Consider the following 57088-nt stretch of genomic DNA (forward strand, 5'->3'; position numbering starts at 1 on the left):
AGGACGGACTGCAGGTACTGGGTGGTGAAGTAGGCCGAGCCCATCATGGCGAAGGCGGCGACGGTGCTCAGCCCGATGCCCGCTCCGGAGCCGCGCCCCCGACTCGTTCAGCGCACGAACAGCGGCTCACCGGGCGGTACGGGGCCCTGCGGCGGCAGCAGCGCCAGGTCCAGGCCGCGCACCAGCCGGGCGCGCAGGGTCTCGTCGGACGCCAGGGCCTCGGCGACGCGGCGGGCGGCGGCCGGGGCCTGCGCACCGGCCGCCAGCACGATCGCGAGGGTGCCGTCGGCGTCCGGGCCGCCGGGCCCGAGGTGGGCGCGCAGGACGGCCGGCTCGGCGGCCACGGCGGCCCGGACGGCTTCCCGTACGGCGGGATCGGCCAGCGGGCCCGCGTCCGTACGGCCCTCCGCCAGCGCGAGCAGCGCGGAGCCGGTCAGCTGGTAGGTGACCGGACCGGCCAGGTCCAGGACCAGGGTGTCGGCCTTCTCGTGCGCGGCCGCGGCCAGCGCCTGGTGCAGCGGGACGGCCACCGGCCGGGCCGCCGGGTCCCACAGCGCGAGCGCGGCGGTCGAGGTGAAGGCGGGCAGCGCCCGCCGGTCACCCGCCCGCAGGGTCGGGACGGCCATGTCGCTGGTCTTCTCGCGCGACAGACCCGTCTCCGGGTCCGTCTCGACCTCACCGAGGACGGCGACGACCGGGACCAGCAGGCGGGCGCCCTTGAGGGCGGCCAGCACCTCCGGCTCCTTGGCCCGGTCCTCGGCCCAGGCGGCGAGGGCCGCGCTCAGCCGGGGGTCGGCGGAGCCGTCGTCGTCGGAGAAGCCGGGGTCGGGAATGTTCTTGTTCGCCATGTTCGCCACAGTTACCCGACCCTACTGTGCCGCTCGCGGGCCCCGGTGCCGGGTACCGCCCCGCGTGTGCCGGGTCCCCCGCCGCGTGTGCCGGGTGCTCCGCCGTGGGCGGCGGGCCAGTACGCCGGCCAGCGCGAGCAGCGCCGCCCCCGCGACCGCGGCCGCCGGGGCCCCGAGGCGTGCGCTCCGCTCGGGCGGGCGGAACGGCTCGGGGCCGGGGCCGAAGTACACGCTCCCTGCCGCGGCTGGCGCGGGCACCGGAGCCTGCGGCGGCAGTGCCTGCGCGGCCTGGAGCGCGGCGACCGGGTCCACCATCCCGTGGCCGCGGGCGTCGTCGCGGCCGCCGCGGGGCGCGTCGGAGGCGGTGTCCTCCAGCAGTTTCTTGACCTGCGCCGGGGACAGGTCCGGGTGGGCGGCCTTGACCAGGGCCACGGCGCCGGAGACGAAGGCCGCGGCGGCGCTGGTGCCCCAGCCCTCGTAATAGGAGCGGTCGGGATCGGCGATGACCACGTCGACGCCGGGGGCGCTGACGGTGGCGTACCAGTTCCGGGTCGAGAAGGGCGCCTTCCTGCCGCGCCGGTCGACGGCGGTGACGGCGATGACCCCGGGGTAGGCGGCCGGATAGGAGGCGCGGTCGCCGGCCTCGCCGCCGTTGCCTGCGGAGGCGACGACGACCACGCCCTTGGCCAGGGCGTACTGGACGGCCTCGTCCTCACCGGCCTCGTGGTGGGCGGAGTCGCTGTCGTCGCCCAGGGACAGGTTGATCACGTCGGCGCCGTGATCGGCGGCCCAGCGGATGCCCTCGGCGAGGGCGCTGCCCTTGCTGTCGCGGGCCCGCGCGCGGCCCGGGTCGCCTTCCTCCAGAATGACCCGGACGGGGAGGATGCGGGCCTGGGGGGCGATGCCGAGGACGCCCTGGCCGCGGTGGGAGCCGTGGCCGTGACCCGCGATGATCCCGGCCATGGCGGTGCCGTGCCGGGCCCAGGCGCGGTCACCGCGGCCGGCGCCCATGCCGATGAGGTCGGCGCCGTCCAGCACCTGTCCGGCGAGGTCGGGGTGGGTGGGGTCGACCCCGGTGTCGAGGACGGCGACGGTGACGCCGTCGCCCCGGGTGATGCCCCAGGCCTCCTCCGCGCGCAGGGCGGTGAGGGCCCACTGCCGGTCGCGGATGGCGTCGGCGGCGGCCGGGGGCGCGGTGGCGCCGACGACGACGGCCGCGAGGGTGAGGGCGACGGCCGTCCGGCGCGCCGCCCTCATCGGGCGGGCTCCGAGGCGGGCGCGGTGGGTGAGGGCGGGACGGACGCGCCGGAAGCCGCGGACGCGGGCGGCGGGACCGCGAGGGCCCGCAACGAGCGTTCCAGGCGGTCGGCGACGGCCTTCGCCTCGTGGCCGAGCCCCGCCTGGGCCACGGCTCCGGTGGCGTCCTTCTTCAGCAGGTCCCCGGCCGGGCGGGGCGCGTCCAGGGCGCGGCCGTCGGCGAAGGCGGAGACCGCGTACACGACGACGGGCGCCTCGGGCAGTACGGACGCGGCCCAGGCGGCGCGCTGGGCGTCGGCGAACCCGTAGGCGGGCGGGGCGGTCAGGCGGCCGGTGAGCGCGGTCATGGCGGGGGCGTCGGCGGGGGTGAACACCATCCCGGTGGTGATCAGGGAGCTGCGGGTGGCGTCGGTGTAGGTGGCGCGGAGTACCCGTGTGCAGCCGGTGGGGGCGAGCAGGGTCCGCCAGTGGGGGGCGAGCGCGGCCGCGCAGTCGGCGTCGGGTGCCAGGGCGATGCGGGTCCAGGTGCGGTCGGCGCCGCCGGGGCCGGCCGCCGGTCCCGTGAGGACGGGCGGGAAGAGCTGGTCCACGGGGGCGGCCCGCCACAGGGACCCGGCCTTGCGGTAGGCGGCGTCCGGGGCCGGCGGGCGGTGCGCGGCGCGGTGTTCGGCCCAGGTGCTGAGCCCGGCCCCGCCGAGGAGACCCGCACCGAGCAGGGCCGACAGTACGGCGCTGAGGACCCGTACGGGCCGCCTGCGCGGGGGCGGCGGCGGACCGGGCTCCTCCAGGACCGCGCTGTGCGGTGTCGACGTGGTCATCCGGCGGCTCCGCCCCCCGTTCCGTACGGCTGCCTGTGCGTACTCTACGGTCCCCCGCCCGGCCGGTGTCCCTGCGCGACCAGCCCACAGGGACGGCGCCGGAACCCCGGGGTTCCGGCCGACCGCCGCCCCACTGCCCGCCCGGGCCGAGCGCCGACACGGGCCCTCCTGGTCGGGTGGCCCGTCCACGGCCGGGCCCGGGCGCGGACGTCCGGGGCCTACCCGCCGGTAGAACTGTCTGGCAAGCTGCCGCCCATGAGTCACCCCGCCGCCGACCGCGCCCGGTACGACCGGGCGACCGCGCACCTCGACACGCCGCTGGCCATCGTGGATCTCGACGCCTTCGACGCCAACGCCGACGACCTCGTGCGCCGGGCCGGCGGCAAGCCCGTCCGCGTCGCGAGCAAGTCCGTGCGCTGCCGCGCCCTCCTCGAACGCGTACTGGCCCGGCCCGGCTTCGCGGGGGTCATGTCGTACACCCTCGCCGAATCGCTCTGGCTGGCCCGTTCCGGGTTCGAGGACGTGCTGCTCGCCTATCCGTCGGCCGACCGCGCCGGCTTCGCCGAGCTCGCCGCCGACCCGAAACTCGCCGCCGCCGTCACCGTCATGGTCGACGACCCGGCGCAGCTGGAGCTCATCGACCGCGCGCGGGACGGCGGCGCGCAGGAGATACGGGTCTGCCTGGAACTGGACACCGCGCTGCACCTCTTCGGCGGCAGGGTACGGGTCGGCGCCCGGCGTTCGCCGCTGCGCGAGCCCGCCCAACTGGCCGCGCTGGCCCGTACGGTCACCGCCCGGCCCGGCTTCCGGGTGGTGGGGCTGATGGGGTACGAGGGCCATGTCGCCGGTGTCGGGGACGCGCTGGCCGGGCAACCGCTGCGCTCTCGCGCGATCCGGCTCATGCAGAGCGCGGCCCGCAAGGAGCTCGCCGCGCGCCGCGCCGATGCGGTACGCGGCGTCCGCGCGGTCGTGCCGGATCTGGAGTTCGTCAACGGCGGCGGCACCGGCAGCGTGCAGCAGACCGCCGCGGAGGACGCCGTCACGGAGATCGCCGCCGGCTCGGGGCTTTACGTACCGCGGTTGTTCGACAACTACACCTCGTTCCGCGGGCGTCCGGCCGCCCTCTTCGCTCAGCCCGTGGTGCGGCGGCCCGGCGTCGGCGTGGTCACGGTCCTCGGCGGCGGCTATCCCGCCTCCGGCCCCGCCGGGGCCGACCGGCTGCCCGTCCCGTACCTGCCCGAAGGCCTGCGCTACGACCCCCGGGAAGGCGCGGGCGAGGTGCAGACCCCGCTGCTGGGCGCTCCGGCCGACGATCTGCTGATCGGCGACCGGGTGTGGTTCCGCCACGCCAAGGCGGGCGAACTGTGCGAGCGCTTCGACGCGTTGCAGTTGGTCGAGGGCGACCGGGTGACGTCCACGGCCCCCACCTACCGGGGCGAGGGCCGCACCTTCCTCTAGGTCCTGTCCGGGCGGTCTTCGTGGGTCAGGCCGCGTCGTCTGGTGCGGTGCATCGCAAGGCGCAGGGGCGCAGCTCGTACGTGGCCGTACTCGCGCGCTCCGACAACGCAGGGAGGCGCCCTGCCAGGCAGCGCGGACCCGCGGAGACCGCCCGGACAGGGCCTGGCGGCGCCCGGCGGCTACAGCGGGGTTACGTACGCCCCGGAGATGCCGCCGTCCACGACGAAGTCGGCGGCGTTGACGAAGGAGGAGTCGTCGCTGGCGAGGAACGCGACGGCGGCGGCGATCTCCTCGGCCTCGGCGAAGCGGCCCACCGGGATGTGTACGAGGCGTCGGGCGGCCCGCTCCGGGTCGCTGGCGAAGAGCTCTTGGAGCAGCGGGGTGTTGACCGGCCCCGGGCACAGCGCGTTGACCCGGATGCCCTCGCGGGCGAACTGGACGCCGAGTTCGCGGGACATGGCCAGTACGCCGCCCTTGGATGCGGTGTAGGAGATCTGGGAGGTGGCGGCGCCCATCAGGGCCACGAAGGAGGCCGTGTTGATGATGGAGCCGCGGCCCTGGCGCTGCATGTAGGGCAGGGCCGCCTTGCAGCAGAGGTAGACGGAGGTGAGGTTGACGTCCTGGACCCGCTTCCAGGCGTCGAGCTCGGTGAGGAGGATCGAGTCGTCGTCCGCGGGTGAGATGCCCGCGTTGTTGAAGGCGATGTCGACGGATCCGTAGGTGTCGAAGGCCGTCTTGAAGAGGGCGTCGACCTGCTCCTTGTCGGTGACGTCGACCTTGACGTAGGTGCCGCCGACTTCCTCGGCGGCGGCCTTGCCGGCGATCTCGTCGATATCGCCGCAGACGATGTTCGCCCCCTCCGAGGCCAGGCGGCGGGCGGCGGCCAGGCCGATGCCGCTGCCGGCTCCGGTGATGACGGCGGTGCGGCCGACCAGGCGGCGGCAGACGATTCCTTCGGTGCGGTCGGTCATGGTGGTTCAGGCCTCCGTGCTGATGAAGACGTTCTTGGTCTCGGTGAAAGCGGTGAGGGCGTCGGGTCCGAGCTCGCGGCCGAGGCCGGATTGCTTGTAGCCGCCGAAGGGGGTCCAGTAGCGGACGCTGCTGTGGGAGTTGACGGACAGGTTGCCGGCGGCGACGGCGCGCGAGACGCGCAGGGCGCGGCCGATGTCGCGGGTCCAGAGGGAGCCGGAGAGGCCGTACTCGGTCGCGTTGGCCAGGCGGACGGCTTCCTCTTCGTCCTCGAAGGGCAGGACGACGGCCACGGGGCCGAAGACCTCCTCGGTGGCGACGGGCGCCGTGGGGGCTACGTCCGTGACGAGGGTCGGCGGGTACCAGAAGCCGGGGCCCTCGGGGGCGGTGCCCCGGATGGCGGCGAGGTCGGCGGTGACGTAGGACCGTACGCGTTCCAGCTGGGTCCGTGAGATCAGCGGTCCCATCTGGGTCTTCTCGTCGGCCGGGTCGCCCACGACCACGCTTTCGATGCCCGTCGCGAGCAGGTCGAGGAAGCGGTCGTACGCGGAGCGCTGGACGAGGATGCGGGTCCGGGCGCAGCAGTCCTGGCCGGTGTTGTCGAGGAAGGCCATGGGCGCGGCGGCGGCGGCCGCCTCGATGTCGGCGTCGGCGAAGACGATGTTGGGGCTCTTGCCGCCGAGTTCGAGGGTGACCCGCTTCACCCGGTCCGCGCACTTGGCCATGATCTGCTTGCCGACCCGGGTGGAGCCGGTGAAGACGATTTTGGCTACGCCGGGATGCTCGACCAGGGCGTCGCCCGCGACGGCCCCCTGGCCGGGGAGCACCTGGAAGAGGTGCTCGGGGATCCCGGCTTCGAGGGCGAGTTCGGCGAGGCGCAGTGCGGTGAGCGGGGTGGTTTCGGCGGGCTTGAGGATGACGGCGTTGCCGGCGGCGAGGGCGGGTGCCAGGCCCCAGGCGGCGATCGGCATGGGGAAGTTCCAGGGGGCGATCACGCCGATGACGCCGAGGGGTTCGAGGAAGGTGACGTCGATGCCGCCGGCGACGGGGATCTGGCGGCCGCTGAGCCGTTCCACTCCCCCGGCGGCGAAGTCGAGGAGGTCCCGTACGTTGCCGGCCTCCCAGCGGGCGTTGCCGATGGTGTGGCCGGCTTCGCGGACCTCCAGCAGGGCCAGTTCCTCGATGTGCCCGTCGACGACCGCGGCGAAGCGGCGCAGCAGCCGGGCCCGGTCGGCGGGGGCCACCGCGGCCCAGCCGCGCTGGGCGGCGGTGGCCCGTACGACGGCGGCGTCGACATCGTCCCGTGTGGCGGCCGGGACGATGGCGACGGTTTCCTCGGTGGCCGGGTTCAGCACTCTCAGATCGGATGGGGCCAGCACATCGGACACGTGGTGCCTCACAGACTTTCAGTGCGGTGCGGTGCGGGGTGGGGCGTGTGGGGGGGTGCGGGGGCGGCGCTTGCGGCTTACAGGCGTTCGAAGGAGCGGCGCCGTTCCCAGTCGGTCACCGCGGAGTCGTAGGCGTCGATCTCCACGCGGGCCATGTTCCGGTAGTGGGCGACCACTTCGGGCCCGAAGGCCGCCTTGGCGATCTCGCTGTTCTCCCAGAGCTCGGCGGCCTCCCGCAGGCTGGTGGGGACGTGCGCGTAGGCGGCGGTGTAGGCGTTGCCGGTACAGGCCTCGGGCAGCTCCAGGCGGTGCTCGATGCCGTGGAGCCCGGCCGCGACCAGGCCGGCGACGGCGAGGTAGGGGTTGACGTCGCCGCCGGGGAGGCGGTTCTCGAAGCGCATGGAGCGGCCGTGGCCGACGACGCGCAGGGCGCAGGTCCGGTTGTCGACGCCCCAGGCGACGGCGGTGGGCGCGAAGGACCCCGGGCGGAAACGCTTGTACGAATTGATGTTGGGGGCGTAGAGAAGGGAGAAGTCGCGCAGCGCGGCCAGCTGGCCGGCCAGGAAGTGGCGCATCACCGGTGACATTCCGCCGGGGGCGTCAGGGCCGTCCCCGGCCATGGCGTTGCGTCCGTCGGCACCGTTCAGCGAGAGGTGGATGTGGCAGGAGTTGCCTTCGCGCGCGTCGAACTTGGCCATGAAGGTGAGCGAGACACCCTCCTGGGCGGCGATCTCCTTCGCCCCCGTCTTGTAGACGGCGTGCTGGTCGCAAGTGGTCAGCGCCTCGTCGTAGCGGAAGACGATCTCGTGCTGGCCGAGGTTGCACTCCCCCTTGGCGGACTCGACCACCAGGCCCGCGGCTTGCATCTCGTTGCGGATGCGGCGCAGCAGGGGTTCGACGCGGCCCGTGCCGAGGACGGAGTAGTCGGTGTTGTACTGGTTGGCGGGGGTCAGGCCGCGGTAGTCGGCGTCCCAGGCCTTCTCGTAGGTGTCCTGGAAGACCATGAATTCCAGCTCGGTACCGACCATCGCCGTGTAGCCGTGCTCCGCGAGGCGCTCCAGCTGGCGGCGCAGGATCTGCCGGGGCGCGGCGACGACGGGCGAGCCGTCGTTCCAGGCGAGGTCGGCCATGACGAAGGCGCTGCCCGGGCTCCACGGGATCCGGCGCAGGGTGGCGAGGTCGGGGTGCATGGCGAAGTCGCCGTAACCCCGCTCCCAGGAGGACATCTCGTATCCGTCGACGGTGTTCATCTCGGTGTCGACGGCCAGCAGGTAGTTGCAGCCCTCGGTGCCGTGGGCGAGGACCTCGTCGAGGAAGAACTGTGCGGCGAACCGCTTGCCCTGGAGCCGTCCTTGCATGTCGGGAAAGGCCAGGACGACGGTGTCGATCTCACCGCCGGCGACGAGAGCATGGAGCTCCTGGGTCGCGAGCGGTGGCTTGCGGTCTACCACGGGAATCTCTCCTTCGGTGAGCCGAGGACGCCTAAGGTATTGAATAGAACCATTGCTTGGGAAGGGGAGGAGGCGAGATGACCCACACGGCGAGCGAAGACGATGCCGTCGCGCGGCTGAATCCCGTACTGCGGCAGGTGCGGGCGGGCAACGGTTTCGAGGAGGCGCTGGAACAGATCCTCCAGGTGGTCCGGCTGGGCCTGGTTCCGGGCGGGGAGAAGCTGCCGCCCGAGCGGGAGCTGGCCGAGCGCATGGGGATCAGCCGGGTCACGCTGCGCGAGGTGCTGAAGGTGTTGCAGGACCAAGGGCTGGTGGAGGCCCGGCGCGGGCGGTACGGCGGAACGTTTGTGCTCTCCCGTCCCGACACCCCGGCCGGCGGCGTCGAGGAGGAGCTGCGCCGGCGGGTCGCGGGCGTGGACATCGAGGACGTCCTGCGGTTCCGCGAGGTCCTGGAGGTGGGCGCGGCCGGACTGTGCGCCTCCCGGGGGCTGACCGAGGACGGCGCCGAGCGGCTCCTCGGCGCACTGACGGCCACCCACGACGCCCCGCTCGCCGACTACCGCCGCCAGGACACCCTCTTCCACCTCGCCCTGTGCGAACTCGCCGGATCCGCCACCCTGACGGCCCAGTACGCGGCCGTCCGCGCCACGGTGAACGACCTGCTCGACTGCATCCCGTTGCTGGTACGCAATCTGGAGCATTCGCAGCAGCAGCACAGCGCACTGGTGGAGGCGGTGCTGGAGCGGGACGCGGCCGGGGCGCGCGAGACGATGCGCGAGCACTGCTGCGGCACGGCGGCGCTGCTGCGCGGGTTCCTGACGTGAGCGGCGCCTCGGGCGCCTCGGGCGCCTCGGGGGGCGGTCCCGGGCGGCCGGCCTGAGCGCGCAGCCGGGCGGCGCCCGCGCACGGCCGCGCATGCCTACGTACGCATGCCTACGTACGCATGCCCACGTCCACGTACGGCCGCGTACGGCGGATTCGACGCCCCCGCCCGAAGAGGTTTTCGTAACCCCCGTTTTACGCAGAGGTCTTGCGCGGCCCACTCCCCTACCGCAAAGGTACGCCCCACAACCATTGCCCTAGGCAGGAGCGCACATGGCCGACGACACCGATGCCCGGCTGAAAGCCGTGCCCGAACCGATCCCCTCGCCCGAAGGCGACGGCTACCTGCGGCGCCGTACGCTGCGCCGCGGCAGCGCCGGATGGCTGCTGCTCACCGGACTCGGCGTCGCGTACGTCGTCTCCGGGGACTTCTCCGGATGGAACGTCGGCCTCAAGGAGGGCGGTTTCGGCGGCCTCGCCATCGCCACCGTCCTGATGGGCGCGATGTACGCCTGCCTGGTCTTCTCCCTCGCGGAACTGTCCGCGATCCTGCCGACCGCGGGCGGCGGCTACGGCTTCGCCCGCCGGGCCCTCGGCACCTGGGGCGGCTTCCTCACCGGCACCGCCATCCTCATCGAGTACATCCTCGCCCCGGCCGCGATCGCCATCTTCATCGGCGACTACGTCGAATCCCTGCGACTCTTCGGCCTCAGCTCCGGGTGGCCGGTCTACCTGGCCTGCTTTGCGGTCTTCATCGGCATCCACCTCTGGGGCGTCGGCGAGGCCCTGCGCTTCTCCCTCGTCGTCACCGGCGTCGCCGTCGCGGCGCTGCTGGTCTTCGCGGTCGGCGCCTTCACCCAGTTCGACGCGGCCAACCTCGACGACATCGCCGTCGACCCCACCGCCTTCGGTTCCAACTCCTGGCTGCCCCTGGGCCTGCTCGGCATCTGGGCCGCCTTCCCCTTCGGCATGTGGTTCTTCCTCGGCGTGGAGGGCGTACCCCTCGCCGCCGAGGAGGCCAAGGACCCGGTGCGGTCCATGCCGCGCGCGCTGTCGATCTCCATGGGCATCCTCGTCCTCCTCGCGCTGATCACCTTCCTCGCCGCCACCGGTGCCCGCGGCGCCGACGTCCTCAAGGAGGCCGGCAATCCGCTGGTCGTCGCCCTGGAGGGCGACTCCGGCCTGTCGTGGCTGAAGACCTTCGTGAACTACGCCGGCCTCGCCGGCCTCGTGGCCTCCTTCTTCTCCCTCATCTACGCCGGCTCGCGCCAGCTGTTCGCCCTCTCGCGGGCGGGTTACCTCCCTCGCTTCCTGTCCCTCACCTCGAAGCGCAAGGCCCCGTACCTCGGCCTGCTGATCCCCGGCGCCATCGGTTTCGCGCTGGCCGCGGCCACCGGCAACGGGCCGCGCATGCTGAACATCGCCGTCTTCGGCGCCACGATCTCCTACGCCCTGATGGCCCTGTCCCACATCGTGCTGCGCCGCCGCGAGCCGGACCTGGAGCGGCCCTACCGCACTCCGGGCGGCGTCGTGACCTCCTCGGTTGCCTTCGCACTGGCCCTGTCGGCCCTGGTCGCCACCTTCCTGGTGGACCGGGACGCCGCCTTCATCGCCCTGGCCGTCTACGCCGTCGCCCTCGCCTACTTCGCTCTGTACAGCCGCCACCACCTGGTGGCCTCGGCGCCCGAGGAGGAGTTCGCGGCGCTGGCCGAAGCGGAGGCGGAGCTGACCCGCGGCTGAAAACCTGACCCTGTTCCGTCGTCCTGCCCGTGCCCTGCCCCAGCCGTCCTGCCCTTGGAGGTAAACCCGTGCCCAGGCCGCTCATCGGCATCACCACCTACGTGGAGGGATCCACCCGCTACGGCGTGTGGGACCTGCCGACGTCCCTCGTACCCGCCGGGTACTACGAACTCGTCCAAGCGGCGGGCGGCGCGGCCGTACTGCTCCCGCCGGACGAATGCGGGACGGCGGCGGAGGTGCTGAGCCGGCTGGACGGCCTCGTCGTCGCGGGCGGCCCCGATGTGGACCCGGTCCACTACGGCGCCGCCCGCGACCCCCGTACGGGACCCCCCGCTACGGTCCGCGACCACTGGGAGCTGTCCCTGATCGCCGCCGCCCTGGAGGCGGACCTTCCGGTGCTCGGCGTCTGCCGGGGCATGCAGGCGCTGAACGTGGTCCTGGGCGGCACCCTGATCCAGCACCTCGACGGCCACGCGGAGGGCCCCGGCATCATGTCCTGGCACCCGGTGCTCCCGGTCCCCGGCACCCGGTACGCGGCGCTGGTCCCGGAGGAGGAGCAGGTGCCGACCTACCACCACCAGGCGGTCGACCGCCTGGGCCGCGGCCTGATCGCCTCGGCCCACGCCGCGGACGGCACGGTGGAGGCGATCGAACTGCCGGACCCCGCCCGCTGGGTGATGGGCGTCCAATGGCACCCCGAACGCGACAAGGACACCCGCGTGATGGCCTCGCTGATCGAGGCCGCCCATGTGCGCAGGGCGGTCCCGGTTCCCTAGGTTCTGTCCGGAACGATCCGTTCAGGCCGGGCGGCGGGTGAGGGACAGCAGGTCGCGGGCCGGTCCCGCCGGGCGCGCGCCCACCGGCCAGACGGCGCGCAGCGCGCGGTCCAGCGCCGCACCGGCCACCGGGACCGCCACCAGCCGCCGGGCCGCCAGCTCGTCCCCCACCGCCAGCTCCGACAGGACGCACGGCCCCGCGCCGCTCAGCGCCGCCGACTTCACCGCCGTGGTCGACGCCAGTTCCAGCAGCGGCGCCGCCAGCCCCCCGCACCCGGCCAGCGCGGCGTCCAGTACCTGCCGGGTCCCCGACCCGCGCTCCCGCAGGATCAGCGGGGTCGACGCCAGCTCCGCCGCCCGCACCTCCCGCGAGCGCCGCGCCCACGCGTGCCCCGGCGCCACCGCCACCACGAGGCGGTCCTGCGCGATCACCGCCGAGTCCAGTCCTTCCGGGACGGTCAGCCCCTCCACGAAGCCGAGGTCCGCCTCGTGTGCGAGGACCCGTTCGGCGACGTCCGCCGAGTTCCCGGCGTGCAGGGACACCGCCGTGTCGGGCCGCTGCCCGCGCAGGGCGATCAGCCACCCGGGGAGCAGGTACTCCGCGATGGTCATGCTGGCCGCCACCCTCAGGCGAGAGTCGCGCCGCCCCCTCAGCGCCTGCGCCCCCGCGTCGAAGGCTTCCGCAGCCTCCACGACCCGCCGCGCCCAGTCCGTGACCAGCGCGCCCTCCGCCGTCAGCGTCGAACCCCGCGGGGACCGGTCCACGAGGGCCACGCCGAGGCGGGCCTCCATCGCCCGGATCCGGCTGCTTGCCGCGGGCTGGGTGATGCCCAGCCGCCGGGCCGCGCCGCTCAGGCTGCCGACCCGCGCGACGGCGAGCAGCAGTTCGAGCGCGCCCAGGTCCGGGACCCGGTGCGCCAGCGGAACCCACTCCTCACTCCCCATAACATCAGTTTATGGCCTCATAGGAGGATGGCCTCTGCCGCCCGGTCCGCCCCGGCCGGACGCTGGACCCATGGCCACCACCATCGTGCGACCCCGCACCCGTTCCGCCCGCTCCACCGGCACCGGCACCCCCGGAACCGGCACCGGCACCGGCACCACCGAGACCGCGCCCCGCGCCCACGAGGCCCTGCGCCACCTCGGCCCCAACTGGTACGCCTCCGTCATGGGCACGGCGATCATCGCCGGCGCCGGCGCGAGCCTCCCCCATCAGCTCCCCGGCCAGCGCGTGGCCTGCCAGCTCGTGTGGGCCCTGTCCGCCGCCGCCCTTGCCGTCCTGCTGACGGCCCGCGCGGGGCACTGGATCCACCACCGCGATCAGGCCCGCGCCCACCTGCTGGACCCCGCCGTGGCCCCGTTCTACGGCTGCCTCTCCATGGCGCTGCTGGCCGTCGGCGGGGGCACCCTCCTCGTCGGCCGGGACCTCATCGGGACCGGCGCCGCCGTCGCCGTGGACGCCGTGCTCTTCGCCCTCGGCACCCTGACCGGCCTGCTGGTGGCCGTGGCGGTGCCCTACCTGATGGTGGTCCGCCACCGGGTCCAGCCCGCACAGGCCACCCCGGTCTGGCTCCTGCCCGTGGTCGCCCCGATGGTCTCGGCCGCACTCGGCCCGCTGCTGATACCCCACCTGCCCCCGGGCCAGCCCCGCCTGGCGATGCTGCTGGCCTGCTACGCCCTGTTCGGCCTCAGCCTGCTCGCCACCCTCCTCATGCTGCCGCTGATCCTGGGCCGGCTGATCGTGAGCGGCCCGCTCCCCCTGGCCCTCACCCCGACCCTCTTCCTGGTCCTCGGCCCCCTCGGCCAGTCCACCACCGCCGTCGGCCAGCTCGCCGACATGGCCCCCCGGTCCATCGGCTCCCCGTACGCCGGCGCGTTCGGCGCCTTCGCCGTCGTCTACGGGGTCCCGGTGATGGGATTCGCCCTGCTGTGGCTGGCTCTCGCCGCGGCCATGCTCGTCCGGGCCGCGCGCGGCGGCATGGGCTTCGCGATGACCTGGTGGGCGCTGACCTTTCCCGTCGGCACCTGCGTCACCGGGGCCGCCGGCCTGGCCCGCCACACCGGCCTGCCCGCCTTCGCCTGGCTCGCCACGGTCCTCTTCGTCGGCCTGCTGATCGCCTGGCTGCTGGCGGCCACCCACACCGTGCGCGGCCTGTTCAGCGGCCGTCTCCTGGCCGCTCCCCGCCCGGCCGCTCCCCTCCCGCCCGCTCTCCCGCCCGCTCCCCGCCCGGCCGCGCCGCCCGCAGTGCCCGCGCCAGCAGCGCCGGAGCCTCGACGAGCGACGGCCCGTACCAGGTGAGGTGGCGCCCGCTGACCAGCGCGGCGGGAAGTCCGGGGAAGGCCTCAGGCCCGTCCTCGGCCGTGAAGCGGTAGGGCTCGTCCGGGAGCACCACCAGATCGCAGCCGGTGGCGGCCAACTCGGCCACGGCCGCCCGCGGATACCGCTCCCCGTGTCCGGCGTACGCGTTGCGCACCCCCAGCCGGGCGAGCAGATCCCCGGCGAAGGTGTCGCGGCCCAGCACCATCCACGGCCGCCGCCACACCGGTACGAAGGCGGTGAGCGGACCGAGGGGTTCGACCCGGGCCCAGGCGGCCTCGGCGTCCGCCAGCCACCCCGGCCTCGGCAGCCCAAGCGCCCCCACCAGTACCCGGTCCAGTTCGGCAACGGCCTGGGGCAGGTTCCGGATCTCGGTGACCAGCACCGCCACGCCCGCCGCCCGCAGTGCCGCCAGGTCCGGGGCCCGGTTCTCCTCCTCGTTGGCGATCACGAGATCCGGGCGGAGCTCGATGATCCGGCGCAGGTCCGGGTTCTTCGTCCCGCCGATGCGTACCGCGTCCCCGAGATCCGCGGGGTGCGTGCACCAGTCGGTCACCCCGGCCAGCAGCCCCGGCGCGCTCTCGGCCACCGCCTCGGTCAGCGACGGCACCAGCGAGACCACCCGCCGCATGGAGCTCAGTGCCCGGGCGACGGCGGCTCGGACGTCGCGTCGATGTGGTCGCCGACCGCGACGACGAGGAGCTTCGTGTCCTCCGTGACGGCCCGCCAGCGGTGCCGTACACCGCCGGACAGGAACAGCGCGTCCCCGCTCTCCAGCCGGTACGCCCGCCCCTCCGCCTCCACCTGGCACGCGCCCGACACCACGTACATCAGCTCGTCGTTGCGGTGCTGGTACTCGCGCCCGGCGTCCTGGTCCCCGGTGAATTCCAGCGCGTGCAGTTGGTGGTGCCCGCGTACGAGGGGGCGTACGCCCGGCACCGGCGTGAGCCCGGACTCGTCGCCGGCCCGTACGAGATCCACCGTGCGCGCCGTGTCGGAGGCGGCCAGCAGCTCCACGGCGGTGGTCTCCAGCGCGTCCGCGACCCGCTCCAGGGACCGCATGCTGGGCCGGGCCCGCTCGTTCTCTATCTGACTCAGGAAGGGGACCGACAGGCCGCTGCGCGCCGATACCGCGGCAAGGGTCAGGTGCAGGGCGCGGCGCCGCTTGCGCACGGCGACGCCGACGCGAAGGGGCTCCTTGGCGTCGTGCTTCTTCTCGTCCGTGTCGTCCATGACGGCCGCGTGGTCCTCGTGGTCCTTGTGATCCCTGTCGTCCAGGCCGTTCGTGCCGTCCCTGTCGTTCATGTCGGGGCTGCCCTCCCCTGGTCCGTCGCACATCGGTGTGCTGTAAGCACCTTACGCAGCAACCGCCTCAGGATTCGCGTGCACGAGTCCACCGCTCCCGGCGGGCTGGCGCATTCCCGTACGCCCGCGCTCACTGTCCGTACGGGCGGCCCCGCCGGCTCACGGGCCGCTTGCGGCATCATCGTCTGCGTGACGACACGACGCCTGATGCTCCTGGACACCTCCTCCCTCTACTACCGGGCCTACTTCGGCGTGCCGGACTCCGTGAAGGCTCCCGACGGCACCCCCGTCAACGCCGTCCGCGGGCTGCTGGACTTCATCGGACGGCTGGTGCAGGACCACCACCCGGACGATCTGGTGGCGTGCATGGACGCCGACTGGCGGCCGCACTGGAGAGTGGAGCTGATCCCCTCCTACAAGGCCCACCGCGTCGCGAAGGAGAGCGAGGACGGGCCCGACGTGGAGGAGACCCCGGACACCCTCGCCCCGCAGGTGCCGATCATCGAGACGGCGCTGGACGCCTTCGGCATCGCCCGCGTGGGCGTCGCCGGGTACGAGGCGGACGACGTGATCGGCACGCTCACCGCCCGCGCGACGGGTCCGGTGGACATCGTCACCGGCGACCGGGACCTCTACCAGCTGGTGGACGACGCCAGGCAGCGCCGGGTGCTCTACCCCCTCAAGGGCGTGGGCAGCCTCCAGGTGACGGACGAGGCGTGGCTGCGGGAGAAGTACGGGGTGGACGGCCCCGGGTACTCGGAGCTGGCCCTGCTGCGCGGGGACCCCAGCGACGGCCTGCCCGGAGTCCCGGGCATCGGGGAGAAGACCGCGGCCAAGCTCCTGGAGGCGTACGGGGACCTCGCCGGGATCATGGCCGCCGTCGATGACCCGAAGTCGAAGCTCACCCTCACGCAGCGCAAGCGCCTGAATGATTCCCGGCCGTATCTGGCGGTGGCGCCGAAGGTGGTGCGGGTGGCCGCGGACGTCCCGCTGCCGCCGTTCGATCCGGCGCTGCCGGCGGCGCCGGCCCAGCCCGAACTGGTCCGGGCACTCGCCCACCGGTGGGGTCTGGGCGGGGCTGTATCGCGCCTGAGCGGCGCGCTCCTCCGGTGAGGTGCTAACTTAGGTAATCCTAAGTTTCAGGTGAGTCAGGGGAGACGCCGTGGCAGAAGGACGCGCCCGCACAGTCGGCACCGCAGTCGTCGTACGCACGGAGCGGCTGACGCCGCACATGGTGCGGGTCGTGCTGGGCGGTGACGGGCTGGCGGGTTTCGGCGCCGGCGAGTTCACTGACCACTACATCAAGATCCTGTTCCCCCCGGAGGGCGTCAGCTACCCCGCGCCGTGGGACCTGGAGCAGATCCGCGGCCGGTATCCCCGCGAGCAGTGGCCGCGCCAGCGCGCGTACACGGTACGGGCGTGGGACCCCGCGCACCTGGAGCTGACCCTCGACTTCGTCGTCCACGGCGACGAGGGCCTCGCCGGGCCCTGGGCGGCCCGCGTCCAGCGCGGCGAAGTCGTACGCTTCCTCGGCCCGGGCGGCGCCTACGCCCCGGACCCGGCGGCCGGCTGGCACCTCCTGGTGGGTGACGAGAGCGCGCTGCCGGCCATCGCCGCGGCGATGGAGCGGATGCCGGCCGGCGCGCAGGTCCACGCCTTCGTGGAGGTAGAGGGTCCGCAGGACGAGCAGAAGTTCGCCACGCCGGACGGCGTGGTCCCGGTCTGGCTGCACCGCGGCGCGCGTCCGGTCGGCGAGGCCCTGGTGGAGGCGGTCACGGCCCTGGAGTTCCCCTCCGGGGACGTCCACGCCTTCGTCCACGGCGAGGCGGGCTTCGTCAAGGACCTCCGCCGCCACCTGCGTCTGGAACGCGGCATCCCGCGCGAACGCCTGTCGATCTCGGGCTACTGGCGCCTGGGCGAGACGGACGAGGGCTGGCGTGCGATCAAGCGCGACTGGAACGCGGCGGTCGAAGCCGAACAGGACCGCGCGACAGCGGCCTGACCCGCCCCACCCCCCACGCTGCGCGGTGGGGCCGCCACCGTCCGGCCCCGACCGTCCGGGGCCGGGCCCCCACGGGCCGCGTCTTCCAGCCCGTGCCGCCCCGCGCGCGGCCCACCGCACCGCTTCCGCCCGCCCTCACCCCCAGAGGCCCCACCCCCCACCGGGCGGCCCGGAAAGCCCCGGGGCCGGACCCCACGGGCGCGTCTTCCGGCTTGCGCCGCCCCACCCCGCACCGCTTAGGCCCGCCCTCCCCGCAGGCCTCAACCCGGCCGGGAGGCCCGGGGATTCCGGAGCCCGAGCTCTCGTGAGGCGCGTCTTCCGGCCCCGGCCGGGCCCGCGTGGCGCACCGAGGCGCCTTGTCCGGGCTCGCCCGCACCGCGTGAAACCCCTCCGCCCTGCGATGCACGGCACCGGCCGACACGCTCCGGCCACGCGCGGGCATCCGCTCGCCGCGCCGCCCCGGGCACCCTGCGGGAGAATTGACCTCATGCGTACGCTCCGCGCACTCGCCGCGGCCGGAGCCGCCGTGCTGTTCGCCACGACGGCGGCGACCGCAGCCCCGAGTCCCCCGCCCCAGCCGAAACCCCGGATCACGGATGCTCAGGTCGACCGGGCGGTCGCCCGCCTCGACGGGACCGTCCAGGACATGATGCGCAGCACCGGCGTCCCCGGCGTCTCGGTGGCCGTCGTCCACCGAGACCGGGTCGTCCACCTCAAGGGCTTCGGTGTCCGCAGCACCGGCGAGCGCGCGCCGGGCACCCCCGCCGCCCCCGCGCGACCCGTCGGCCCCGACACCGTCTTCCAGATCGCCTCCCTCTCCAAGCCCGTCTCCTCCACCGTCGTGGCCGGCACCCTCACCGACCCCGGCCAGTGGGACCGCCGCACCACCCTGCCCGGCTTCTCCCTCAAGGACCCCTGGGTCACCGCCCACGTCACCACCGCCGACCTCTTCTCCCACCGCAGCGGCCTGCCCGACCACGCCGGCGACCTCCTGGAAGACCTCGGCTACGACCAGTCGTACGTCCTCGACCACCTGCGCCTGGAACCCCTCACCCCCTTCCGCGCGAGCTACGCCTACACCAACTTCGGCCTCACCGCGGCCGCGGAGGCCGTCGCCCGCGCCAAGGGCACCAGCTGGCAGAAGCTCGCCGAGGACACCCTGTTCAAGCCCGCCGGGATGACCCGTACCAGTACCGAGTTCTCCGCCTTCACCCGCGCCGCGGACCACGCCGCCACGCACGTCAAGAACCCCGACGGCACCTGGAGCCCCCGCTTCGTCCGCGACCCCGACGCCCAGGCCCCGGCCGGCGGGGTCAGCTCGACCGCCCGGGACATGTCCCGCTGGCTGCGGCTCCAACTGGCCGAAGGGGTCCTCGACGGGCAGCGGATCGTCCCCGCCGACACCCTCGCCCGCACGCACCAGCCGGAGATCGTGTCGCAGCCGCCCTCCGGTCCGGCCGCCCGCACCGGTTTCTACGGGCTCGGCTGGAACGTCTCCTACGACGACGCGGGCCGGCTGCGCCTCAGCCACTCGGGCGCCTTCGAGCTCGGCGCCAACACCAACGTCACCATGCTCCCGCTGGAAGAGCTCGGCATCGTCGTCCTGACCAACGGCGCTCCCGTCGGCCTGGCCGACGCCGTCGCCCTGGACTTCTTCGACTTCGCCGAGCACGGCAAGACCACCGCCGACTGGCTGGGCCTGGCCGGCGGGCTCTACGCCCAGGCGGAGGAGGCGAACCGCTCGACCACCGACTACGCGCACCCGCCCGCCGGCGGGAAGCCGGCCCGGGAGAGCTCCGCGTACACGGGAAGTTACGACAACCCGTACTACGGCAGGCTCACGGTCACCGCGGACGACAAGAACGCCCTCACGCTCTCCCTCGGCCCCAAACCCCTGCGCTTCCCCCTCACCCACTACGACGGGGACACCTTCAGCTTCGAGACCACCGGCGAGAACGCCGTCGGCCGCACCGGGGTGACCTTCGCCGACGGCACGGTGCGCGTCGAGTACCTCGACGCCGACCGCCTGGGCACCTTCCGGAAATCCTGACCACGGGCCGGGCCGGGCCGCCCGGCCCGGCTCCCGGCGGGCATAGCCTGTTACCGATGAGACGCAGAGCCGTGGCACCCCCCTCGCCCCTCCCCCAGCGCGCCGGCATAGACCCGGTGCGGCTGCGCCTGCCTGCGGACCCGGACGGGCTGTGGCCGGATCTCGGTGCCTACCTCACCGCGCACTACGCGGGCGGCCCCGGCGCCGAAGCCATCGCCCGGCTGCTGCACGCCGGCCGGGTGCTGGGCTCCGGCGGGCGTGTCCTGCACGCGCGGGACCCGTACGAACCCGGCGCCTACGTGTGGTTCCACCGGGACCTCCCGGCCGAGCCGCCCGTGCCCTTCCCGATCCGCGTGGTCCACCGCGACCCGCACCTCCTGGTCGTGGACAAGCCGCACTTCCTGGCGACCACGCCGCGCGGCAGCCACGTCACCCAGACCGCCCTGGCGCGGCTGCGGGACGAGCTGGACCTGCCCGCCCTCAGTCCGGCGCACCGCCTGGACCGGCTGACCGCGGGCCTGGTGATGTTCAGCATCCGTCCCGCGGACCGCGGCGCGTACCAACTGCTCTTCCAGCGGCGGCGGGTGCACAAGGAGTACGAGGCCGTCGCCCCCCACGATCCGGCGCTCACCCTCCCGCGCACGGTCCGCAGCCGCATCGAGAAGACCCGCGGGGTCATCGCGGCGGCCGAGGTCCCGGACGGAGCGCCTAATGCCGAGAGCCGGATCGAGCTCACCGGGGTCCGGGGCGGCCTGGGCCGATACCGGCTGACCCCGCTCACCGGCCGCACCCACCAGCTGCGGGTCCACATGAACGGCCTCGGGCTGCCGATCCTCGGCGATCCGGTGTATCCGCGGGTCACCGATCCCGCCCCGGACGACTACCGGCGCCCGCTCCAGCTCCTGGCCCGGGTCCTGGAGTTCACCGACCCGGTTACCGGCGCCGCCCACCGCTTCGAAAGCGGCCTCACCCTCCAGGCCTGGCAGGACCACGCGGCCTGGCAAGCGGGCCCCGGGCTCCAGCCCGCGTCCGGACTCTAGGCCTTGTCGTCGAAGTCCCTCCGGGCGCGGGGCGCCGGGACCTGGGGCGCGCCGACGCCCGCGATCCGCAGCGCGGCGTCGGCGGTGGCGTGCGCGAAGACCGACACGGGCCGTGCGGGATCGCACCGGTGGATCAGCATGACGCCTTCGATGAGCCCGAAGACGAGATCGTTGCGCAGCTCCAGCCCGGCCTTGTCCCCGGCCAGTTCGGTACCGACGCAAGTCCCGGCGAGCAAGACCCGGTAGGCGTCCTTGAGTTCACCGCGCATCCGGCGGAAGCGCGTGAACCGGGCCCCTCCCACTTCGGGCAACAGGTAGAGCGCGCCCAGGTTGTACGGCCCTCCGCACAGCAGCAGCACATCGGAGCGGCACAGCTCCCACAGCCGCTCGGCGGCCGGCCGCCGGGCGTCCGCGAGCAGCCGCCGGGCCAGCACCAGCGAGGGCGCGACCGTGGACTCCAGGAGTTCGGCGAGGAGTTCCTCCTTGCCGCCGAAGTAGTGGTACATGGTGGCCTGGCGCATCCCGGCCCGTTCGGCCACCGCCCGCGTGGTGGTCGCCGCGTATCCCTGGACGGTGAACAGCTCAGCCGCCGCGCAGAGGAGTTCCTCGCGCGGCGGCCTGTCACTCTGCGGTCTCAGCTGATCGGCGCGTGGTCGACCGACCCGTCTCGGTCCTTCGTCTGCTCCCGCACTCATGGTCCGATCGTCGCACAGCGCACCCCGAACCGATCATGGCAAGAGATCAGATCACGCCATCACCGCTCTCAGAGGAAGCCCCAAAAGCGGCTAGCCGACCGAGCTGTAGGCCACTACACCCCGAAGCAGTGCGTCCACGGCCTTACGGGCATTTCGCGCCACCGTGCTCCCGCTGTCACCGGAGCCGGAGGGAGCGGCGGCGGCGATCTGCCCCAGCACGTCGATGACCTGCTTGCACCAGCGCACGAAGTCCCCGGCCGGCATCTCCGCCTCGCGCAGCACCTCGTCCAGGCTCTTGTCGGAGGCCCACTGGTACACCGGCCAGGCGAAGCCGAGATCCGGCTCGCGCTGGCCCACGCCCTCCGCCTGGTTGATGCGGTGCTCCTCCTCCAGTGCGTCGAGCCGGCCCCAGATGTGGACCATCTCGCCCAGCGCCGCCTTCGCCGCGCCGCCCGGCACCTTCGGTGCGACGGCGTCGTCGGACTGGCGCGCCTCGAAGACCAGCGCCGATACGCAGGCGGCCAGTTCGGCCGGGTTCAGGCCCTCCCAGACCCCGGCGCGCAGGCACTCCGAGGCCAGCAGGTCGAGCTCCCCGTACAGCCGGGCGAGCCGCTTGCCGTGCACGGTGACCTCATCGTCGCGCAGGTAGTCCAGCTCGGTGAGCAGGGCGTGGATCCGGTCGAAGGTGCGGGCGATGGTGTTCGTCCGGCCCTCGATGCGCCGCTCCAGCTGCTGGGTGTCCCGCTTCAGCCGGTGGTAGCGCTCCGCCCAGCGGGCGTGGTCCTCCCGCTCCTCGCAGCCGTGGCAGGGGTGCGCGCGCAGCGCGGCACGGAGCCGGGCGATCTCACGGTCGTCGGCGGCCGCCGCCCGCCCGCGGCCCCGCCGCTCGGGCGCCACGTGCCCGGCCTTGCTGCGCAGCTGCGAAGCCAGGTCGCGGCGCGACTGGGGTGAACGGGCGTTGAAGGTCTTGGGGATCCGCATCCGGTCGATGGCCTCGACCGGGACCGGGAAGTCGATCGAGGCCAGCCGCTTGACCTGCCGCTCGACGGTGAGGACGAGCGGGCGCGGGCCCTCGGCGTACTCGTGCCCGCGGTGGCCGTTGGACCGCCCGGCCGGGACCCCGGGGTCCAGGACCAGCGCCAGCCCGGCGAACTTGCCCGTCGGCACGTGGATGATGTCGCCCGGCTTGAGCTTCTCCAGCGAACTGGCCGCCTGCACCCGGCGCTGGGCCGCGCCCTGCTTGGCCAGGTCCGTCTCGCGGTCCTTGAGGTCGCGGCGCAGCCGCGCGTACTCCTCGAAGTTCCCGAGGTGGCAGGTCATGCCCTCCTTGTAGCCCTCCAGGCCGTCCTCGTTGCGCTGCACCTGCCGGGAGATCCCGACGACGGAGCGGTCGGCCTGGAACTGCGCGAAGGAGGTCTCCAGCAGCTCGCGCGAACGGTGCCGCCCGAACTGCTGGACCAGGTTCACGGCCATGTTGTAGGAGGGCTTGAAGCTGGAGCGCAGCGGATACGTACGGGTGCCCGCCAGCCCGGCCAGCGCCGCCGGGTCCATGCCCCGCTGCCACAGCACCACCGCGTGGCCCTCGACGTCGATGCCGCGTCGACCGGCCCGGCCGGTGAGCTGGGTGTACTCACCGGGGGTGATGTCGGCGTGCTGCTCGCCGTTCCACTTGACGAGCTTCTCCAGGATGACCGTGCGCGCGGGCATGTTGATGCCCAGCGCCAGGGTCTCGGTGGCGAAGACGGCCTTGACCAGGCCGCGTACGAACAGCTCCTCCACGACCTCCTTGAAGGTGGGCAGCATGCCCGCGTGGTGCGCGGCGATGCCCCGCTCCAGGCCTTCGAGCCACTCGTAGTACCCGAGGACGTGCAGGTCCTCGGTGGGGATGGAGGCGGTGCGGGCCTCGACGATCTCGCGGACCCGCAGGCGCGCGGTGTCGTCATTGAGCCGCAGGCCCGCGAACAGGCACTGCTGGACGGCGGCCTCGCAGGCGGCGCGGCTGAAGATGAAGTTGATGGCGGGCAGCAGCCCGTCGTTGTCGAGGCGGGCGATGACCTCGGGGCGGGAGGGCGTCCAGATCCGCCCGCGGGCGCGCCGCTCGCGCTCGCGGTCGGCCTCGCGGATCATCCTGCCGCGCCGCCGGTCCTGGAGGCTGTAGGTGCGGCTGTTCTCGTCGCGCGCCATGCGCAGCAGGTCGGGATTGACCTCCCGGCGTGCGGAACTGCGGCCTCCGTGGTCGGACCCCTCCTCGAAGAGGTCGTGGATCCGGCGGCCGGCCATGACGTGCTGCCACAGCGGTACGGGCCGCTCCTCGGAGACGATGACCTCGGTGTCGCCGCGCACGGTGTCCAGCCAGTCGCCGAACTCCTCCGCGTTGGACACGGTGGCCGACAAGGAGACCAGGGTCACCGACTCGGGAAGGTGGATGATCACTTCCTCCCAGACGGCTCCGCGGAAGCGGTCGGAGAGGTAGTGCACCTCGTCCATCACGACGTAGCCGAGCCCGCGCAGCGACTGCGAGCCCGCGTACAGCATGTTGCGGAGCACCTCGGTGGTCATCACGACCACAGGCGCCTCGGAGTTCACGCTGTTGTCGCCGGTGAGCAGGCCCACCTTGTCGGCGCCGTACCGCTTGACGAGGTCGGCGTACTTCTGGTTCGACAGGGCCTTGATGGGCGTCGTGTAGAAGCACTTGCGGCCCTGCCGCAGGGCCAGGTGCACGGCGAATTCGCCCACGATGGTCTTGCCCGAGCCGGTCGGGGCGGCGACGAGGACGCCCTTGCCGGACTCCAGCGCCTTGCATGCCTCGACCTGGTACGGGTCCAGGTCGAATTCGTACATGTCACGGAAGGGGGCCAGGGCGGTGGCTTCTTCGGCGGCGCGGATCCGGGCAGCGGCGTACCGCTCGGCGGGTGAGAGTTCTTCGGTCATCTTGTCATCGAGCCTACCCGCCGCCTCTGACAACAGTCGCGGTCATTTAAGCGGACCCCGCCAGGCCGTTACGGCCGCCCGCCGCGACCGCTCCGCAACCGTCGGCCCCGCTCGCCCGGACGGGTTCTGCCCAGGTCAGACCGGGTCCGCCAGGCTCAGGCCGGGGGCCGGGCCGGGGCCGCCCGGTCCCGGCGGGTCAGGTCGCGTCGTCGTACCCGTTGATCCGCTGGCGTCCGCCGTCGTCCTGCCCCGGCAGGGCCGCGGGGGCCGCGACCGCTTCGATCCGGCCGACCGGCGCCGGGGTGAGGTCCAGCTCGGCGGCTTCGTCGTCGGCCAGGCCCGCGTCGGGGTCGTTGCGCCGCCGCCTGCGGTCGTTGATCATGCAGACGCCCAGCGCGACGAAGTAGAGGGAGACGATCGGGACGGCCAGGGAGAGCATGGTGAGCGGATCACCGGTGGGCGTCGCGAAGGCGGCGAAGACCGTGATGCCGAGGATCATGGCGCGCCACCAGCTCGCCAGCCGCTTCGCGGTGAGCACCCCGGTGAAGTTCAGCAGGATCAGCAGCAGCGGCAGCTCGAAGGCCAGGCCGAAGACCACGACCATGCGCGTGACCAGGTCGAGGTAGTCGTCGACCGGGAGCAGGTTGCGTGCGTGCTCGGGGGTGAAGTCGAGAAGGATCGTCGCGGTCTGCGGAAGGACCTTGTACGCGAGCACCGCGCCGGCGCCGAACAGCGGCGCGCCGACCGCGACGAAGCTCATCGCGTACTTCTTCTCGTGGTTGTGCAGGCCGGGGGCGGTGAAGGCCCACAGCTGGTAGAGCCACACCGGCGCCGAGAGCACCACACCGGCGGTGAGCGAGACCTTCAGGGCGATCGAGAACGGCGCGATGAGACCGTTCACGGTCATGTCGGCGCAGGGCCGGCCGTTGCGCTGGGAGACCACCCCGTCGGTGCAGCCGACGGAATCCAGCATCGGCTTCAGCATGAAGTCGATCAGGTCCTTGTAGAAGAAGGCCGATACGACGGTGATCAGGAGGATCGCCAGGACCGACTTCAGCAGGCGGTTTCTCAGCTCACGCAGGTGCTCGACAAGAGGCATCCGCCCTTCGGCGTCCTTGTCCGCTTTCCCCTGCTTGCGGGTGGACTTGAGCAACCCACGTCCCTTGTCTCGTTGCAGATACCGGCGTGACCCGAAGGGTCAGCCCTGAGCGGTGCGGTTGGGCTCACTGACGGGCCGGGAGCTGGTGACGTCTCCGGGCGCGGCCTGGATGGTGCGCGGGGCGACGGTCGGCTGAGCGGTCTGGTCGGCCGCCTTGGCCGCGGCGGCCGCGTCCTCGGCCTCGCCGTCCTTCTTCATGGCCTTGGCCTCGCTTTTGAGGATGCGGGCCGACTTGCCGAGGGAACGGGCCATCTCGGGCAGCTTCTTGGCACCGAACAGCAGCACGATGACAGCGATGATCAGAAAAATTTCGAGGGGCTTCAAATTGCCGATCATGTAGGTCTTCCTTCTCACCGATACGGCTGGTTGTGGTGGCCGGGGCGGCGCGGACGGAAATCCGGTGACCGCTCAGGCAAGGATCGTAACCCCCGGGGGTGAACGCCCGGCAATCCCCTGGCGTATCCCCGCTTGCGCCGAGGTCTGCCGTTAAGGGCCCGGCCCGCCCCTTTCGCCCCGTTTCTAGGGGCGCGCGGCGTGGCCCGCCCGGGCCAGATCGGCGGCGGCGCGCTCAAGATCCCCGGAAGCGTCCGCGATCCGGCGGCTGGCCTGCGCGACCTGCCCGGACAGTCTGCGCACCTCCACGTAGACCCGCAGGGCCAGGACGGCCAGGACGGTGATCCCCAGGAAGCCCAGGGCGATTGCGAACATCGGCCACAGCATGGACAGAGCCTAGGCCACCGGCCGGCTCAGATACTGCGCAGGGTGCTCACGCCGCCACCGGTCAGCAGCTCCACGATGCGCTGACCGGCCGGTTTGCGGACGGAGGCACCGCAGGCGGGACAGGTGAAGGAGTAGAAGGTGGTCCGGGCGCTCCCGCCGATGGCCAGGCGCAGGGCGCCCGCGTCCAGCTCGAAGCGCGCCGTGCAGTCGGGACACGCCGCCTTGAAGGCGACCGGCCCCTCCCCCGCTGACCCCTGACCGGCCGGCCGCGCCCCGGCTGGCTCCTGGCCGGCCGTCCGTCCTGCCGTGGGCCTCCCGTCCGGCGGCCCCGGCGCGGCCGGTGCTCCCGACGGCCCCGGCGGCCCGGACACGGGTGGCCCGTACGTTGGCGACATCGGCCGTGCTCCCCTCGGACCCGTCCCTCAGACCTGTTCCCCGTACCCCTCCAGCGCCTTTCGAGCGGCTCTGCGGGCACTCTCCGCCAGCTCGGCGGGAGCCACGATCCGGCCCTCGCGGCCCAGGCGCAGGGCCAGCCTGCGCAGCGACCCCGGGTCGGGGCTGCGCAACGTGATCCGCAGCCCGCCCCCGGGCAGCTCCTCGGCGCTGTCGTGGGGGTAGTACTCGGCGACCCAGCGCCCGCCCGGACCCACCTCGACCACGACCTCCGGATCCTCGGCGGCCGGCTGGACGAGCCCCTCGGACAGATCGCGCGGCTCGATGGCGGGCGGCTCGGCCCGCTCGTCCAGCAGCCGGATCTCCGCGACCCGGTCGAGGCGGAAGGTGCGCCGGGCCTCCGAGAGGTGGCACCAGCCCTCCATGTACGTGTGCCCCACCGCGAAGAGCCGGATCGGGTCGACCTTGCGCTCGGTGAGCTCGTCGCGCGCCGGCGAGTAGTAGCGCAGCCACAGCCGCCGGCGCTCCGCGATGGCCCGGTCGACGTCCGCGAAGACCCCTCCCTCGGACTCGAAGGTCACCGACAGCCGGGAGCTGGCTGCGGCGACCTCGCCCGCCGCCGCCTCCAGCTTGGCGGTGGCGCGCAGCAGGGCGTCCCGGTCGCTCTCGCGCAGCCCCGGCAAGGTCGCCACCGCACGGGCGGCCACCAGCAGCGCGGTCGCCTCGTCGGCGGCGAGCCGCAGCGGCTCGGCGGTGGACTCCCCGGACGCGTCGGGATTGCGCCACCAGATGCGCTCCCCGTCGGTGTCGATGTCGAGCAGGTCCCCGCCCCGGAAGCTCGTCCCGCACATGGGGAGCACGTCGAGGTCCGAGATCAGCTCGTCCTCCGTGATCCCGAAGGCGCGCGCCACGTCGGCGACGTGCGCCCCCGGGCGCTCGCGCAGGTAGGTCACCAGGGACAGCATCCGGCGCGTCTGGTCGATGGCGTTGGCAGCCATGCTGGTACGTCTCCCCCTCAGGGCGTGCTCTGCAGGTGGTGCGGTTACGGGGTCACGGGTACGGCTGGTGCGGTGCGGTGCGGGCCCCGGTCAGCCGGCGGCGACGGCCCGCAGCCGGTCGACCACGTCCGCCCGCAGGTCGGCCGGCTCCAGGACGACGACGTCGGGCCCGAACTCCACCAGCCAGGCGTCCAGCCCGTGCCCGTACGGGATCTCCAGCTCGTCCCAGCCGTCCCCGCCCTCCCGCACGGCGGTGGCCTTGGCCCGCAGCGGGTAGCCGGCCCCGGCGCGCAGCCGGATCCGCGCGGACCGCTCCGCGCTCTCCCCCGCCCAGCGTTCCACGGTCTCCCGTACGGTGACCACGTCGGGCACCTCGGCGGTGTACTTCGCCGCGCGCGAGCGGACCTTGCCGGTGATCCGGGAGAGCCGGAACACCCGCTCCGCCCCGCGGTCGCGGTCGAAGCCGGCCAGGTACCAGTGCCCGCGCCAGCACTCCAGCGCCCAGGGCTCCACCTGGCGCGGCTCGGGCCGTGCCGCGGTGGACTTGCGGTAGTCGAAGACCACCGGCCGGCGGTCCCGGCAGGCCAGCATCAGCGGCTCGAAGGCCGCCTCGTGGACGGGGATGCGCGGCTCGATGGCGCTGTGCTGCCCCGCGTACGGGTCCTCCGCCTCCGGCATCCCGCCCGCCCGCAGCTTCTGCAGGGCGCCGCTGGCGGCTCCGGCGAGGCGGGCCTGCTGCCAGACCTTGGCCGCCAGTCCCAGGGCGGCGGCCTCCTCCGCGTCGAGGGAGACGGGCGGCAGCCGGTTGCTGTCCCGGCGGGCCAGGTAGCCGGTCTCGCCGTCCAGGTTCTCCACCGTCTCGATGACCAGGCCGAGTTCCCGCAGATCGTCCTTGTCCCGCTCGAACATGCGGTTGAAGGACTCGTCGTTGCCGGCCTCCATGTAGGCCTCGATGGAACCGCGCAGTTCGCGCTTGCTGAGCGGCCGGCGGGTCCCCAGCAGACACAGCGCCAGATTCATCAGCCGCTCGGCCTTGGCAATCGCCATCGACGCCTTTCCGCCCTTCTCCGCGTACACATCCGTCGCACCGTCACCTGTGCGCCGTGATCGTCACCGTCACACGGACGGACCCGTGAGCGCTGACCGTACCGCCCCCGCGCGTCCCGGCAAAAGCGAGGGGCCCCCGCCGGACGGCGGGGGCCCCTCCATGATCGCGGATGACCCGGTCAGGGGTTCGGACGATCAGGCGCCCATCAGGTCGCAGACGAAGATCAGCGTCTCGCCCGGCGCGATCGCGCCGCCCGCGCCACGGTCGCCGTAGGCCAGGCGGGCCGGGATGGTCAGCTTGCGGCGGCCGCCGACCTTCATCCCCTGGACACCCTGGTCCCAGCCGGAGATGACCTGGCCGACACCCAGCTGGAACTGCAGCGGAGCGCCGCGGTTCCAGGAGGAGTCGAACTCCTCGCCGGTGGAGAAGGCCACGCCCACGTAGTGGACCGAGACCCGGGAACCGGCCTTCGCCTCGGCGCCGTCGCCCAGCCAGATGTCCTCGATCACGAGGTCCTTGGGGGCTTCGCCCTCGGGGAAGTCGATCTCAGGCTTCTCGATCTTGTCGCTCACGGATACTGCTCCTCATACGAATGGACGGGCCCTTCCCAGCGGTGGCCGGGGGGACGACCGGAACAGTCTTACATCACCGCGAGCACGTCGAGGCTGAAGACCAGCGTCGACTTGGCCGGGATGGTCCCCTGCTCCTTGTCGCCGAAGGCCATGTCCGGCGGGATGACCAGCAGGATGCGGCTGCCGACCTTCTTGCCGATCAGGCCTTCCTTCAGGCCCTTGACGGACAGCTGCTCCATCGGCCAGGTGACCGTCTGGTCGCTGGTGTAGGTGCTCTCGAAGGTCTTGTCGTCCTTCCAGGTCTTCCCGTTGAACTTGACGACCACGCTGTCGGTGTCCTTCACGACCGCGCCGTCACCCTCCAGGACGTAGTTCGAGACCAGCTTGGCCGGCTCGGCGGTGTCCTTCGGGACGGCCACGGAGACTTCCTTGCCGTCCGTGTTCGTACCGATCTTGGGCAGGTCCCTGTTGTCCTGCGCGGTCTCCTTGCCCGTGGCCGAAACCGGGATGGAGGCACCCTTGACGATGTCCACGACGAAGACCAGCGTGGCGTTCGGCTTGATCTTCTCGCCGGAGCCCTGCGCGCCGTAGCCGAGGTCCGGCGGGATCACGAGCTCGACCCGGCTGCCGACCTTCTGGCCCTCCAGGCCCTGGTCCCAGCCCTTGATGACGGCGCCGGCGCCGATGGTCACATCGAACGGCTTGCCCTTGCCGAAGCTCTCGTCGAACGGCTCCTTGCCGTCCCACACCTGGCCGAGGTAGTTGACCTGGGCGATGTCGCCCTTCTTCAGCGCCGGCCCGGTGCCCTCGCTGATGACCTCCACCTTCAGTTCCTTCGGCGGCTCGCCCTTCCCCTGCGACAGGGCGGGCTTCTCCCCGAACTTGGCACCCTGCGTGATCGTGGGCACCCCGTTCTTCATCTGTACGGAGTCGGAGCCGCTGTCGTCACCACAGGCCGCTGTCGACAGCAGCAGAAGGGGTACGACAAGCAGGCCGGCAAGTCGGCGCACGTGTTCCTCAGATCTCAGACGGCAAGCGGTCGCCAGCCACTCTAAGCCGTGGGCGGGGCCCCGTACGAGATGCGTACGGGGACCCCGCCCACGGCCCCGGAGATCAGCCGCTGCCACACGGCGCGGCTACATGCCCGCGATGAGCTTCTCCACCCGGTCGTCCACCGACCGGAAGGGGTCCTTGCACAGCACGGTGCGCTGGGCTTGATCGTTCAGCTTCAGATGCACCCAGTCGACCGTGAAGTCCCGCCGCTGCTCCTGCGCCCGGCGGATGAAGTCGCCCCGCAACCGCGCCCGCGTCGTCTGCGGCGGCACCGACTTGCCCTCGAAGATCTTGAGGTCGTTGCAGATCCGCGCCGCCTGCCCCTTGCGCTCCAGCAGGTAGTACAGCCCGCGCCGGCGGTGGATGTCGTGGTAGGCGAGATCTATCTGCGCCACCCGCGGATTCGACATGGTCATGTTGTGCTTGCCCCGGTACCGCTCGATCAGCTGGTACTTCATGACCCAGTCGATCTCGGTCCCGATCCGGTCCAGGTCCTGCTCGTCGATCGCGTCCAGGGTGCGGCCCCACAGCTCCAGCACCTGGTCCACCACGCCGGTACGGATGCCCCGGCGCTCGGCGAAGTCCACCGCCTTGTCGTAGTACTCGCGCTGGATCTCCAGCGCCGAGGCCTCCCGGCCGCTGGCCAGGCGCACCTTGCGCTGACCGGTGATGTCGTGGCTGACCTCGCGGATCGCCCGGATCGGGTTCTCCAGGGTCAGGTCCCGCATCACCGTGCCCGCCTCGATCATGCGCAGCACCAGGTCGGTGGCCCCGACCTTGAGGAGCATGGTCGTCTCGGACATGTTGGAGTCGCCGACGATGACGTGCAGCCGCCGGTAGCGCTCGGCGTCCGCGTGCGGCTCGTCCCTGGTGTTGATGATCGGCCGGGAGCGGGTCGTGGCCGAGCTGACGCCCTCCCAGATGTGCTCGGCCCGCTGGCTGACGCAGTAGACCGCGCCCCGGGGGGTCTGCAGCACCTTGCCGGCGCCGCAGATCAGCTGCCGCGTGACGAGGAACGGAATGAGGATGTCCGCCAGGCGGGAGAATTCTCCGTGCCGGGCCACCAGGTAGTTCTCGTGGCAGCCGTAGGAGTTGCCCGCCGAGTCGGTGTTGTTCTTGAAGAGATAGACGTCGCCCGCGATTCCCTCCTCGTGCAGGCGGCGTTCTGCGTCGACGAGCAGGCCTTCGAGAATGCGCTCGCCGGCCTTGTCGTGCGTGACCAGCTCGGTCACGTTGTCGCATTCGGGAGTTGCATATTCCGGATGCGAACCCACGTCGAGGTAGAGGCGGGCGCCGTTCCGCAGGAAGACATTGCTGCTGCGGCCCCATGACACAACACGGCGGAAGAGGTAGCGCGCCACTTCGTCAGGAGACAGTCGGCGCTGTCCCCTGAACGTGCACGTGACGCCGTACTCGTTCTCCAGCCCGAAAATGCGGCGGTCCATGACTGAACATTACGCCTTCTGCCCTCTTCTGAAACCGGGTTCGAGAGGACGTTCCGATCATTTTCCGATGACACGCCGGGCCCGGCCGCCGATCGGCCCATCGGCCAGCCCGGGGGCAGGCCTGCGGCCGCACCGCGACCGGACCGCCCTCCGGCCGCCCTCAGCCCGCCGCGGACACCCGGGACGCACCCTCGGACGAGTCCCCTGACGGCCCCTCCGGCGAGCCCGCCACCGCCCTGCCGCTGCCCGCAGTTGCCAGCACCCGCTGAGTGGCCGTCAGTACGAGCAGCGAGACGGCACCGGCGGCGCCCGCCACCGCGAAGCTCACCCCCGTACCGCCCAGCTCCACGGCCGGTCCGGCGAGCGCGGTACCGATGGCCGCCCCGACGCCGAAGAAGGTCACCAGCCACGAGAAGGCCTCCGTCACCGTGCCCACCGGGGCATGCCGGTCCACCACGATGAACGCGCAGGCGATGGCCGGCGCCAGGAACACCCCGGCCAGCGCCATGAGCGCCGTCATGGCCACCGGGCCGGGAGTCAGCGTCAGCGGCAGGTAGCACAGCGTGAGGAGCGCCACCAGCATCCGCAGCCGCCGCTCGGGCGCCCCCGGCCACTGGCGCGCCCCGTAGACCACACCGCCGATCAGCGCGCCGAGGCCCAGGGCCGCCATCAGCCACCCGTACACGGCCTGATCGCCGTGGTCCTCGGCGTACGCGAGGCCCGCCACCGTGATGGACCCCAGCGCCGTCCCCACGAAGAAGAAGGCCCCCAGCAGCGCCAGCAGGCCCGGCGAGCGCAAGGCGCCCAGCCAGTGGGCCTCGCGCGGAGCCGACCGCCACTTGCGGGAGGGTTCGCAGACCACCACGGACAGGGCGCCCAGCACACCGATGGCATTGAGCGCGAGCAGCGCGCCGGCCGGGGACCACAGCGAGACGAACAGCGTCACCAGCAGCGGACCGACGGTGAACATGACCTCCTGCGCCACCGCGTCCATCGCGTACGCCGCGTGCACCCGCTCCTCCCGGCCGCCGAGCACGCTCGGCCACAGGGCGCGCAGGCCGCCCTCCAGCGGCGGCGTGAAGAACCCGGCGACGACCACGGCTGCGTACGCCGCCGCCGTGGACCCCGGGCCCGCCAGGGCGAGCCACACCATGCCGAGCGCCGAGACCACGGCGGCGGGCAGCTGCACCCCGGGCTGCCCGTGCAGGTCGACGGCCCGCCCCAGCAGCGGCTGGCCCATCGCGTTGGCCACTCCGTACACGGCCGCCAGCGCCCCCGCGAGGCTGTAGCTGCCGCCCTCCGCCCGCGTGAACAGCACGATCGCGATCGGCGCGGTGCCGTTCGGCAGCCGGCCTATCAGCGTGCCCGCCAGCAGCCTCGCGGCATGCCGGGTCCTGAGCAGCTCCGCGTATCCCGCGGCCATGTCCGCTCCCTTCCGCCCGGATCCACCGGAGTAATACGTATAACGCGACCCGTCATACGTACCATGACCCCAGCCCGCCAGTCCACTCCCCCGCACCGCCCCGCACCGCCCGCACACTCCCGCCAGCCGCACCCCCAGGAGCACCGCGTGACGAGACCCACCAGCCGGGACGTGGCCACCGCCGCCGGGGTCTCCCAGGCCACCGTCTCCCTCGTCCTCGGCGACAAATGGCGCGGCCGCGTCTCCGAACGCACCGCCGGCCACGTCCGCGAAACCGCCACCCGGCTCGGCTACCGCCCCAACCTCGCCGCCCGCAACCTGCGCCTCGGCTCCACCCGCACCGCCCTCCTCGTCGTCCCCGCCCTCACCAACGAGTTCTTCGCCCGCGTCTACACCGGCGCCGCCCGCGTCGCCGCCGAACACGGCTTCGGCGTCGTCCTCTACCCCTCACCCGACGGCACCGGCCCCGCCCGCGCCCCCTTCGCCTCCGCCCGCGCCGCCCTCGACGGAGTCATCGCCTCCTCCATGGCCGCCGACGCCCTCGACGCCATCGGCGGCGAAGGCCTCCCCCTCGTCATGCTCGACAGCGACCCCACCGCCGGCGGCGCCGCCGCCCACGTCAACCTCGCCATGGCCGACGGCATGCGCCAGATCGCCGAACACCTCCTGGCCCTCGGCCACCGGCGCTTCCTCCACCTCGCCTCCGCCGTCGACTCGTGGACCTTCGACGTCCGCGCCGAAGCCCTGGCCGCCCTCCTGGAACCCCACGCCGAGCTGCGCACCGTACGAGCCCCCCTCAGCGTCCCCGGCGCCCGCACCGCCACCGAGCACGCCCTCACCGACGCCCACCACCGGCCCACCGCCATCGTCTGCGACGACGACATCCTCGCCGCGGGCGCCTGCAAAGCCGCCCGCCGCCTCGGCCTGCGCGTCCCCGAAGACCTCTCCGTCACCGGCTTCGACGACCTCGCCCTCGCCACCGCCGTCGAACCGGAACTGACGACCGTACGCCTCCCCGCCGAACGCGTCGGCGAACAGGGCATGACCGCCCTCCTCGCCGTCCTCGAAGGCTCCCCCTGGACCGGCCCCGACATCCCCGTCGAACTCGTCGTCCGCGCCTCCTCCGGCCCCGCCCCCACCCCCTGACCGCCCCCACCCCCTGACCGTCCCCGCACCCGGATCCGTACCGCCCCTACGAAATCCCCCCCCCGCGCCGGACACGACGAAGCCCCGGCCCGCCGAAACGGCGAACCGGGGCCCCTCCACACCGGGTCCTACTCCGCCTCATCCTCCGGAGCCTCGTCATTCGACACGGCATCCGCCTGCGCGGCCGCCGGCACATCCGCCTCCAGCAGCCTCGCCAGCTGCCGGCCCCGGATCCGCTTGAACTTCCGCTGCTGCGCCCGCGTCCGGTCCAGCACCGCCACCTCCAGCCGCTCGGCCGGAATCGTCTTGTCCGCACCGTTCGCCTGACTCGACAACGCCTGCACCGCCAGCTTCAACGCCTCCGCCAGAGTCATCCCGTCCCGGTGACGCTGATCCAGGAAGGTACTGATCTGCTCGGCATTCCCACCGACCGCGACCGAACCGTGCTCATCCACGATCGACCCGTCATGCGGCAACCGGTAGATCTGGTCACCGGCCGCGGTCGCACCGACCTCGGCCACGACCAACTCCACCTCGTACGGCTTCTCACCGGCCGAGGAGAAGATCGTGCCCAGCGTCTGCGCGTACACATTCGCCAGCCCACGGGCCGTCACATCGTCACGGTCGTAGGTGTATCCCCGCAGATCGGCGTAGCGCACCCCGCCGATCCGCAGATTCTCGTACTCGTTGTACTTACCGGCGGCCGCGAAACCGATCCGGTCATAGATCTCACTGAACTTGTGCAGCGCGCGCGACGGATTCTCACCGACGAACACGATGCCGTCGGCATACTGCAACACGACAAGACTGCGACCGCGGGCGATGCCCTTACGGGCGTATTCCGCCCGGTCGGCCATGGCCTGCTGAGGTGACACGTAGAACGGAGTCGACACCGGCTGTCCGTCCCTTTCTTCTGGGCTCCTACGGGGCGGCGGATGATCAGAGCAGGGCGGCGCGCGGCCCGTCGGGCTGCTCCATGCGACGCGCGGTGATGGCGCGGGCCAGCTCCGAGGACTCTCCCTCGCTGAGCCTCCTGAAGCCCTCGTCGGTGATGACGGTGACGATCGGGTAGATCCGGCGGTACAAGTCAGGGCCACCGGTGGCCGAGTCGTCGTCGGCGGCGTCGTACAGGGCCTGCACGACCAGCGTGGTCGCCTGCTGCTCCGTCAGATCGTCGCGGTACAGCTTCTTCATCGAACCCCGGGCGAAGATCGAACCCGAGCCCGTGGCCGCGAAACCGTGCTCCTCGGAGCGGCCGCCGGTCACGTCGTAGGAGAAGATCCGGCCCTTCTCCTTGGCCTCGTCATAGCCGGCGAAGAGCGGCACGACGGCCAGCCCCTGCATCGCCATGCCCAGATTGCTCCGGATCATGGTCGACAGCCGGTTCGCCTTGCCCTCCAGCGAAAGGGTCGTCCCCTCCACCTTCTCGAAGTGCTCCAGCTCCAGCTGGAACAGCTTCACCATCTCCACGGCCAGGCCGGCCGTACCGGCGATGCCGACGGCGGAGTACTCGTCGGTCGGGAACACCTTCTCGATGTCCCGCTGCGCGATCATGTTCCCCATGGTCGCCCGCCGGTCACCGGCCAGCACGACTCCGTCGGGGAAGGTGGCCGCGACGATGGTCGTCCCGTGCGGCGCCTCGACGACACCCTCCGGCAGCCGCCGGTTGCCGGGCAGCATCTCGGGCGAGTGCGCGCCCAGGAAGTCCATGAAGGACGACGACCCCGGCGTCAGGAAGGCTGCCGGTAGACGCCCTGTGCTACGAGTGTTGGGTTCCACAGGTTTCCTTCCACGTAAGCGGCTGCACGCCGTAGGACGTCCGGCCGATCCTTGAACTGCCCCAGGGCTGCGTTACAGCTGAAACACAGTACGCCTCGGACCTTACCCGTCTGATGATCGTGATCAACATGCTGGGCGGGAGCCACTTGGCAGATCACGCAGACGCCGCCCTGAGCGGCGATCATCTCGTCACGCTCAGCCTCTGTGATGCCGTACGAACGCTTCAAGTGGCCTACCCGGCCTTGAATCACCCGGCATGCCTTGCATCGAGTGGACAGGCCGTCAGACGCTGTCGCGTTTCTGTGCCACTCACCGTGCGGCTTGACCTCACCGCACTGCCGACACAACTTGTGCCCGGACGGCACATCCACCTTTTCCTTGACGACCTTGCCTCTGGCGGCCTGGCGGCGCCGGTAGTGCTCGGCGCCATAGGCTGCCACGCACTCCCGGCACCTCGGCTGAAGGCCGTCGCCACGGTTCCGATCAAAGGCGAATCCGCTCAGAGGCACGTCGCGGCTGCAACCGCGACACCATTTCGTTCCATTGGACATAGCGCCAATGCTTGCGGTTTCGCCTTAGATTCGAAGGTCATTCGCCACCTTTTTGTACGAAACTCCGAACGAAATCCTCGGCATTCTCTTCAAGTACATCGTCAATCTCGTCAAGTACGGAGTCGACGTCGTCGGAGAGCTTCTCCTGGCGCTCCTTGAGGTCGGTCGATTCCTCGACCGCCGCCTCCTCGACCTCCTCGGTCGAGCGCGTCGCCTTCTGCTGTCCGCCGCCGGTGTCCTTGGTCGCCATGTCTACCTCACCCCGCTCGGTTCGCACGCTCACGTCGAGAGACCCCGGGATTCGGGATCCCTCAAGATCAGACCCTACGTCGGACCCTACAAGGAGGGTCCGTCATTCGTCCCCGTAGTTGTCCATACCGTCCGCCGCGACGTCCGGCTGCCTTCATGATTCCCGGACCGGCGGCCTTTCAGCCGCAATCACCGCCCCGAAAGCACGCGGACCAGGTCCTGCGCCGTGCGGCAGCGGTCCAGGAGTTCCTTCACGTGGGCCCGGGTCCCCCGCAGGGGCTCCAGCGTGGGGACCCGCTGGAGGGAGTCGTGGCCCGGCAGGTCGAAGATCACCGAGTCCCAGGAGGCCGCCGCGACGTCGTCCGCGTACTGCTCCAGGCAGCGCCCGCGGAAGTAGGCCCGGGTGTCCTCCGGCGGCTTGCTCGCGGCCCGCTCCACCGCGGGCTCCTCCAGGAGCCGCTTCATCTTGCCGCGGGCCGCCAGGCGGTTGTACAGGCCCTTCTCGGGGCGTACGTCCGCGTACTGGAGGTCCACCAGGTGCAGGCGCGCGGCGTCCCAGTCCAGGCTGTCCCGGCGCCGGTAGCCCTCCAGGATCTCCCGCTTGGCGATCCAGTCCAGCTCTCCGGACAGGCTCATCGGATCGCTCTCGAGGCGTCCCAGTACGTCCTCCCAGCGCCCGAGCACGTCCTTGGTCTGATCGTCCGCGTCGGTCCCGAACCGCTCGTCCACGTATTTGCGGGCCAGCTCGAAGTACTCCATCTGGAGTTGCACGGCGGTCAGTGTCCGGCCGCTCCGCAGCGTGATCAGCTGGTGGAGGTCGGGGTCGTGCGAGACCTGGTGGAGAGTGCGTACGGGCTGGTCGACGGCGAGGTCGACGGTGATGAAGCCGTCCTCGATCATGGAGAGGACCAGGGCGGTGGTGCCGAGCTTGAGGTAGGTGGAGATCTCGGAGAGGTTGGCGTCGCCGATGATCACGTGCAGTCGGCGGTACTTCTCCGCGTCGGAGTGCGGCTCGTCGCGGGTGTTGATGATGGGCCGCTTGAGGGTGGTCTCCAGGCCGACCTCGACCTCGAAGTAGTCCGCTCGCTGGCTGATCTGGAAGCCGTGCTCGCGGCCGTCCTGGCCGATGCCGACGCGGCCCGCGCCGGTGACGACCTGGCGTGAGACGAAGAAGGGGGTCAGGTGGCGCACGATGTCCGAGAAGGGGGTCTCCCGCTTCATCAGGTAGTTCTCGTGCGTGCCGTAGGAGGCGCCCTTGTTGTCGGTGTTGTTCTTGTAGAGGTGGATCGGCTGGGCTCCGGGCAGCTGGGCGGCCCGGACGGCGGCCTCGGCCATGATCCGTTCGCCGGCCTTGTCCCAGAGCACGGCGTCGAGGGGGTTGGTGATCTCCGGGGAGCTGTACTCGGGGTGCGCGTGGTCGACGTAGAGGCGCGCGCCGTTGGTGAGGATGACGTTGGCGAGGCCGATGTCCTCGTCGGTGAGCTGGCTGTTGTCGGCGGCCTCGCGGGCGAGGTCGAAGCCGCGGGCGTCCCGCAGCGGATTCTCCTCCTCGAAGTCCCAGCGGGCGCGTCGCGCCCGGTGCATCGCCGCCGCGTAGGCGTTGACGATCTGGGACGAGGTGAGCATGGCATTGGCGTTCGGGTGCCCGGGGACGGAGATCCCGTACTCCGTCTCGATCCCCATTACTCGCCGTACGGTCATGCGGCCCTCCTTGCCCGGCGGCGCTCCCCTTTCGGGAGCGGCGCTCAAGTACCGCTGGTGCTCCGGTGCGTCGTCCTGTGCGGTGCCCGTCCCCGCACTGCGCGTCCGTCGGTACGGAAGAGCCTAGAACTACTCCGCGCTCGTGGGGAGATCATTTCCGTCATTGAATTCACGCTGTTCCGGCTGGAAGCGGCCGGTAAAGCAGTCGGCTGCGGATGCCCGAGGAGGGCACCCGCAGCCGCCCTGCTTGGTCAGAGGTACTGACCGGTGTTTGCCACCGTATCGATGGAGCGACCGGTGTCCGCGCCCTGCTTTCCGGTGACGAGTGTGCGGATGAATACGATCCGCTCGCCCTTCTTGCCGGAGATCCGGGCCCAGTCGTCCGGGTTGGTGGTGTTGGGCAGGTCCTCGTTCTCCTTGAACTCGTCCACGCAAGCCTGGAGGAGGTGGGCGACGCGGAGGCCCTTCTGGTTGTGTTCGAGGAAGGCCTTGATGGCCATCTTCTTCGCACGGTCCACGATGTTCTGGATCATCGCGCCGGAGTTGAAGTCCTTGAAGTAGAGGACTTCCTTGTCTCCGTTGGCGTACGTGACCTCTAGGAAGCGATTCTCCTCGGATTCCGCGTACATCTGCTCGACGACGGTCTGGATCATGCTGTGGACGGTGCCGGCCGGGGAGCCCTGGTGTTCGGACAGGTCGTCCGTGTGCAGGGGCAGCGAGGCCTTGAGGTACTTCGCGAAGATGTCCTTCGCGGCCTCGGCGTCCGGGCGCTCGATCTTGATCTTCACGTCGAGGCGGCCGGGTCGCAGGATGGCCGGGTCGATCATGTCCTCGCGGTTGGAGGCGCCGATGACGATGACGTTCTCCAGGCCTTCCACACCGTCGATCTCGGCGAGCAGCTGGGGGACGATGGTGTTCTCCACGTCCGAGCTGACTCCGGATCCGCGGGTGCGGAAGAGGGATTCCATCTCGTCGAAGAAGACGATGACGGGGGTGCCCTCGCTGGCCTTCTCGCGGGCACGCTGGAAGACGAGGCGGATGTGCCGCTCGGTCTCGCCGACGTACTTGTTGAGGAGTTCGGGGCCCTTGATGTTGAGGAAGTAGGACTTCCCGGCGGGCTGGCCGGTCACCTCGGCGACCTTCTTGGCAAGGGAGTTGGCCACGGCCTTGGCGATGAGCGTCTTGCCGCAGCCGGGCGGGCCGTAGAGCAGGATGCCCTTGGGCGGCCGCAGTTCGTGCTCCTTGAACAGGTCCGGGTAGAGGTAGGGGAGCTCGACGGCGTCGCGGATCAGCTCGATCTGGTCGCCCAGGCCGCCGATCTTGGAGTAGTCGATGTCCGGGACCTCTTCGAGGACGAGTTCCTCGACCTCGCTCTTGGGGACGACCTCGTAGACGTAGCCGGAGCGGGGTTCGAGCAGCAGGGCGTCGCCGGGGCGGATGGTGATGTCCAGGAGCGGCTCGGCGAGCCTCACCACCCTTTCCTCGTCGGTGTGCCCGACCACCAGGGCGCGCTCGCCGTCCTCCAGGATCTCCTTGAGGGTGACGATGTCCCCGGCCCGCTCGAATTGCATGGCCTCGACCACGTTGAGGGCCTCGTTGAGCATGACCTCCTGGCCGCGCCGGAGGTCTTCCGGTTCGACGCTGGGGCTGACGTTCACGCGGAGTTTGCGGCCTCCGGTGAAGATGTCCACGGTGCCGTCCTCGTTGGACTGCAGGAAGACACCGAAGCCGGCCGGCGGCTGTGCGAGCCGGTCGACTTCTTCCTTGAGGGCTACGATCTGGTCGCGGGCCTCACGGAGGGTATTCGCCAGTCGTTCGTTCTGTGCGGATACGCCGGCAAGATTTGTCTGCAGCTCGACGATCCGCTCTTCGAGAATCCTCGTGTGTCGCGGAGAGTCGGCGAGCTTACGTCGCAGGACGGCGATTTCCTGCTCTAGGTAGGCAACCTGGCCGGCGGGGTCCTCGGACCCTCGCCCGGGCCGGATGCCGCGGTTGATGTCGTCGTCGTGGGCTGCCACGGTCCTCACCTCCTCCAAGGGGAGCTGGACGCTTCCTGACCCTACCTGGGCTGGTGGTGATTGAAACCCCTAGATCACAAAGACGGTAGGGGTGTGTCCGATCTTCACCCTTGCGTACTCCCTCACACCAGGGAAATACCCACCCTGCGGCATCGGAAAGCGGCCGGTTGTAAGGTCGAAGTGTTCAACACCCGTCAGAGCCCGCGCGACTTGCCGCGAGTCGTGACCGGGATGGATCACTCAGCGCAGGGAACGGCAGGAGATATGACCGTGCAGCAGGAGGCTCCCGCGGCTGGCGCCGGCGGGGCCGGCGAGCCGCTTGAGGTCTGGATCGACCAGGACCTCTGCACCGGGGACGGCATCTGCGCGCAGTACGCGCCGGAGGTGTTCGAGCTGGACATCGACGGTCTGGCGTACGTGAAGAGCGGTGACGACGAGTTGCTGCAGAGCGCGGGGGCGACGACTCCGGTTCCGCTGCCGCTGCTCCAGGACGTGGTCGACTCGGCGAAGGAATGTCCGGGTGACTGCATTCACGTAAGGCGCGTTTCGGACGGGGTGGAAGTCTTCGGCCCGGACGCCGAGTGACGTTTCAAACACGCTTGGCGGTCGAGTCCGTCAGCTCCTGGCGGAATTTTCCGCCGCTCCAGCGCCACTTGGCGAGCTGCTGGCGGTCGGGGCAGCAGCGGGGGACCTCGGGGGCGGAGTAGCCGAGGAGGGTAGCGGTGACCGCTCCGTCGCGGACGGTGAGATCGGTGACGGTCTGTCGTGCGGTGGTGTCGAGGAGGGTGGCGACGAGGCGGGGCGGGGCGGCTTCGGTGCGGTCCCGGGTGAGGACGTAGAGCGCGTGGGGCGGGGTGCCGGAGCCCGCTTGGCAGCGGACCGCCACGACGGTTTCGGGGCGGGCGTCGCCGTCGAGGTCGCCGTGGGCGGTGGCGGTGGCCGCTTGGGGGGCGCCCTTGCAGTCCAGGGGGTAGGTGAAGCCGGTGGTGTCGGGGGACGAGGCGGCAGCCTGAGGGCCGCTCGCGGGGGCGGCGACGGTTTCCGTGGACGCCTGGGCTGATACGCCGGTGGCCGGCTGGACGAGCCCCGCGGTGGCTATGACGGCCGCCATGGCGCAGGCCGTGGCGAGCCAGTGGATGGGCCTGGCGCCGCTGTGCGCCGGGTTTTCCAGGGTCGGGGCCAGCTCGACGGTGCGGTACGGCACGCGGGGTGTCTCCTGTGCGAAGGGTGACGGGGAGCCAGCATCGTGCCACACCTCACACGGGGGCGGAACGGCCGGGTCCGTGCAGGTTCGGTCGTCCGCGTTGGGGCGGGTGCGTTCGGGCGGGTGCGTTCGGGCGGGTGCGTTCGGGCGGGTGTGCTGTCAGCGCACAACGAAAAGGCGCTGCCGCGCAGTTCCCGGCTGGTCCGGAGAACTGCGCGGCGGCGCCTGCGTGTTGGGTGAGCGGGTGGGCCGGTGTCGCGGTTGCCGTCAGGCGGACCGGTCGCTGCCGGGGCCGTCGTAGTCCTCGCCGTACGCGCCCTTGGAGGGGCGGCGGCGGCGCAGGGGCGGTTCGACGCCGTCCGCGAGGCGGCGGGCGGTGACGAGGAAGCCGGTGTGGCCGATCATCCGGTGGTCCGGGCGGACGGCCAGGCCCTCGACGTGCCAGTTGCGGATCATCGATTCCCAGGGCTGCGGTTCGGCGTAGCAGCCGAACTCGCGGATGGATTCGACGGTCCGGGCGAGCTGGGTGGTGGTGGCCACGTAGCAGCAGAGGATGCCGCCGGGGACGAGCGCCTTGGAGACGGCCTCCAGGCACTCCCAGGGGGCGAGCATGTCGAGGATGACGCGGTCGACGTCCGTGTCGGACAGGTTGTCCTGGAGGTCGCCGACGGTCAGCTGCCACGCGGGGTGGGGGCCGCCGAAGTAGCGCTCGACGTTGGCTGTGGCGATCTCGGCGAAGTCCGCGCGGCGCTCGTAGCTGTGGAGCATGCCCTGATCGCCGATGGCGCGCAGCAGGAAGCTGCTCAGGGAGCCGGAGCCCACACCTGCTTCCACGACGCGGGCGCCGGGGAAGATGTCGGCGAAGGCCAGGATCTGGCCCGCGTCCTTGGGGTAGACCACGGCGGCGCCGCGGGGCATGGACAGGACGTAGTCGGGGAGCAGGGGACGCAGCGCGAGGTACGCGACATTGCCCGTGGTGCGGACAACGCTGCCCTCGGGAGCACCGATCAGCTCGTCGTGCGGGAAGGAACCCTTGTGGGTGTGGAAATTCTTCCCGGCTTCGAGCGTGAACGTGTAGTGGCGGCCCTTGGGGTCGGTGAGCTGAACCTGGTCCCCGACCTCGAAGGGCCCGCGTCGGCGGGCGGCACCGGTCGGTTCGGACATGTGACCAGTGTATTGGCTTCAGGGCTGGGGCCGCGCCATGGCCTTCACGAAGGCCTTCTCGACGTCCAGGGTGGACAGGACGCCGTAGATCTCGCCGCCGGGTTCGAGGACGAGGTATTCGGAGGCGGGGGTGGCGCGGAGGTGGTCGAGGAGTTCTTCGCCGGCGAGTTCCGCGGACACCTTCATGCCGTCGGTGAGGTCCTGGGCGAGGGTGCTGACGGCGACCCACGGGCGGCGGTGTTCGGGGACGGAGGCGATGGCGCTCTCGCGGACGATGGCGGTGGGCGCGCCCTGGCCGTCGACTACGACGAGGGCGCGGGCGCCGGCCGCGTTGGCCCGGCGCAGGGCTTCGGAGAGCGGGGTGGTGTGCTCGACCGGGATGGCGCGCCGGGTGAGGGTGCGGGCGCGCAGTTCGGGGAGGTGTTCGCGCAGGCGTGCCATGCGCAGGCTGTTGCCGGCGCCGGTCCAGATGATCGCGGCGAGGATGGCGGCGAGCAGCGCGTCCATGACGGTGTCCATGCCGCCGACGTCCTGGGCTCGGTTGCCGACGAGCCCGGTGTGGGTGAGGAGGGGCAGGCCGAGGAGGACGGCGATGGCGAGGCCGCGGCCGATCCAGGCGGCGGCGACGGTTCCGGCCATGGGTTTGCCGGTGATGCCCCAGATGACGGCGCGGAGCATGCGGCCGCCGTCGAGGGGGAGGCCGGGGAGGAGGTTGAAGGCGGCGACGAGGAGGTTGGAGATCATCAGGCCGGCGAGGAGGACGCCGGGGACGGTCGCCGGGTCGACGGCGTTCATGCCGAGGTAGAAGGCTCCGGCGAGGAGGAGGGAGAGCAGGGGGCCGACGAAGGCGAGGACGAATTCGCGGCCCGGGGTCTCGGATTCCTTTTCGATCTCGGAGACGCCGCCGAAGAACTGGAGCCGGATGCGGCGGACGGGGAGTTTGAAGCGGAGTGCGGCGACGGTGTGGGCGAGCTCGTGGACGAGGACGGAGGCGTAGAAGGCGACCGCGAAGAAGAGGGAGACCAGGTAGCGGACCGGGCCGAGGTCGGGGAGGATCCGGTCGAGCTGGTCGCCGAAGACCCAGGTGATGAGGGCGGCGACCAGGAACCAGCTGGGCGAGACGTAGACGGGCACGCCGAAGGGGCGGCCCATGAGGAGTCCGCCGCCCGGTCCGGAGCGCCGGGCTCCGCGCTCGCCGGTTTCGTCGGTGTCTGCCACGGCTGTCCTTCGTTCGGTGCTGTCCGGCGGGTCGGTTCCGTCGGCGGTTTCTCGCGCGGTCCCAGTGTGGTGGCGCTGTGGGTCCGGCGTGTGTACGGCCGCGCCGTGGCGCGGTGTGATGCATCGATCATGCAGTGCCGGGGGGCCCGGCGTCGATGGTATGCGCCGCTTGTCGGTGGCGGGCCGTAGGGTTTCGCGCATGACGATGAGTTCCGGTGCTGTGCGGGGCGCAGCCGATGCCGGCGCGGTGGCGGGCGCTGCGCGGCCCATGTCGCTTTCCCCTTCGCGGGCGAGCGATTTCATGCAGTGCCCGTTGCTGTACCGGTTCCGTGTGATCGACAAGCTGCCGGAGAAGCCGAGTGCGGCGGCGACGCGGGGGACGCTGGTGCACGCGGTGCTGGAGCGGTTGTTCGACCATCCGGCGCCGGAGCGGACGGCGCCGCGGGCGAAGGCGCTGATCCCGGGGCAGTGGGAGCGGCTGCTGGAGGCGAAGCCGGAGCTGACGGGGTTGTTTCCAAAGGGGGACGAGGGGGCGGAGCTGGCGCGGTGGCTGACGGAGGCCGAGGCGCTGGTGGAGCGCTGGTTCACCTTGGAGGACCCGACGCGGCTGGAGCCGGTGGAGCGGGAGTTCTTCGTGGAGACGGAGCTGGAGTCGGGACTGCGGCTGCGCGGGATCATCGACCGGGTGGACGTGGCGCCCACGGGTGAGGTGCGGATCGTCGACTACAAGACGGGCAAGGCTCCGCGGCCGCAGTACGCGGAGGGCGCGTTGTTCCAGATGAAGTTCTACGCGCTGGTGGTGTGGCGGCTGAAGCAGGTGGTGCCGCGTCGGTTGCAGCTGGTGTACCTGGGGAGCGGGGACGTGCTGACGTACGACCCGGTGATCGCGGATCTGGAGCGGGTCGAGCGCAAGCTGCACGCGTTGTGGGAGGCGATCAAGGAGGCGACGGAGAGCGGTGAGTGGCTGCCCCGGCCGACGAAGCTGTGCGGCTGGTGTGATCATCAGGCGGTGTGTCCTGAGTTCGGGGGGACTCCCCCGGCCTATCCGCTGGTGATCGTTCCGCGTGAGCGGGCGGAGGCGGCCCGGGCGGAGGCTGCACGGGCGGAGGCGGCCCAGCAGCAGGGGGCCGGGGCGGAGCCGTCTCGGGCCGAGGGGTCCGGGGAGGGCGCGGTGGTCCGCCCGGCGGAATCCTGATCGTCGGGCCAGGGCAGAATGGGCGGCGTCCGCCGAAGCCGTCCGACGAATCGAGGTAGACCCCGTGGCGATCCGCGTCCTGTTGGTCGACGACCAGCCCCTGCTGCGCACCGGCTTCCGGATGATCCTGGAGGCGGAGGAGGACCTGGCGGTGGTCGGCGAGGCGGGGGACGGTCTGCAGGCGCTGGACCAGGTGCGGGCGCTGCAGCCGGACGTGGTGCTGATGGACATCAGGATGCCCCGGATGGACGGGGTGGAGGCGACCCGGCAGATCACCGGTCCCGGCCGGGACGGACCGGCGAAGGTGCTCGTACTGACCACCTTCGACCTGGACGAGTACGTCGTGGAGGCGCTGCGGGCGGGGGCGAGCGGGTTCCTGCTGAAGGACGCGCCCGCCACTGAGCTGGTGCAGGCGATCCGGGTGGTCGCGGCGGGTGAGGCGCTGCTCGCGCCGAGCATCACGCGGCGGCTGCTGGACAAGTACGCGGGCCACCTGCCGTCGGGCGAGGAGAACGTACCGAACTCCTTGGGCACGCTGACGGAGCGTGAGGTGGAGGTGCTGAAGCTGGTGGCCCGGGGGCTGTCGAACGCGGAGATCGCGGCGGACCTGTTCGTGAGCGAGACCACGGTGAAGACGCATGTGGGGCACGTGCTCACGAAGTTGGGCCTGAGGGACCGGGTCCAGGCGGCGGTGTACGCGTACGAGAGCGGTCTGGTCCGCCCGGGCGCCGGGCAGTAGCCCCGGATACCGGAAGGGGCCGGCAGCCGCGTCGCGCGGCTGCCGGCCCTTCCTCTTGGCCCACGGGTCAGCCCTTGCTGATCTCCCAGAAGCGGAAGACGGTCGAGGCGTCCAGGGACCACTGGAGACCGCCGACGTCCTGGCGGGTCACGGCGTACTGCTTGCCCTGCCAGAGCGGGAGCAGCGGGATCTCGTCGGCGACGATGTCCTGCAGGCGCGTGTAGTCGGGCACGGCGGCGGTGCGGTCGGTCTTGCCGGAGGTCGACGGGATGATGCTCCCGGTGATCTCCTTGTTGTCGTAGTTGTTCTGCAGGACGTTGCCCTCGCCGAAGAAGGGCTGCGTGAAGTTGTCCGCGTCCGGGTAGTCGGGGACCCAGCCCTTCACGTAGACGCCGTACTTGCCGGCCGCGATGTCCTTCTCGTACTGGTCGAACTCGACGGACTTCATCTCGGCCTCGAACAGGCCGCTGTCGTTGAGCTGCTGGGCGATGACCTGGAACTGCTGGTCGGTGGAGGGGCCGTAGCGGGACGGCGTGGACCACAGGGTCAGCTTGATCTTGCCGTTGATGCCGGCGGCCTTCAGGACGGCCTTGGCCTTCTCGGGCTGGGGGCTGCCCCCGTAGCGGTCGAAGAAGGCGGTGGTGTGTCCGGATATGCCGGCCGGGACGATGGAGTACAGCGGGGTGGCGGTGCCCGCGTACACGTTCTTGACCAGTGCCTCGCGGTCGATGAGGTAGGCGATGGCCTTGCGGATGGGCAGCTTGCCGGCGACCGGGTCGTTCATGTTGAAGACCATGTGCTCGACTTCGGCGCCGGTGCCCTGGACGACATCGACCTTCTGGTCGCCCGTTTTGACGGAGGCCAGGCCGGCGATGTCCTTGGCGGCCAGGCCGCGGAAGGCGAAGTCCACCTCGCCGCGTTCCAGGACGGTCTTGAGGGTGGCCTGGTCCCCGTTGAAGAACTTCAGGGTCACGCCGTTGTTCTTGGGCTTGGCCTTGCCGCTGTAGGACTCGTTGACCGAGAAGCCGGCGCTCTTGTCGCTGTAGGAGTCCAGCTTGTAGACGCCGGAGCCGACGGCCTTGTTGTCGGTGCGGAGCTTGTCGGCCGGGTATTCCCGGTGGTCGACGATGGAGCCGGCGCCCGAGGCGATCTTGCTGGGGAAGGTCGCGTCGGCCGTCTTGAGGCGGAAGACGACGGTCTTCTCGTCGGGAGTGTCGATGCCCGCGATCGACGAGAGGAGCACGGCGGGGCCGTTCTCGTCATTGATCTTCATGGTGCGCTCGAAGGAGTGCTTGACGTCCTTGGAGGTGAGGCTGTTGCCGTTGCTGAACTTCAGGCCGCCGCGCAGGACGCACTTGTACACCTTGCTCTCGCCGCCCTCGAAGGAGCAGGTCTGCGCGGCGTCGGGCTCGGGCGTGGTGCCGCCCTTGGGGAAGCCCAGCAGCGACTGGAAGACGTTGTTGAAGAGCAGCCAGGAGCCCGGGTCGTAGCCCGAGGCGGGGTCGATGGACTTCACCTTGTCGGATATGCCCATGACCACGCCCTTGCCGTTGCCGGCATTCGAGCCATCCGTCGAACCGCAACCGCTGAGCAGCGCGGCGGCGGTGGCCGCGCCGAGCGGGGCCGCCAACCACTGGTTACGTGTCATCACGCGAACGTCCTTCACAGTCTTAACGAATCGTTGCGCCGGCCTGCGACACCCGCCGCCGGTTCCTGTCGGTCTCAGCCGCTGACTCCGCGGCCGAGCTCCCACAGTTGGAGGTCGGAGATGGCGTTGACCGACCACTCCACTCCGGTGATCCCGTCGCGTGCGGCGACGTACTGCTTGCCCTGCCACAGGGGCAGGACGGGCACGTCCTCGGCGACGATGTCCTGCATCTCCGTGATCGCGGGGGCGGCCACGTTGCGGTCGACCGCGCGCCGGGAGTCGGGGATGAGCTTGGTGCGCACCGTGCTGTTGGCGTACGGCGTGCCCAGGAAGTTGTCCTGCTCCAGGAACGGGGCGAGGAAGTTGTCGGCGTCCGCAAAGTCGGGGAACCAGCCGAGCCCGTAGGCGGCGTGGTCGCCCTTCTTCTGCGCGGGCCGGAAGTCGGCCCAGTCGCTGCCCTGGACGGTGATGTCGAACAGCTGAGTGGAGTTCAGCTGCGTCTTGAGGGCCTCGAACTCGGCGGCCGTGCCGTCGCCGTAGTGGTCCTTGGTGTAGTTCAGGGTCAGCTTGACGGGGGTCTTGATTCCCGCGTCCTTCAGCAGGGCGGCCGCCTTGGGGGTGTTGGCTTCGCCGTACTTGTTGAAGAAGGAGTTGACGTGCCCCGTCAGGGAGGTGGGGACCAGCGAGTAGAGCGGCTGCGCGGATTTCCCGTAGACCTTCGAGATGAGCGCGTTGCGGTCGACGGCGGCGGCGAGGGCCTGGCGTACGGCCTTGTCCTTGACGACCGGGGCCTCGGTGTTGAAGCCGAGGTAGCGGATCTCCAGGCCAGGCATGGGGACGAGCCTGACGCCCTTGGGCGGCTTGGCCGACAGCTCGGTGATCTGGTCGGGCGACAGGGTGCGGGAGACCATGTGGATGGATCCGTCGGTGAGCGCCCTGCCCATGCTCCGGGAGTCGGGGAAGGTGCGCAGCTCGGCCTTGTCGTTCTGCGGCTTGAGGTCGCCCTTGTAGTGGGGGTTCTTGCTGAAGACGGCGCGGACGAGCTGGTTGTCCTTGACTTCTGCCTTCATCGTGTACGGGCCGGAGCCGTCCACGGCGAAGCCCTCGCGCAGCTTCCCAGCGTCGTAGTCCTTGGCGCTGACGATGCCGGTGGCGGGGGTGGAGAGCTTGTTGGGGAAGGTCGCGTCCGGGGTCTTCAGGTGGAAGACGACGGTGTCGGCGCCCTTGGTCTCGACGGTGTCGAGGGTGGACAGCAGGGAGGACGGACCGTTCTCGTCCTTGATGGCGAGGACGCGGTCGATGGAGAACTTGACGTCCTTGGCGGTGAGCGGGTCACCGCTCGCGAACTTCAGCCCGGGGCGCAGGGTGCAGCGGTAGCTCTCGTTGCCGGCGTCGGTGAAGCGGCAGTCGGAGGCTGCTTCGGGCACGGGCTGGCCGCCGCCGCGCGGGGTGTGCATCAGCGTCTGGACGGTCTGGCGCAGGATGTTCCAGGCGCCGGCGTCGTAGGCGTGCGCCGGGTCGAAGGGAGCGGGGGCCGTCTCGTTGGCTTCGAACCGGTCGGTGGTGCCGACGACGATCGCTCCGGATCCCGCTCCACCGCCGCTCGCGCTGCCGCAGGCGGCCAGCGTGGGGGTGAGCAGTCCGGCCGCGGCCGTCAGCACCAGGGTCTTGCGGTTCATGCTGGAAGTACTCCCTATGACCGGCACTTGCTCAAAGCGGTGTGAAGGGCACTTCGCGGTGGTCGCCCGTTCGGGGCGGAACGATCGGGCCGGTGTTGTGACGATCGGTCCACGCCGTCCGGGCACAGGGGTGTGTGTCCGGTACGGCTGAGGTGCGGCGTAGTGCCCGGATTGACAGTAGTGGCCGTGGACGGGATGGCTGGAACTGGCCTGACTTGGGGCGTAATCGCACCGTGATGGGAGCGGACTGCCTGTTGATGAGGGGGTCGCCGCAGATTCGGTCACGTGCTGATCAATGCGGACACAAGGGAAGGCCACAGGGCCGCCCGACAGGTCCGTCCGGGCCGAGGCGCGTGACCAAGGTCACGTGAGGCCAACACCCCGGAGGGGATGGAATTTCAGCCTCCGGGGCTTCGGGCGGAAGATTCTTCCGCTGGACATCGATCCTGCGGGTGTTCTGTTCGGTACGGAGCGTGTGCGAGGGGTGCCGTTATGTATCGGCGGACGCCGTTCGTTGGCACCTGACGGCCGGGCGCGGGCGCCGGACCGCCGGAGGCCTGACGGGGACGGTGCGATCAGTTCAGCGGGACGATGAGGGAGCGCAGGAAGGCCAGGTCCACGTCCTCCAGCGAGCGCACGACCGTACGCCCGGGCGCGGGCGTGATCAGACCGACGGAGGGGACCGCCACCACCCGGCAGCCGGCGGCCTCCGCGGCGGCGACACCAGTGGTCGTGTCCTCGATGACCGCGCACCGGGAGGGGTGCGCGCCGAGGCCGGTGGCGGCGAGCAGGTACGGATCGGGGTGCGGCTTGGTACGCGGGACCTCGTCCCCGGCCACGGTCAGGGTGAAGCGGTCGCGCCCCAGGGAGAGCAGCACCTGGTCGATGACGCGGCGGTGCGATGCGGAGACGAGGGCGGTGGGCACGTTGTGCCGGGCCAGCTCGGCCAGGAGCCGCTCGGCGCCGGGCATGAGCGGGACGCGGTCGGCGATGCGCGCCTCGAAACGCTCGTTGAGCAGCACGCTCAGCTCGCCGACGGTGATGGCGGCGCCGGTGGCCTCGATCAGGAAGGCCGCGCTCCGGGTCATGGGACCGCCGACGACGATGTGGCGCCAGGACTCGTCGAGCCGGTGCCCCAGCTCCCCGAAGACATCGACCTCGGCGTCCCACCAGAAGCCTTCGGTGTCGACGAGGGTGCCGTCCATGTCGAGCAGCACCGCCTGGAGGGCTGAGCCGTCGGCCGTACGGGTGACGGCGGCGGGAACGGTACTCGTCATGCGCACACCTCTCGGAAGGGACGAGAAGGCCGGTCACCTCTTCCGCGGGGCATACCCCGGGGAACAGGCGACCGGCCTGTATGGGACCGACTAGTGTACGTCGCTCCGCGTCAGCGTGCGTTGAAATACTTCGCTTCGGGGTGGTGGATGACGATGGCGTCGGTGGACTGTTCGGGGTGGAGCTGGAACTCCTCCGAGAGGTGGACGCCGATCCGCTCCGGCTGGAGGAGGTCGGCGATCTTGGCCCGGTCCTCCAGGTCGGGGCAGGCGCCGTAGCCCAGCGAGAAGCGGGCACCGCGGTACTTCAGGTCGAACATGTCCTCAACATTGGCCGGGTCCTCGCCGGCGAAGCCGAGCTCGGCGCGCACGCGGGCGTGCCAGTACTCGGCCATGGCCTCGGCCAGCTGGACCGACAGGCCGTGCAGTTCCAGGTACTCGCGGTAGGAGTCGGATTCGAAGAGCTTGGCCGTGGCCTCGCCGATGCGGGAGCCGACGGTGACGACCTGAAGGCCCACGACGTCGGTTTCGCCGGAGTCCTCGGGGCGGAAGAAGTCGGCCAGGCACAGGCGGCGGCCGCGGCGCTGGCGCGGGAAGGTGAAGCGGGTCCGCTCATTGCCGCGCTCGTCCAGGATGATCAGGTCCTCGCCCTTGGAGACGCAGGGGAAGTATCCGTAGACGACGGCGGCTTCGAGGAGGTTTTCGGTGTGGAGCTTGTCCAGGAGGCCGCGCAGGCGCGGGCGGCCCTCGCTCTCCACGAGTTCCTCGTACGTCGCTCCGCCGGCGCGGGCCTGCTTCAGACCCCACTGGCCCTTGAAGAGGGCGCCCTCGTCCAGCCAGGAGGCGTAGTTCTTCAGCGGGATGCCCTTGACGACCCGCGTGCCCCAGAACGGCGGGGTGGGGACCGGGTTGTCCACGGCCACGTCGGAACGGCCACCGGGCTCCTCCGGCTCGTCCGCCGGGAGGACCGGAACATCCCGCTTCGCGACCCGGCGCTGCTTGAGCTCGGGCAGGGACGCGCCGGGGACGCCGCGCTTGACGGCGATCAGGGCGTCCATGAGGCGCAGGCCTTCGAAGGCGTCGCGGGCGTAGCGGACTTCGCCCTCGTAGATTTCGTGGAGGTCTTGTTCGACGTAGGCGCGGGTGAGGGCGGCGCCGCCCAGGATGACGGGGTAGTCGGCGGCCAGCTTGCGCTGGTTGAGCTCCTGAAGGTTCTCCTTCATGATCACCGTCGACTTCACCAGCAGCCCCGACATGCCGATCACGTCGGCCTTGTGCTCCTGCGCGGCCTCCAGGATCGCGGAGACCGGCTGCTTGATCCCGATGTTGACCACGTTGTAGCCGTTGTTGGTCAGGATGATGTCGACCAGGTTCTTGCCGATGTCATGCACGTCACCGCGCACGGTGGCCAGCACGATCGTGCCCTTGCCGTCATCGTCGGTCTTCTCCATGTGCGGTTCCAGGTAGGCCACCGCCGTCTTCATCACCTCAGCCGACTGCAACACGAAGGGCAACTGCATCTGACCCGACCCGAACAGCTCACCGACGACCTTCATACCCTCCAGCAGCGTGTCGTTGACGATGTCCAGGGCCGGACGCGTCCGCAGCGCCTCATCCAGATCGGCTTCCAGGCCGTTCTTCTCCCCGTCGATGATCCGCCGCTGCAAACGCTCGTCCAAAGGCAGCGCCAGGAGCTCCTCGGCCCGGCCCGCCTTGAGGGACTTGGTGTTCACGCCCTCGAACAGCGCCATCAGCTTCTGCAGCGGGTCATAACCCTCCGCCCGGCGGTCGTAGATGAGATCCCGAGCGGTATTGACCTGCTCCTCATCGAACCGCGCGATCGGCAGGATCTTGCTCGCGTGGACGATCGCCGAATCCAGACCCGCCTTCACACACTCGTCAAGGAAGACGGAGTTCAGCAGCACACGCGCCGCCGGATTCAGACCGAAGGAAATGTTCGACAGGCCCAGGGTCGTCTGAACCTCCGGGTGGCGGCGCTTGAGCTCACGGATCGCCTCGATCGTCGCGACGCCGTCCCCGCGCGACTCCTCCTGCCCCGTGCAGATCGTGAACGTCAGGGTGTCGATGAGGATGTCCGACTCCCGGATCCCCCAATTCCCCGTCAGATCCGCGATCAGCCGCTCCGCGATCGCCACCTTGTGCTCGACCGTGCGGGCCTGGCCCTGCTCATCGATGGTCAGCGCGATCAGCGCCGCCCCGTGCTCCTGAGCCAGCCCGGTCACCTTCGCGAACCGCGACTGGGGCCCGTCACCGTCCTCGTAGTTCACCGAGTTGATGACCGCCCGCCCGCCCAGCTTCTCCAGACCCGCCTGAAGAACGGGAACCTCCGTGGAGTCCAGCACGATCGGCAGCGTGGAAGCGGTGGCGAAACGCCCCGCCAGCTCCGCCATGTCCGCGACACCGTCCCGGCCGACATAGTCCACACACAGGTCCAGCATGTGCGCGCCCTCACGGATCTGCTCGCGGACCATCTCCACGCAGTCGTCCCAGCGCGCTTCCAGCATCGCCTCACGGAACTTCTTCGACCCGTTGGCGTTCGTGCGCTCACCGATCGCCATATAGGCGGTGTCCTGACGGAACGCCACCGTCTGATAGAGCGAGGACGCCCCCGCCTCCGGACGCGGACTGCGCTCGCTGACAGCCACACCGCGCACCCGCTCGACGACCCGGCGCAGGTGCTCCGGCGTCGTCCCGCAGCAGCCGCCGACCAGGGACAGCCCGTACTCGCGCACGAAGGTCTCCTGCGCATCCGCCAGCTCCGGGGCGCTCAGCGGATAGTGGGCGCCGTCCTTGGTCAGGACCGGCAGACCCGCATTGGGCATGCACGAGAGCGGGATACGGGCATGGCGCGCCAGATAGCGCAGGTGCTCGCTCATCTCCGCCGGGCCGGTGGCGCAGTTCAGACCGATCATGTCGATCCCCAGCGGCTCCAGCGCCGTCAGCGCGGCGCCGATCTCCGAGCCCAGCAGCATCGTGCCGGTCGTCTCCACCGTCACCGAGCAGATCAGCGGAACCGAAACCCCCAGCGCCTCCATCGCCCGCCGCGCCCCGGTGATCGAGGACTTCGTCTGCAGCAGGTCCTGCGTGGTCTCCACCAGCAGCGCATCCGCGCCACCCGAGATCAGACCCTCCGCATTGACCTGGTAGGCGTCACGGATCTGCGCATACCCGATGTGGCCCAGCGTCGGCAGCTTCGTACCCGGCCCCATCGAGCCCAGCACCCACCGCTGCTCCCCCGTCGAGGCCGTGAACTCATCCGCGACCTCCCGGGCGATCCGGGCACCCGCCTGCGACAGCTCGAAGTTGCGCTCCGCGATGTCGTACTCCGCCAGCGCCGCGAAATTCGCCCCGAAGGTGTTGGTCTCCACACAGTCCACACCCACCGAGAAATACGCCTCGTGGACCGTGCGCACGATGTCGGGACGCGTCACGTTCAAAACCTCGTTGCAGCCCTCCAGCTGCTGGAAGTCCTCCATCGTCGGATCCTGCGCCTGGAGCATCGTCCCCATCGCCCCGTCAGCCACCACCACCCGAGTGGCCAGTGCCTCACGAAGGGCATCAGCCCGGGTCTGGGTATCAGCGGGCGGGTTCGGCAACGAGGCCATGCTTCTGCTCCCTGGGATGCGACGGCTGTCGGCTTTGCACCCCTCGGTGTCAAAGGGTGCACGCGGCCAGAGTAACCGCGTGGCCCCGGACCCGGTGGGGGCGTCCCACGTGGCGGACTGCATTCTGTGGCGGGGGCCTGCCGGGTGTCGCGAGGGACGCACCGGCGAAGCTGTCTCGAAGACTTCCCCGAACCATGCGAGAGGTCGGCATCGACCGATACTGTTCAGCATTGTCGAACCGCGTCACCATGGACGCACCAGTCAGTACGGTCAGCAGGAGGCTTGCACGATGGCACGGAACATCCAGTCGCTCGAACGAGCCGCTGCGATGCTGCGGCTCCTGGCAGGCGGCGAGCGCCGGCTGGGACTCTCGGACGTGGCCTCCTCACTCGGCCTGGCCAAGGGCACGGCCCACGGCATCCTGCGCACCCTGCAGGCCGAGGGCTTCGTGGAGCAGGATCCGGCCTCCGGGCGGTACCAGCTCGGGGCGGAGCTGCTGCGGCTGGGGAACAGCTATCTGGACGTCCACGAGCTGCGCGCCCGCGCTCTGGTCTGGACGGACGACCTGGCCCGGGCGAGCGGCGAGAGCGTGTACGTGGGGGTCCTGCACAAGAGCGGGGTGCTGATCATGCACCACGTGTTCCGGCCGGACGACAGCCGTCAGGTACTGGAGGTCGGGGCGATGCAGCCGCTGCATTCGACCGCTTTGGGCAAGGTGCTGTCGGCGTACGACCCGGTGGCCCACACCCAGGCCCACGATGTGGAACGCGAGGCGTTCACGCCCCGCACGGTCACCGACGGCACCGCTTTCGAGGAGATCCTGACGCTGACCCGGGCGCGCGGCTGGGCCGCCGATGTCGAGGAGACCTGGGACGGCATCGCCTCGGTGGCGGCCCCCATCCACGACCGGCGTCGGATGCCGGTGGGCGCGGTGGCGGTCGCGGGCGCCGTGGAGCGGGTCTGCGGCGACTCGGGAGAGCCGCACGGCGCCCTGGTGGCCTCCGTACGGGACTGTGCGCGGGCGGTGTCGCGCGATCTCGGCGCGGGCCGGTTCTGAGCTTTCCCCGGACCTGAGGGGCCGCTTCCCGGCTCCCCCCTGCACCTGACGGCCGGTTCCCGGCTTCCCCTAGCACCCGGCGGCCGCTTCCTGGCCGCCACCCGGCTGCTTCCTGCCCTCTTTTGGCCGTATACCGACCATGTCATGGCCGGTTTTGGGCGATCGTACCTAGTGGTAACGATCCGGCACCTGGCCCCGGCGACCTCTTGACGCATTCTTCACTCGGGCGGAAAACTGCCGTTCACCGGTCGGCATTGTCGAACACCTGACGGCAATAAGAGTTAAGGTGTGACAAGCCAAGGGCCGGTGCAGCACTCACCGAGTGCGCGGACGGCCGGACGGGACCCGGCGTCCGCCCACCCCCTGGACGTATGACTAAGGAGTCGCGGGTGTCCAGCTCCGACATCTTCATCGGCGAGATCATCGGTACCGCCGTACTCATCCTGCTCGGCGCCGGCGTCGTCGCCGCCGTCGTGCTCAAGCGCTCGAAGGCGCAGAACGCGGGTTGGCTGGCGATCACCTTCGGGTGGGGCTTCGCGGTCATGACCGCCGTGTACATGACCGGCACCCTGTCCGGCGCCCACCTCAACCCCGCCGTCACGCTCGGTATCGCCATCAAGGACGGGGACTGGAGCAACGTTCCGGTCTACTTCGCCGGCCAGCTCCTCGGCGCCATGATCGGTGCCACGCTGGCCTGGGTGGCCTACTACGGCCAGTTCAAGGCCCACCTGACGGATCCGGAGATCGTCGCGACCAAGTCCGAGACGGCGGGCCTGGTCGACCAGAAGACGGAGCCGGCCGCCGGCCCCGTGCTCGGTGTCTTCTCCACCGGCCCCGAGATCCGCAACGTGTGGCAGAACCTCGCCACCGAGATCATCGGCACCCTGGTGCTGGTGCTCGCGGTACTCGCCTTCGGCCTCAACGACGAAGGCAAGGGCCTGGGCACCCTGGGCGGTCTGATAGTCGCCCTGACCGTCGTCAGCATCGGCCTCTCGCTCGGCGGCCCGACCGGCTACGCCATCAACCCGGCGCGCGACCTGGGTCCGCGCATCGTCCACGCGCTGCTGCCACTGCCGAACAAGGGCGGCTCCGACTGGGGATACGCCTGGATCCCCGTCGTCGGCCCGCTGATCGGCGGCGCCCTCGCCGCGGGTATCTACAACCTCGCGTTCGTCTAAGCCGTTCGCCCACCGGACTTCCCAGGAGCAGCCACCATGACCAGCAGCACCGGCCCGTTCATCGCCGCGATCGACCAGGGCACCACCTCCTCCCGCTGCATCGTCTTCGACCGCGACGGCCGCATCGTCGCCGTCGACCAGAAGGAGCACGAGCAGATCTTCCCGAAGCCGGGCTGGGTCGAGCACGACGCGGCCGAGATCTGGACCAACGTCCAGGAGGTCGTCGCCGGGGCCATCGCCAGGGCGGCCCAGGACATCCCGGGCTTCACCGTGGCCGACGTCAAGGCCGTCGGCATCACGAACCAGCGCGAGACCACCCTCCTGTGGGACCGGCACACCGGCGAGCCGGTGCACAACGCGCTGGTCTGGCAGGACACCCGCACCGACGCCCTGTGCAAGGAGCTCGGCCGCAACGTCGGCCAGGACCGCTTCCGCCGCGAGACCGGCCTGCCGCTGGCGAGCTACTTCGCGGGGCCGAAGGTCCGCTGGCTGCTCGACAACGTCGAGGGCCTGCGCGAGCGCGCCGAGGCCGGCGACATCCTCTTCGGCACCATGGACTCCTGGGTCATCTGGAACCTCACCGGCGGCGCCGAGGGCGGTGTGCACGTCACCGACGTCACCAACGCCTCGCGCACCATGCTGATGAACCTGCACACCCTGGCCTGGGACGAGCGCATCGCCGAGTCGATGGGGGTTCCGCTGGGCGTCCTGCCCGAGATCCGCTCCTCCGCCGAGGTCTACGGCCACGTCAAGGACGGCGTCCTCGCCGGTGTCCCCGTCGCCTCGGCGCTCGGTGACCAGCAGGCCGCGCTGTTCGGCCAGACCTGCTTCGCCGAGGGCGAGGCGAAGTCCACGTACGGCACCGGAACGTTCATGCTGATGAACACCGGGGACAAGCTCATCAACTCCTACAGCGGCCTGCTGACCACGGTCGGCTACCAGATCGGCGACCAGAAGCCGGTCTACGCTCTGGAGGGCTCCATC

49 protein-coding genes and 1 pseudogene (1 of these 50 cut by a window edge) are annotated in these 57088 nt (G+C 71.1%); 16 read left to right on the plus strand and 34 right to left on the minus strand.

Annotated elements, in window-relative coordinates:
• Positions 1-107: 107 nt before the first annotated feature.
• Genes ACWDX7_RS25400 through ACWDX7_RS25410 form a run of 3 tightly spaced genes read right to left on the minus strand, consistent with a single transcriptional unit; the run spans position 108 to position 2923 of the window.
• Positions 108-848 carry an SseB family protein gene (locus tag ACWDX7_RS25400; protein ID WP_451490687.1) on the minus strand — a complete coding sequence of 247 codons (741 nt, stop codon included), beginning with the start codon at positions 846-848 and terminating at the stop codon, positions 108-110.
• A gap of 21 nt (positions 849-869) precedes the next feature.
• Complete coding sequence (mycP, locus tag ACWDX7_RS25405; protein ID WP_451490688.1) at positions 870-2105, minus strand: type VII secretion-associated serine protease mycosin; 1236 nt, start codon at positions 2103-2105, stop codon at positions 870-872.
• A complete protein-coding gene (locus tag ACWDX7_RS25410; protein ID WP_451490689.1) occupies positions 2102-2923 on the minus strand; it encodes a hypothetical protein in 822 nt (273 codons plus the stop codon). The genes mycP and ACWDX7_RS25410 overlap by 4 nt, the downstream gene beginning before the upstream one ends.
• A gap of 255 nt (positions 2924-3178) precedes the next feature.
• Here ACWDX7_RS25410 and ACWDX7_RS25415 point away from each other — a divergent pair, with 255 nt between their 5' ends.
• Positions 3179-4381 carry an amino acid deaminase/aldolase gene (locus ACWDX7_RS25415; RefSeq protein WP_451490690.1) on the plus strand — a complete coding sequence of 401 codons (1203 nt, stop codon included), beginning with the start codon at positions 3179-3181 and terminating at the stop codon, positions 4379-4381.
• Positions 4382-4560: 179 nt separating this feature from the next.
• Here the strand turns inward: ACWDX7_RS25415 and ACWDX7_RS25420 are convergent, their stop codons facing one another.
• The 3 genes from ACWDX7_RS25420 to ACWDX7_RS25430 form a co-directional block, all read right to left on the minus strand.
• The gene (locus ACWDX7_RS25420; RefSeq protein WP_451490691.1) at positions 4561-5352 is read right to left on the minus strand and encodes a 3-oxoacyl-ACP reductase; all 792 of its coding nucleotides are present in this window, start codon (positions 5350-5352) and stop codon (positions 4561-4563) included.
• 6 nt (positions 5353-5358) lie between these two features.
• Positions 5359-6705 (minus strand): aldehyde dehydrogenase family protein, encoded by a 1347-nt coding sequence (locus ACWDX7_RS25425; RefSeq protein WP_451490692.1) that lies wholly within the window; start codon positions 6703-6705, stop codon positions 5359-5361.
• 110 nt (positions 6706-6815) lie between these two features.
• Positions 6816-8189 (minus strand): glutamine synthetase family protein, encoded by a 1374-nt coding sequence (locus ACWDX7_RS25430; protein WP_451490693.1) that lies wholly within the window; start codon positions 8187-8189, stop codon positions 6816-6818.
• 77 nt (positions 8190-8266) lie between these two features.
• On the opposite strand from ACWDX7_RS25430, the gene ACWDX7_RS25435 reads away from it, so the two are divergent.
• The 3 genes from ACWDX7_RS25435 to ACWDX7_RS25445 all read left to right on the plus strand — a co-directional run bounded on the left by ACWDX7_RS25435 (position 8267) and on the right by ACWDX7_RS25445 (position 11527).
• Positions 8267-9013 (plus strand): FadR/GntR family transcriptional regulator, encoded by a 747-nt coding sequence (locus ACWDX7_RS25435; RefSeq protein WP_451490694.1) that lies wholly within the window; start codon positions 8267-8269, stop codon positions 9011-9013.
• Between the two features lie 271 nt (positions 9014-9284).
• Entirely contained in the window at positions 9285-10751 is a 1467-nt protein-coding gene (gene eat, locus ACWDX7_RS25440; protein WP_451490695.1) for an ethanolamine permease, read from the plus strand.
• Positions 10752-10819: 68 nt separating this feature from the next.
• Complete coding sequence (locus tag ACWDX7_RS25445; protein WP_451490696.1) at positions 10820-11527, plus strand: gamma-glutamyl-gamma-aminobutyrate hydrolase family protein; 708 nt, start codon at positions 10820-10822, stop codon at positions 11525-11527.
• A 21-nt stretch (positions 11528-11548) separates the two neighbouring features.
• On the opposite strand, the gene ACWDX7_RS25450 is transcribed toward ACWDX7_RS25445, so the two are convergent.
• Positions 11549-12472 carry a LysR family transcriptional regulator gene (locus ACWDX7_RS25450; RefSeq protein ID WP_451490697.1) on the minus strand — a complete coding sequence of 308 codons (924 nt, stop codon included), beginning with the start codon at positions 12470-12472 and terminating at the stop codon, positions 11549-11551.
• Positions 12473-12542: 70 nt separating this feature from the next.
• Between ACWDX7_RS25450 and ACWDX7_RS25455 the strand changes: the two are divergent.
• Positions 12543-13724 (plus strand): annotated as a pseudogene (locus ACWDX7_RS25455) (TDT family transporter); the annotation flags it as partial.
• Here ACWDX7_RS25455 and ACWDX7_RS25460 read toward each other — a convergent pair.
• The gene (locus tag ACWDX7_RS25460; RefSeq protein WP_451490698.1) at positions 13684-14475 is read right to left on the minus strand and encodes a helical backbone metal receptor; all 792 of its coding nucleotides are present in this window, start codon (positions 14473-14475) and stop codon (positions 13684-13686) included. The pseudogene ACWDX7_RS25455 and the gene ACWDX7_RS25460 overlap by 41 nt on opposite strands.
• 5 nt (positions 14476-14480) lie before the next feature.
• Positions 14481-15077, minus strand: coding sequence for a helix-turn-helix domain-containing protein (locus ACWDX7_RS25465; protein ID WP_355416389.1), 597 nt, complete (start codon positions 15075-15077; stop codon positions 14481-14483).
• Between the two features lie 279 nt (positions 15078-15356).
• On the opposite strand from ACWDX7_RS25465, the gene ACWDX7_RS25470 reads away from it, so the two are divergent.
• The 4 genes from ACWDX7_RS25470 (at position 15357) to ACWDX7_RS25485 (ending at position 20241) form a co-directional block, all read left to right on the plus strand.
• Entirely contained in the window at positions 15357-16262 is a 906-nt protein-coding gene (locus ACWDX7_RS25470; protein ID WP_451490736.1) for a 5'-3' exonuclease, read from the plus strand.
• 49 nt (positions 16263-16311) lie between these two features.
• On the plus strand, positions 16312-17151 hold the full coding sequence (locus ACWDX7_RS25475) for a siderophore-interacting protein (RefSeq protein WP_451490699.1): 840 nt from the start codon (positions 16312-16314) through the stop codon (positions 17149-17151).
• A 487-nt stretch (positions 17152-17638) separates the two neighbouring features.
• The gene (locus ACWDX7_RS25480; protein ID WP_451490700.1) at positions 17639-19201 is read left to right on the plus strand and encodes a serine hydrolase; all 1563 of its coding nucleotides are present in this window, start codon (positions 17639-17641) and stop codon (positions 19199-19201) included.
• Between the two features lie 56 nt (positions 19202-19257).
• Positions 19258-20241, plus strand: coding sequence for an RluA family pseudouridine synthase (locus tag ACWDX7_RS25485; protein WP_451490701.1), 984 nt, complete (start codon positions 19258-19260; stop codon positions 20239-20241).
• Here ACWDX7_RS25485 and ACWDX7_RS25490 read toward each other — a convergent pair.
• From ACWDX7_RS25490 to ACWDX7_RS25545, 12 genes are all read right to left on the minus strand, one after another.
• A complete protein-coding gene (locus ACWDX7_RS25490; protein WP_451490702.1) occupies positions 20238-20936 on the minus strand; it encodes a helix-turn-helix domain-containing protein in 699 nt (232 codons plus the stop codon). The two genes, ACWDX7_RS25485 and ACWDX7_RS25490, sit on opposite strands and share 4 nt — an antisense overlap.
• Positions 20937-21026: 90 nt before the next feature.
• Positions 21027-23867 (minus strand): DEAD/DEAH box helicase, encoded by a 2841-nt coding sequence (locus tag ACWDX7_RS25495; RefSeq protein ID WP_451490703.1) that lies wholly within the window; start codon positions 23865-23867, stop codon positions 21027-21029.
• A 196-nt stretch (positions 23868-24063) separates the two neighbouring features.
• Positions 24064-25020: a twin-arginine translocase subunit TatC gene (gene tatC / locus ACWDX7_RS25500; RefSeq protein ID WP_451490704.1), complete on the minus strand. Its 957-nt coding sequence runs from the start codon at positions 25018-25020 to the stop codon at positions 24064-24066.
• 45 nt (positions 25021-25065) lie between these two features.
• Positions 25066-25362, minus strand: coding sequence for a Sec-independent protein translocase subunit TatA (gene tatA / locus ACWDX7_RS25505; protein ID WP_451490705.1), 297 nt, complete (start codon positions 25360-25362; stop codon positions 25066-25068).
• 183 nt (positions 25363-25545) lie between these two features.
• Entirely contained in the window at positions 25546-25746 is a 201-nt protein-coding gene (locus ACWDX7_RS25510; RefSeq protein WP_451490706.1) for a hypothetical protein, read from the minus strand.
• Positions 25747-25772: 26 nt separating this feature from the next.
• Positions 25773-26117 (minus strand): hypothetical protein, encoded by a 345-nt coding sequence (locus tag ACWDX7_RS25515; protein ID WP_451490707.1) that lies wholly within the window; start codon positions 26115-26117, stop codon positions 25773-25775.
• A gap of 51 nt (positions 26118-26168) precedes the next feature.
• The gene (locus ACWDX7_RS25520; RefSeq protein ID WP_451490708.1) at positions 26169-27137 is read right to left on the minus strand and encodes a helix-turn-helix transcriptional regulator; all 969 of its coding nucleotides are present in this window, start codon (positions 27135-27137) and stop codon (positions 26169-26171) included.
• Between the two features lie 90 nt (positions 27138-27227).
• Positions 27228-28184, minus strand: a complete 957-nt coding sequence (locus tag ACWDX7_RS25525; protein WP_451490709.1) for a helix-turn-helix transcriptional regulator — start codon at positions 28182-28184, stop codon at positions 27228-27230.
• A 195-nt stretch (positions 28185-28379) separates the two neighbouring features.
• Complete coding sequence (locus ACWDX7_RS25530) at positions 28380-28757, minus strand: FKBP-type peptidyl-prolyl cis-trans isomerase (protein WP_451490710.1); 378 nt, start codon at positions 28755-28757, stop codon at positions 28380-28382.
• A gap of 68 nt (positions 28758-28825) precedes the next feature.
• Positions 28826-29767, minus strand: coding sequence for an FKBP-type peptidyl-prolyl cis-trans isomerase (locus ACWDX7_RS25535; protein ID WP_451490711.1), 942 nt, complete (start codon positions 29765-29767; stop codon positions 28826-28828).
• Positions 29768-29893: 126 nt separating this feature from the next.
• Positions 29894-31255 carry a Pup--protein ligase gene (gene pafA / locus ACWDX7_RS25540; RefSeq protein ID WP_451490712.1) on the minus strand — a complete coding sequence of 454 codons (1362 nt, stop codon included), beginning with the start codon at positions 31253-31255 and terminating at the stop codon, positions 29894-29896.
• 160 nt (positions 31256-31415) lie between these two features.
• Positions 31416-32678 carry an MFS transporter gene (locus ACWDX7_RS25545; RefSeq protein ID WP_451490713.1) on the minus strand — a complete coding sequence of 421 codons (1263 nt, stop codon included), beginning with the start codon at positions 32676-32678 and terminating at the stop codon, positions 31416-31418.
• A gap of 147 nt (positions 32679-32825) precedes the next feature.
• On the opposite strand from ACWDX7_RS25545, the gene ACWDX7_RS25550 reads away from it, so the two are divergent.
• The gene (locus ACWDX7_RS25550; protein WP_451490714.1) at positions 32826-33824 is read left to right on the plus strand and encodes a LacI family DNA-binding transcriptional regulator; all 999 of its coding nucleotides are present in this window, start codon (positions 32826-32828) and stop codon (positions 33822-33824) included.
• A gap of 128 nt (positions 33825-33952) precedes the next feature.
• Here ACWDX7_RS25550 and prcA read toward each other — a convergent pair whose 3' ends face one another.
• From prcA to arc, 6 genes are all read right to left on the minus strand, one after another.
• Positions 33953-34717, minus strand: coding sequence for a proteasome subunit alpha (prcA, locus tag ACWDX7_RS25555; RefSeq protein ID WP_451490715.1), 765 nt, complete (start codon positions 34715-34717; stop codon positions 33953-33955).
• Between the two features lie 46 nt (positions 34718-34763).
• Entirely contained in the window at positions 34764-35603 is an 840-nt protein-coding gene (gene prcB / locus ACWDX7_RS25560) for a proteasome subunit beta (RefSeq protein WP_451490716.1), read from the minus strand.
• A complete protein-coding gene (locus ACWDX7_RS25565; RefSeq protein ID WP_451490717.1) occupies positions 35555-36154 on the minus strand; it encodes an endonuclease VII domain-containing protein in 600 nt (199 codons plus the stop codon). The genes prcB and ACWDX7_RS25565 overlap by 49 nt, the downstream gene beginning before the upstream one ends.
• A gap of 37 nt (positions 36155-36191) precedes the next feature.
• A complete protein-coding gene (locus ACWDX7_RS25570) occupies positions 36192-36404 on the minus strand; it encodes a ubiquitin-like protein Pup (RefSeq protein WP_030233608.1) in 213 nt (70 codons plus the stop codon).
• Positions 36405-36592: 188 nt separating this feature from the next.
• Complete coding sequence (gene dop, locus ACWDX7_RS25575; RefSeq protein WP_451490718.1) at positions 36593-38104, minus strand: depupylase/deamidase Dop; 1512 nt, start codon at positions 38102-38104, stop codon at positions 36593-36595.
• A 251-nt stretch (positions 38105-38355) separates the two neighbouring features.
• Entirely contained in the window at positions 38356-40122 is a 1767-nt protein-coding gene (gene arc, locus ACWDX7_RS25580) for a proteasome ATPase (protein ID WP_451490719.1), read from the minus strand.
• Between the two features lie 264 nt (positions 40123-40386).
• On the opposite strand from arc, the gene ACWDX7_RS25585 reads away from it, so the two are divergent.
• Positions 40387-40707 carry a ferredoxin gene (locus ACWDX7_RS25585; protein ID WP_451490720.1) on the plus strand — a complete coding sequence of 107 codons (321 nt, stop codon included), beginning with the start codon at positions 40387-40389 and terminating at the stop codon, positions 40705-40707.
• Between the two features lie 4 nt (positions 40708-40711).
• Here the strand turns inward: ACWDX7_RS25585 and ACWDX7_RS25590 are convergent, their stop codons facing one another.
• The 3 genes from ACWDX7_RS25590 to ACWDX7_RS25600 all read right to left on the minus strand — a co-directional run bounded on the left by ACWDX7_RS25590 (position 40712) and on the right by ACWDX7_RS25600 (position 43708).
• Positions 40712-41233, minus strand: a complete 522-nt coding sequence (locus ACWDX7_RS25590) for a hypothetical protein (RefSeq protein ID WP_451490737.1) — start codon at positions 41231-41233, stop codon at positions 40712-40714.
• Positions 41234-41593: 360 nt separating this feature from the next.
• Entirely contained in the window at positions 41594-42490 is an 897-nt protein-coding gene (locus ACWDX7_RS25595; protein WP_150520350.1) for a tRNA (adenine-N1)-methyltransferase, read from the minus strand.
• A gap of 18 nt (positions 42491-42508) precedes the next feature.
• Positions 42509-43708 carry a site-2 protease family protein gene (locus ACWDX7_RS25600; protein WP_451490721.1) on the minus strand — a complete coding sequence of 400 codons (1200 nt, stop codon included), beginning with the start codon at positions 43706-43708 and terminating at the stop codon, positions 42509-42511.
• Positions 43709-43907: 199 nt separating this feature from the next.
• Between ACWDX7_RS25600 and ACWDX7_RS25605 the strand changes: the two genes are divergently transcribed.
• Together ACWDX7_RS25605 and ACWDX7_RS25610 are read left to right on the plus strand one after the other, a co-directional pair.
• Entirely contained in the window at positions 43908-44903 is a 996-nt protein-coding gene (locus ACWDX7_RS25605) for a RecB family exonuclease (protein WP_451490722.1), read from the plus strand.
• Between the two features lie 64 nt (positions 44904-44967).
• Positions 44968-45642: a response regulator gene (locus ACWDX7_RS25610; RefSeq protein WP_451490723.1), complete on the plus strand. Its 675-nt coding sequence runs from the start codon at positions 44968-44970 to the stop codon at positions 45640-45642.
• Between the two features lie 67 nt (positions 45643-45709).
• Here ACWDX7_RS25610 and ACWDX7_RS25615 read toward each other — a convergent pair whose 3' ends face one another.
• From ACWDX7_RS25615 to metH, 4 genes are all read right to left on the minus strand, one after another.
• Entirely contained in the window at positions 45710-47293 is a 1584-nt protein-coding gene (locus ACWDX7_RS25615; RefSeq protein WP_451490724.1) for an ABC transporter substrate-binding protein, read from the minus strand.
• A 71-nt stretch (positions 47294-47364) separates the two neighbouring features.
• On the minus strand, positions 47365-48969 hold the full coding sequence (locus ACWDX7_RS25620) for an ABC transporter substrate-binding protein (protein ID WP_451490725.1): 1605 nt from the start codon (positions 48967-48969) through the stop codon (positions 47365-47367).
• 575 nt (positions 48970-49544) lie between these two features.
• Positions 49545-50246 (minus strand): HAD family hydrolase, encoded by a 702-nt coding sequence (locus ACWDX7_RS25625; RefSeq protein ID WP_451490726.1) that lies wholly within the window; start codon positions 50244-50246, stop codon positions 49545-49547.
• A gap of 110 nt (positions 50247-50356) precedes the next feature.
• The gene (gene metH / locus ACWDX7_RS25630) at positions 50357-53869 is read right to left on the minus strand and encodes a methionine synthase (RefSeq protein WP_451490727.1); all 3513 of its coding nucleotides are present in this window, start codon (positions 53867-53869) and stop codon (positions 50357-50359) included.
• 289 nt (positions 53870-54158) lie between these two features.
• Here metH and ACWDX7_RS25635 point away from each other — a divergent pair, with 289 nt between their 5' ends.
• The 3 genes from ACWDX7_RS25635 to glpK all read left to right on the plus strand — a co-directional run.
• The gene (locus tag ACWDX7_RS25635; RefSeq protein WP_451490728.1) at positions 54159-54926 is read left to right on the plus strand and encodes an IclR family transcriptional regulator; all 768 of its coding nucleotides are present in this window, start codon (positions 54159-54161) and stop codon (positions 54924-54926) included.
• 389 nt (positions 54927-55315) lie between these two features.
• The gene (locus tag ACWDX7_RS25640; RefSeq protein WP_451490729.1) at positions 55316-56104 is read left to right on the plus strand and encodes an MIP/aquaporin family protein; all 789 of its coding nucleotides are present in this window, start codon (positions 55316-55318) and stop codon (positions 56102-56104) included.
• Between the two features lie 36 nt (positions 56105-56140).
• Positions 56141-57088, plus strand: the 5' portion of a protein-coding gene (glpK, locus tag ACWDX7_RS25645; RefSeq protein ID WP_451490730.1) for a glycerol kinase GlpK. Its footprint extends 594 nt past the window's final position; 948 of the gene's 1542 nt are visible here — the first part of the coding sequence; its start codon is at positions 56141-56143; its stop codon lies beyond the right edge, outside the window.

The organism is Streptomyces sp. NPDC003034 (assembly GCF_053591375.1).

Excerpts from the sequence above, each read along its gene's own strand:
- mycP (WP_451490688.1), bottom strand. The coding sequence starts at position 2,105 with ATGAGGGCGGCGCGCCGGACGGCCGTCGCCCTCACCCTCGCGGCCGTC.
- ACWDX7_RS25605 (WP_451490722.1), top strand. The coding sequence starts at position 43,908 with ATGACGATGAGTTCCGGTGCTGTGCGGGGCGCAGCCGATGCCGGCGCG.
- ACWDX7_RS25460 (WP_451490698.1), bottom strand. The coding sequence starts at position 14,475 with ATGCGGCGGGTGGTCTCGCTGGTGCCGTCGCTGACCGAGGCGGTGGCC.
- ACWDX7_RS25520 (WP_451490708.1), bottom strand. The coding sequence starts at position 27,137 with ATGGCTGCCAACGCCATCGACCAGACGCGCCGGATGCTGTCCCTGGTG.
- ACWDX7_RS25480 (WP_451490700.1), top strand. The coding sequence starts at position 17,639 with ATGCGTACGCTCCGCGCACTCGCCGCGGCCGGAGCCGCCGTGCTGTTC.
- ACWDX7_RS25435 (WP_451490694.1), top strand. The coding sequence starts at position 8,267 with ATGACCCACACGGCGAGCGAAGACGATGCCGTCGCGCGGCTGAATCCC.
- ACWDX7_RS25415 (WP_451490690.1), top strand. The coding sequence starts at position 3,179 with ATGAGTCACCCCGCCGCCGACCGCGCCCGGTACGACCGGGCGACCGCG.
- ACWDX7_RS25510 (WP_451490706.1), bottom strand. The coding sequence starts at position 25,746 with ATGCTGTGGCCGATGTTCGCAATCGCCCTGGGCTTCCTGGGGATCACC.
- ACWDX7_RS25485 (WP_451490701.1), top strand. The coding sequence starts at position 19,258 with ATGAGACGCAGAGCCGTGGCACCCCCCTCGCCCCTCCCCCAGCGCGCC.
- ACWDX7_RS25565 (WP_451490717.1), bottom strand. The coding sequence starts at position 36,154 with ATGTCCAATGGAACGAAATGGTGTCGCGGTTGCAGCCGCGACGTGCCT.
- ACWDX7_RS25590 (WP_451490737.1), bottom strand. The coding sequence starts at position 41,233 with ATGGCGGCCGTCATAGCCACCGCGGGGCTCGTCCAGCCGGCCACCGGC.
- ACWDX7_RS25570 (WP_030233608.1), bottom strand. The coding sequence starts at position 36,404 with ATGGCGACCAAGGACACCGGCGGCGGACAGCAGAAGGCGACGCGCTCG.
- ACWDX7_RS25410 (WP_451490689.1), bottom strand. The coding sequence starts at position 2,923 with ATGACCACGTCGACACCGCACAGCGCGGTCCTGGAGGAGCCCGGTCCG.
- ACWDX7_RS25465 (WP_355416389.1), bottom strand. The coding sequence starts at position 15,077 with ATGGACGACACGGACGAGAAGAAGCACGACGCCAAGGAGCCCCTTCGC.
- ACWDX7_RS25490 (WP_451490702.1), bottom strand. The coding sequence starts at position 20,936 with ATGAGTGCGGGAGCAGACGAAGGACCGAGACGGGTCGGTCGACCACGC.
- ACWDX7_RS25400 (WP_451490687.1), bottom strand. The coding sequence starts at position 848 with ATGGCGAACAAGAACATTCCCGACCCCGGCTTCTCCGACGACGACGGC.
- ACWDX7_RS25470 (WP_451490736.1), top strand. The coding sequence starts at position 15,357 with ATGCTCCTGGACACCTCCTCCCTCTACTACCGGGCCTACTTCGGCGTG.
- ACWDX7_RS25450 (WP_451490697.1), bottom strand. The coding sequence starts at position 12,472 with ATGGGGAGTGAGGAGTGGGTTCCGCTGGCGCACCGGGTCCCGGACCTG.
- ACWDX7_RS25495 (WP_451490703.1), bottom strand. The coding sequence starts at position 23,867 with ATGACCGAAGAACTCTCACCCGCCGAGCGGTACGCCGCTGCCCGGATC.
- pafA (WP_451490712.1), bottom strand. The coding sequence starts at position 31,255 with ATGGACCGCCGCATTTTCGGGCTGGAGAACGAGTACGGCGTCACGTGC.
- ACWDX7_RS25635 (WP_451490728.1), top strand. The coding sequence starts at position 54,159 with ATGGCACGGAACATCCAGTCGCTCGAACGAGCCGCTGCGATGCTGCGG.
- dop (WP_451490718.1), bottom strand. The coding sequence starts at position 38,104 with ATGACCGTACGGCGAGTAATGGGGATCGAGACGGAGTACGGGATCTCC.
- ACWDX7_RS25620 (WP_451490725.1), bottom strand. The coding sequence starts at position 48,969 with ATGAACCGCAAGACCCTGGTGCTGACGGCCGCGGCCGGACTGCTCACC.
- ACWDX7_RS25525 (WP_451490709.1), bottom strand. The coding sequence starts at position 28,184 with ATGGCGATTGCCAAGGCCGAGCGGCTGATGAATCTGGCGCTGTGTCTG.
- ACWDX7_RS25545 (WP_451490713.1), bottom strand. The coding sequence starts at position 32,678 with ATGGCCGCGGGATACGCGGAGCTGCTCAGGACCCGGCATGCCGCGAGG.
- ACWDX7_RS25585 (WP_451490720.1), top strand. The coding sequence starts at position 40,387 with ATGACCGTGCAGCAGGAGGCTCCCGCGGCTGGCGCCGGCGGGGCCGGC.
- ACWDX7_RS25595 (WP_150520350.1), bottom strand. The coding sequence starts at position 42,490 with ATGTCCGAACCGACCGGTGCCGCCCGCCGACGCGGGCCCTTCGAGGTC.
- ACWDX7_RS25420 (WP_451490691.1), bottom strand. The coding sequence starts at position 5,352 with ATGACCGACCGCACCGAAGGAATCGTCTGCCGCCGCCTGGTCGGCCGC.
- tatA (WP_451490705.1), bottom strand. The coding sequence starts at position 25,362 with ATGATCGGCAATTTGAAGCCCCTCGAAATTTTTCTGATCATCGCTGTC.
- eat (WP_451490695.1), top strand. The coding sequence starts at position 9,285 with ATGGCCGACGACACCGATGCCCGGCTGAAAGCCGTGCCCGAACCGATC.
- ACWDX7_RS25625 (WP_451490726.1), bottom strand. The coding sequence starts at position 50,246 with ATGACGAGTACCGTTCCCGCCGCCGTCACCCGTACGGCCGACGGCTCA.
- metH (WP_451490727.1), bottom strand. The coding sequence starts at position 53,869 with ATGGCCTCGTTGCCGAACCCGCCCGCTGATACCCAGACCCGGGCTGAT.